Genomic DNA, 57,671 nt, shown 5'->3' with positions numbered 1-57,671 from the left:
GCCCGGCGCATCGCCGACGAGGACCCGTTCGTCCGTGGCCAGGCGCTGCGGGTGGCGGACGGGCTCGGCGTGCCCGACTCCGTGTTCGAGGAGGCGATGGCCGACGCGTCGGCCGCGGTACGCCTGCGCCTGATCCGGGCGGTCGTCGCGAGCCGCCGCACGGCCCTCGCCGACCGGCTGATCGTCTCCCTGCGCCGCACCTGGGGCGACGCCGAGGCGGCCCGGATGCTGCCCGGCTGTTCCCCGGAGACCGTGGCCGCACTGCTGCCCGGACTCTCCCACGCCGTCGCCTGCTGGTCCTCGCTCGGGCGCCGCCACCCCGGCGCCTACCTCGACCAGGCGGCCCACGAACTCGCCGCGCTCCCGGAGGACCGGCGCGAACCCGGATGGTGGTCGACCCCGCACGCGCGGGGCGTCGCGACGGCGGCCGACCGGCTGCCGCACCGCGTCCTCGACCTGCTGGAGACGTACCCGCCCGCCCGGCTCCCCCTCGTCCTCCGCCGCCACCTGGGTGCGCTCGTCGACGCCGACCCGGGACGCTTCGTACGCCTGTTCCTCGGTCCCGGCCGGACGGAGTTCCCCCGGCGCGGCGTCCTCAGCGGCGTCCTGCTGGGCCGCGTGGCCCGGTCCGCGCCCGAAGGGGAACTGGTCGCGCTCGGAAAGACGTTGAGGGACGACTCCGCCGCGCTCGCCCGGCTGACGCGCGCCCTGCCGCCCGCCCGGCGGGCCGCGTTCCACGCCTCCGTCACCGGCCGGGACGGCACCGGGACCACCGGCACACCCGTCGACGCCGCCGTGCTCGGCGCCCTGCCGCGCAACCGGGTCGCCGCGACCGCCCGGAACATGGCCGCGTGGGCCCGCGAGCACGGCGAACCCTGGGACACCGTCCTGCTCGCCGAGTCCTACCTGCCCGCCGAGGAAGTACGCGAACGCCTCCTCACCGCCACCCGGCGGCCGGTCGCCGAAGACCGCGCGACGGCCTGGAGCCTGCTGATCCGCAACGCCGGACGCTCCGGTGAACCCGCCACCGTCCACGCCGTACTCGACGACATGGGGCGGCTGCGCAACGAACAGGAACCCGTGCGGACCGCCGCGCTGCGCGCCCTCCTGGACACCCCGCCCGCCCTCTTCACGGCCGCCTCGGAGCCCCTGCTCGACCGGATCGCCACCGACGCCGTCGAAGCCCGGGACTCGTCCGCCGCCACCCGCTCCCTCCTCTCCTCCCTCGCGGTGGCCGTCCTGCGCGAGCACGCCGTCACCGGCCGCCGCGCGCTCGTCAGCTGGTCCCTGCGCACCCTCGTCCGGCTCTCCGGCACCACCGGCGCCGCCGACCTGGGACGCCTCGACCGCACCCTGCGCAAGGGGCAGGAACACCTGGTCTTCGAAGCGCTGCGGCCCTGGCTGGAGGCGGGGGCCGACAAGTCCGACTACGCGCTGGTGCTGGCACTCGCCCAGGCCGCAGGCCGCCGCGCCGAGGCCATGGACGAACTCCAGGAGCTGCTCCACCAGGCCGTCCGCTACGGCAACACCGCCACCGCCCGCGAGGCGATCACCCTGTGGCTGCGGCCGGTACGGCAGCGCGACGCGCGCGTCGCGCAGGTCCTGGAGCGGGACCCCTCCGCCATCGCACTCCCCGTCGTCCGGCGGATCGTCACCGCCCGCCGCACCGACCTGCTGGACCGGGTACTCGGCGCACCGGTGCCGCCCGGCAGGTTCGCCACCCGCGAGGCCGACCGCACGCTGCCGGTCCACCGCGAGGCCGTCCGCTGGGTGCCCCGGCAGCAGAAGGCCGCCCTGCGCGGACTGGAGAAGGCGGCGGGCGACAGGAAACTGCCGCTGGGGACCCGCGCGGGAGCCGTCGCCCGGCTGGCGGCGGTACCGGGCGCGGGTGCCGGAGCCCTGCGGAAGTGGGCCGGCTCCCCGGACGTCCTGCTGGCCGAGACCGCGCTCGCCGCCCTCGGCCGCACCGACCGCCCCGCCGAGGCGCTGGACGAACTGCTCGGCCACGTCGGCGGGGACAGGGCACGCGTCGCCGTCTTCGCCGCGAGCCGGGCCACACGCCACGTCCGTCCCTCGCGCCTCGCCGGAGTCCTTGCCGCGCGGACCGCGCCCGGCACCGGCAAGGTCACCGGCCGCAAGGAGATGGTGCGGCTCGCCGCCGTGCGGCTGCCGCTGGAACGCGCGGCCGAGGTGGTGGCCGGCGCCTACGGCGAAACCGGCCAGCACCCCGACGTACGGGCCGCGTGCGTGGCCTTCGCCGACGTGCTGCTCGGCAGCGAACGAATCTGGGAGATGCTGGCCGACGCGGCCCGGAGCGACACCCCGGTGCTGCGCGGGGCCGTGCTGCGCACCGTCCCCCGCTGGCTGCCGGAGCGGCACCGGGTCCGGTTCGCCCGGCTGGTCCAGGAGGTGAGCACCACCGGGGACCCCGAACTGGCCGCAGCCGCCCACCGCGTGCTGGCCCACTGGCTGCCCTGGGCCCACGGCGCGAGCGAGGTGCTGCTCGCCGCCGTCACCGACCTCGACACCCGGGGCGGCTGGACCGACGCGGCGGACGCGCTCGTCCACGCGGCGGCGGCGACCCCGGAGGCGGCCGACGCCCTGAACCGGACGCTCACCCTGCTGGCCACCGACGACACCGCGGACGACGCGGGCGCCGACCGCGACCGGCCGGGCCGCCAGCGCCTCGTCCACCTGGTGCGGGCGCTGTCCGGCGGGCACACGCACCCGACCGGGACGAAGCGCGCCGTGCTCGTCGGCGCGGCGGACCGCCTCGCCGCGCACCGCGACACCGTGCCGCAGGCCGCCGCCCTCCTGGTCCGGGCCGTCGACCCGTACGCCACCGAAGCCGACACCCTGCACACCGACCTCGTCCACCTCGCCGCCCTGCACGACGGCCGCCCCGCGCTGGCCGCCAGGACCGCCCGCACCCTCCTCGGCCACTTCGTCGCGGCGCGGCGGCACGGAGGCACGGACCCCGACGTCCTCCTCACGGTGGCGGGCCGGCTCACCGCGACCGGCGGCGACCCCGCGCAGGGGCTGCTCGCCGTCGCGCTCACGGTGGCCGGCGGCCGGAGCGCGGAGTGGACCGCGCCCTGGCGCACCCAGCTGCGGATGCTGCGCCAGCACCCCGCGGCGGACGTCCGGGACGCCGCGTACGAGGAGTGGACCGCGCCGGAGTGAGCCCCGGCGCGTGCGTACGGCGGCGAGCGGGGGTGGCAAGCGGGGGTGGCGGGCCGGGGAGCGGCCGGCGCGTGGGCCTCAGCGCCCTCGCGCCGCCATGCGGGCCTTGCGCGCCGCGAGCTTCTCGTCGAACTTCGACGCCTCGCTGTCCAGGCCGCCCATGTAGAGGCCGAGCTCCTCCTGCGCCTGGAGCCCTTCCGGGCCGAGCCCGTCGATGCTGAGGACCTTCAGGTAGCGCAGCACGGGCTGGATCACGTCGTCGTGGTGGATGCGCATGTTGTAGATCTCGCCGATCGCCATCTGCGCGGCGGCCCGTTCGAACCCGGGCATGCCGTGTCCGGGCATCCGGAAGTTGACGACCACGTCCCGGACGGCCTGCATGGTGAGGTCCGGGGCCAGCTCGAAGGCGGCGCCCAGGAGGTTCCGGTAGAACACCATGTGCAGGTTCTCGTCGGTGGCGATGCGCGCGAGCATCCGGTCGCAGACCGGGTCGCCCGACTGGTGGCCGGTGTTGCGGTGCGAGACGCGGGTGGCCAGCTCCTGGAAGGCGACGTACGCGACGGAGTGCAGCATCGAGTGCCGGTTGTCGGACTCGAACCCCTCCGCCATGTGCGCCATGCGGAACTGCTCCAGCTTGTCCGGGTCGACCGCGCGCGAGGTCAGCAGGTAGTCGCGCATCACGATGCCGTGCCGGCCCTCCTCGGCCGTCCAGCGGTGCACCCAGGTGCCCCAGGCGCCGTCGCGGCCGAAGAGCGAGGCGATCTCGTGGTGGTAGCTGGGGAGGTTGTCCTCGGTCAGCAGGTTGACCACGAGAGCGATCTTGCCGATGTCCGTGACCTTGGACTGGTCGGGGGCCCACGCCTCGCCGTCGTCGAAGACGCCCGGGAAGTTCCGGCCGTCGGAGAACGGGACGTACTCGTGGGGCATCCAGTCCTTGGCGACCTTGAGATGCCGGTTGAGTTCCTTCTCCACCACCTCTTCCAGCGCGTACAGCAGCTGGGCGTCCGTCCACGCCTTCGAACTGCCGAGGTGGGGAGAGGTGATCGTCACGGGTGCTCCTGGGGACGGGAGATTTACCTACGGCCTCGTAGGTTACGTGTCCGTAGGTTAAGCGTAGGTAAGCCCTCCGCCAAGCCTGACCGGTGCCGGGGCCGCTCCCGGGGGTCTTCCGGGCGGGCTCCGGAGCAGGCCGCGCGGGGCCGGGGAGCACCATGACGGGACAGGTCGGGCCGCACCCCGCTCAGTGGCTGTCGCCCAGGAACTCCGCCAGCTCCCGGTCGAGGTCCAGGAACCGGTGCTCGTCGCCCGCGGGCACCAACTCCTGCGCACGCCTGAGGAATCGGCGCAGCTCCGAGGTGCGGACGTGCACCATCGCGACGCCCTCGGCGGCATGGAACTCGAGCGCGGTCCGTTCCTGGCCGAAGGGCCGCACCCGTACGTCCCCGAGACCGGCGGGTGCGTCCACGCCTCGGGCCAGCAGCTCCCGGGAGAACTCCCACGAGACGTCCGTGCCCTCCAGCGTGGCCCTGGCCGGGAACGCGATCCGGACCGCGAACGGTTGGGCGCGGTCGTACCGCAAGGTGGCGGCCAGCGTCGCCGTCCGCGGAACGGACGCGACCATGCGGGCCTGTACGGGCTGCTCGATAAGGCTGGACAAGACCTGCTCCCTCGCACGGCTGGACGAACGGACTCCGGAACTGGAGTAGACGACGGAACACCGCGATCCGTGCACCGACCCGGGGCGTGAGCTCCGTCACCGCCGAAACCCCCGGGCCTGATCATCTGCCCCGGAAGCGCCCGTCCATCCCGTTCATCCCGACCAGCCCGTCCAGCCCGTGCGTCCCGTCCCTTCCGCGTGTCCCGCCGTCCCGCCCGGCCAACAGGACAGGGCCCGCGAACCTCCCATCGGCGGAGAGTCGTGACATCGCGGTACGCCTCGGGCGGAAAGCCTCCGGCGGCCACTCCGGCGCCCCTGGGCCGTGTCCGCCCCCGCGCGCCGGGCGGGCGGCGCGCAGGGGCGGACGCGGTCTAAGCTCGGCCGTCATGACGACGTTCGCCGTACCCGCCGACGCCGCCGAGGCGCGGGCCGTCCAGGACAGCCTGCGCGACCGGGTGGTGACCGAGGACTCCGGACCGGCCCCCGGCTCGGGCCACGTCACCGGGGTGGACGTCGCCTACGACGACGAACGGGACCTCGTCGTCGCGGCGGCCGTGGTGCTGGACGCCGCGACGCTCGACGTGGTCGCCGAGACCACCGCCGTGGGCCGGGTCACCTTCCCGTACGTTCCCGGGCTGCTGGCCTTCCGGGAGATACCCACGGTGCTCGCCGCGCTGGAGTCGCTCACGGCCGACCCGGGCCTCGTCGTCTGCGACGGGTACGGGCTGGCCCACCCCCGGCGCTTCGGACTCGCCAGCCATCTCGGGGTACTGACCGGACTCCCCGTCATCGGCGTCGCCAAGAACCCCTTCACCTTCGCGTACGAACCGCCCGGCCCGAAGCGCGGCGACTCCTCCCCGCTGCTGGACGGTACGGAGGAGGTCGGCCGGGCCCTGCGCACCCGGGACGGCACCAAGCCGGTCTTCGTCTCCGTCGGCCACCGCACCACGCTGGACACCGCCTGCGCCCACACCCTGGCGCTGACCCGGGAGTTCCGCCAGCCCGAGACCACCCGCAGGGCCGACGCGCTCTGCCGGCGCGCACTGCGGGAAGCGGCGGGCTGACGGGGGCGCTCCCCGGCGCCCTCCCGGGTGCTCGGACTCCCGGCGCTCTTCCGGGTGTTCGGATTCCCGGCGTTCTTCCGGGCGCTCGGTGCCGGGCTCGAGCGGGAGCCCCGGGCACGCTTCAGCGCCGGGCCGCCACCCGGAAGCCCAGCCCCGAGGCCCGCAGTCGTTCCAGCAGGGCATCGCCCATGGCCACCGCCGTCGTCACCTGGCCCGAGGTCTCCGGCAGATCGTCCAGGGCGAGGCAGAGGGCGGCCTCGCCCAGCATCCGTGCCGTCTCGTCGTACCCCGGGTCGCCGCCGGAGACCTCGGTGAAGACCCGCCGGCCGCCCCCCTCCCCGATGAACCGCACGGTGAAACTGCTCCGCCCGCGGCGCTCTTCGTCCGGCCCCTCGCCCGACTGGTAACGATCAGTCATCCATGCACGCACAAAAGGCAGTTGGGATGCCGCGACCAGGGTCATCAGCCCCGCCGTGCCACCCAGTGCGACGGGCAGGTGCTTCACCGAGGCGAAGTGGCGATAGCGGAAGTCGGGGCCGTAGCGCTCCAGCGCACGCGCCGAACGGCCCACGATCTGCGGGTCCACGGTCGGCAGCGGCAGGGCCCAGGTCCCGGTCTCCCCGCTGAAGTGCGGGGTCCCCAGCGGGGTCCGGACACGGCGGCCGGTGAGCCGGGGCTCGCGCTCCCTGCGTTCCCGGGCGGCGGCCAGCATCTGCCGTCCCCGGCCCATCGCGTTCACCGCCGAGGCGAACGTACCGCCGGAGAACACCGCGTGGGCGCGGACGAAGGCGTCGACCGTCAGCGGCACGCCCTCGGGCAGCTGCCGGACGGTGAAGTACGCGCCGAGGTCGTGGGGCACCGAGTCGAAGCCGCACGCGTGCACCAGGCGCGCCCCGGTCTCCCGGGCGGGCCCGTCGTGGTCGAGCCAGGTCCGGTCGATGAACTCGGCCTCGCCGGTGAGGTCCAGGTAGTCCGTACCTGCCCGGGCGCAGGCCGCGACGAGTGTGTTCCCGTGACGGAGGAACGGGCCGACCGTGGTGGCCACCACGTTCGCGGACAGGGCGAGTTCACGCAGCGCGGTGGGGTCGTCGGCGTCCGCCACGAGCAGGGCGGGCTCCGGTCCCTTCGCGATGAGCCCCGCGCGCAGCCGCTCCAGCTTCTCGCGGCTGCGCCCGGCCAGCGCCCAGCGCAGCCCCTCGGGGGCGTGGGCCGCGAGATGCGCGGCGGTCAGCGTGCCGACGAAGCCGGTGGCGCCGTACAGGACGACGTCGTAGGGGCGTGTCGATCCGTGGTGCCTCTTCATGTGCGCCTCCGCTGGGGTCGGCTCCGGGTGCGTGGCAGCCGAGGGTAGACCCGTGGCCGGGGGGAGGTGAACCACTCCGGCGGCGGGTCGGCGGATGACGCGTGGCACTCGGGGCGGAACGGTGGGTGACGGTGCACCATGGGAGGTGAGGAAACTAAGCGGTCGCTCGGCCAAAAGCCTTGTGCGGAGCGGCGGTCATTCTTAGCATCGTCGATGTTACATCGGTTGTGTCACACCGCTGGGGGCTTGATGGCTGTGTCGGGGAACGGCCCCCTCTCCGGAGTGCGCGTGGTCGAACTGGCGGGCATCGGCCCCGGCCCGTTCGCCGCGATGCTCCTGGCCGACCTCGGCGCCGACGTGGTCCGGGTGGAGCGGCCCGGCGGGGCGGTGCTCGGCATCGACCCGGCCCGCGACCTGACCAACCGCAACAAGCGCTCCGTCCTGCTCGACCTCAAGACGGAAGCGGGCGCCTCGGCCGTCCTCGCCCTCGCCCGACGCGCCGACATCCTCATCGAGGGGTACCGCCCGGGGGTCGCCGAACGGCTCGGAGTCGGACCCGACGCCTGCCTCGGCCGCAACCCCCGGCTCGTCTACGGGCGGATGACCGGCTGGGGCCAGGAGGGCCCGCTCGCCCAGCGCGCCGGACACGACGTCTCCTACCTCGCGCCGACCGGCACCCTCTCCATGATCGGCCGCCCCGGCGAGCCCCCGGCCGTCCCGGCCAATTTGCTCGGCGACTACGCGGGCGGCTCCCTCTACCTCGTGGTCGGCGTGCTCGCCGCCCTCCAGCACGCCCGTACCCCCGGCGGGAGCGGTCAGGTCGTGGACGCCGCGATCGTCGACGGCGCCGCCCACCTCGCCACCATGATCCACGGCATGCTGGCGGCCGGGGCCTGGCAGGACCGGCGCGGCTCCAACCTTCTCGACGGCGGCTGCCCCTTCTACGGCACGTACGCGACGTCCGACGGCGAGGCCATGGCGGTCGGGCCGCTGGAACAGCGGTTCTACGACGAGTTCACGGCGCTCCTCGGCATCGCCGAAGAACTGCCCGACCGCGCGGACCTCGCCCGCTGGGCGGAGCTGCGCACCGCGGTCGCGGACCGGTTCCGCAGCCGTACCCGCGCCGAGTGGACCGAGGTGTTCGAGGGCACCGACGCCTGCGTCGCCCCGGTCCTCTCCCTGCGCGAGGCCCCCGGCCACCCGCATCTCGCCGCCCGCGCCACCTTCGTGGAGCATGCCGGGATCACCCAGCCCGCCCCCGCCCCACGCTTCTCCGCCACCCCCACCGCCGTACGCACCGCCCCCGCCCTGCCCGGCAGCGGCGCCGCGTCGGTGGCGGCGGAGTGGGGCGTGCCGGAACTGCTCGGCGGCGGCGGCGTCGGCGACGGGGACGGGGGCGCGCCGGCGCCGTTCGGTCGGCCGCCGGAGGAGGCTTCCGGATGAGGGCGGGACCGGTGCACACCATCCGACACCCATTCCAGGAGGCCCGGTGAAACGCCAGCTCTTCGCCGCCGAACACGACGTGTTCCGCGAGACCGTCCGCACCTTCCTCGCCAAGGAGGTGCTTCCGCACTACGAGCAGTGGGAGAAGGACGGCATCGTCTCCCGCGAGGCGTGGCGCGCGGCGGGCCGACAGGGGCTGCTCGGCCTCGCCGTCCCCGAGGAGTTCGGCGGGGGCGGCAACGACGACTTCCGCTACAGCGCCGTACTCGCCGAGGAGTTCACCCGGGCGGGGGTCAGCGGCCTCGCGCTCGGCCTGCACAACGACATAGTCGGGCCCTACCTCACCGGCCTCTCCACCCCCGAGCAGAAGCGGCGCTGGCTCCCGGGCTTCTGCTCCGGCGAGACCATCACCGCCATCGCCATGACCGAACCCGGGGCCGGCTCCGACCTCCAGGGCATCCGGACGACCGCCGAGGACCGGGGCGACCACTGGCTCCTCAACGGGTCCAAGACGTTCATCTCCAACGGCATCCTCGCCGACCTGGTGGTCGTCGTCGCCCGTACGTCACCGGAAGGCGGGGCCAAGGGGCTCTCGCTCCTCGTGGTCGAACGCGGCGCGGCGGGCTTCGAACGCGGACGCAACCTCGACAAGATCGGCCAGAAGTCCCAGGACACCGCCGAACTCTTCTTTCACGACGTCCGGGTCCCCAAGGAGAACCTTCTCGGCGAACTCCACGGCGGATTCCTTCACCTGATGACCAATCTGGCGCAGGAGCGGATGGGGATCGCGGTCGCCGGCATCGCCGCCGCCGAACACCTGCTGGAGATCACCACCCGGTACGTCAAGGAGCGCGAGGCGTTCGGCCGGCCGCTCGCGAGGCTCCAGCACGTCCGGTTCGAGATCGCCGAGATGGCCACCGAGTGCGCCGTCACCCGCACCTTCCTCGACCGGTGCATCGCCGAGCACGCGGAGGGCACGCTCGACGCGGTGCACGCCTCGATGGCCAAGTGGTGGGCGACCGAACTCCAGAAGCGGGTGGCCGACCGCTGCCTCCAACTGCACGGCGGATATGGCTACATGGCCGAGTTCCCGGTCGCCAGGGCCTTCACGGACGGACGCATCCAGACGATCTACGGCGGGACGACCGAGATCATGAAGGAGATCATCGGCCGCTCCCTGCTCTCCTGAGCGCCCCACGCGTCCCCGCCGGCGCCGCACGCCCGTCCGTCGCACACCCGAAATCCCGCCCTCCGAAAGGCTGTTGTCTTGAGTACCGAAGCGTTCGTCTACGACGCGATCCGCACCCCGCGCGGTCGCGGCAAGGCCAATGGGGCCCTGCACGGAACCAAGCCGATCGACCTGGTCGTCGGCCTCATCCACGAGATCCGCGCCCGCTTCCCCGGCCTGGACCCGGCGGCCGTCGACGACATCGTCCTCGGTGTCGTCAGCCCGCTCGGCGACCAGGGGTCCGACATCGCGCGGATCGCGGCCATCGCGGCGGGACTCCCGGACTCCGTCGCCGGCGTCCAGGAGAACCGCTTCTGTGCCTCCGGCCTCGAAGCCGTCAACCTCGCTGCCGCGAAGGTCCGTTCGGGGTGGGAGGACCTGGTCCTCGCCGGTGGCGTCGAGTCCATGTCGCGCGTCCCCATGGGCTCGGACGGCGGCGCCTGGGCGATGGACCCGATGACCAGCTTCGAGACCGGCTTCGCCCCGCAGGGCATCGGCGCCGACCTCATCGCCACCGTCGAGGGCTTCTCCCGCCGCGACGTCGACGAGTACGCCGCCCTCTCCCAGGAGCGCGCCGCCGAGGCGTGGAAGGAGGGCCGCTTCGCCCGTTCGGTGGTCCCCGTCAAGGACCGCAACGGCCTCGTCGTCCTCGACCACGACGAGCACATGCGCCCCGGCACCACCGCCGACTCGCTCGCCGCCCTCAAGCCCTCCTTCGCCACCATCGGCGAGATGGGCGGCTTCGACGCGGTGGCCCTGCAGAAGTACCACTGGGTCGAGAAGATCGACCACGTCCACCACGCGGGCAACTCCTCCGGGATCGTGGACGGCGCCGCGCTCGTCGCGATCGGCTCGAAGGAGGTCGGCGAGCGCTACGGCCTCACCCCGCGCGCCCGGATCGTCTCCGCCGCCGTCTCCGGCTCCGAGCCCACCATCATGCTGACCGGCCCCGCCCCCGCCTCCCGCAAGGCGCTCGCCAAGGCCGGGCTGACCATCGACGACATCGACCTGATCGAGATCAACGAGGCCTTCGCCGGAGTGGTGCTCCGCTTCGTCCGGGACATGGGCATCGGCCTCGACAAGGTCAACGTCAACGGCGGAGCCATCGCGCTCGGCCACCCCCTCGGCGCCACCGGCGCGATGATCCTCGGCACCGTCGTCGACGAACTCGAACGGCGCGACCTGCGGTACGGGCTCGTCACCCTCTGCGTGGGCGGCGGCATGGGCGTCGCCACCGTCGTCGAACGCGTCTGACCGGCCCCGCCCTCCCGCCACGCCCGCTGCCTACGGAGAAGAACCCATGACCGAGAGCACCACCATCCGCTGGGAAGAGGACGGGACCGGCGTCGTCACCCTCGTCCTCGACGACCCGAACCAGTCCGCCAACACGATGAACCAGGCCTTCACCCGGTCCCTCGCGGCGATCGCCGACCGCGCCGAGGCCGAGAAGGAGAACATCCGCGGCATCGTCGTCACCTCCGCGAAGAAGACCTTCTTCGCCGGGGGAGACCTCAAGGAGATGATCCACGCCCGGCCCGAGGACGCGAAGGACGTCTTCGACACCGGGATGGCCATCAAGCGCTCCCTGCGCCGCATCGAGACCCTCGGCATCCCCGTGGTCGCCGCCATCAACGGCGCTGCCCTGGGCGGCGGTTACGAGATCGCCCTCGCCTGCCACCACCGGATCGCGCTGGACGCGCCCGGCTCCCGCATCGGCCTCCCCGAGGTCACCCTCGGGCTGCTCCCGGCGGGCGGCGGCGTCACCCGTACCGTACGCCTCATGGGCATCGCCGACGCATTGCTCAAGGTGCTGCTCCAGGGCACCCAGTACACCCCGGCCCGCGCCCTGGAGAACGGCCTCGTCCACGAAGTGGCCGCCACCCGCGAGGAGATGCTGGACCGGGCCCGCGCCTTCATCGACGCGCACCCCGAGTCCCAGCAGCCCTGGGACGTGAAGGGGTACCGGATTCCGGGCGGCACCCCGTCCAACCCCCGGTTCGCCGCCAACCTCCCGGCCTTCCCCGCCAACCTCAAGAAGCAGTTCGCCGGGGCGCCGATGCCCGCACCCCGCAACATCCTGGCGGCGGCCGTCGAGGGCTCGCAGGTCGACTTCGAGACCGCGCAGACCATCGAGGCCCGCTACTTCACCGAACTGGTCACCGGCCAGGTCGCCAAGAACATGATCCAGGCGTTCTTCTTCGACCTCCAGGCCGTCAACTCCGGCGCCAGCCGCCCCGAGGGCGTCGAGCGCCGCACCGTCCGCAAGGTCGCCGTGCTCGGCGCCGGAATGATGGGCGCCGGCATCGCGTACTCCTGCGCCCGGGCCGGTATCGAGGTCGTCCTCAAGGACGTCACCACCGAGGCCGCCGCGAAGGGCAAGGCCTACAGCGAGAAACTGCTGGCCAAGGCGGTCTCCCGGGGACGCACCACCGAGGCCGCCCGCGACGAGCTGCTCGCCCGCATCACCCCGACCGGCGACCCCGCCGACCTCGCCGGATGCGACGCCGTCATCGAGGCGGTCTTCGAGGACACCTCCCTCAAGCACAAGGTGTTCCAGGAGATCCAGGACATCGTCGCCCCCGACGCGCTGCTCTGCTCCAACACCTCCACCCTGCCCATCACCGTCCTCGCCGAAGGCGTCACCCGCCCCGCCGACTTCATCGGGCTGCACTTCTTCTCCCCGGTCGACAAGATGCCGCTGGTCGAGATCATCAAGGGCGGGGCCACCGGCGACGAGGCCCTGGCCCGCGCCTTCGACCTGGTCCGCCAGATCAGGAAGACCCCGATCGTGGTCAACGACTCGCGCGGCTTCTTCACCTCCCGCGTCATCGGCCACTTCATCAACGAGGGCGTCGCGATGGTCGGCGAGGGCATCGAGCCCTCCTCCGTCGAGCAGGCAGCCGCCCAGGCCGGTTACCCCGCCAAGGTCCTCTCCCTGATGGACGAGCTGACGCTCACGCTGCCCCGCAAGATCCGCAACGAGACCCGGCGCGCCGTCGAGGAGTCCGGCGGCACCTGGACCCCGCACCCCTCGGACGCGGTCGTGGACCGGATGGTCGAGGAGTTCGAACGGCCCGGCCGCAGCGGTGGCGCGGGGTTCTACGAGTACGACGAGTCCGGCCGCCGAGGCGCCCTCTGGCCGGGCCTGCGCGAGCACTTCGGCAAGCCGGGTGCCGCGATCCCGTTCGAGGACATGAAGGAGCGGATGCTCTTCTCCGAAGCCCTGGACAGCGTCCGGTGCCTGGACGAGAACGTCCTCGTCTCCGTCGCCGACGCCAACATCGGCTCCATCATGGGCATCGGCTTCCCGCCGTGGACCGGCGGCGTCCTCCAGTACGTCAACGGGTACGAGGGCGGCCTGCCCGGCTTCGTGGCCCGCGCCCGGGAGCTCGCCGAACGCTACGGAGACCGCTTCCTGCCGCCCGCCCGGCTGGTGGAGATGGCCGAACGGGGCGAGACCTTCCACGACTGAAGCGTGCTGCGGAAGTCCCGCCTGTCCGGCCCTCCGGGCTGACGGGGCCACTTTCGGCACACGTCCTGGTCCGCCGCCCCCGGACGGTGGTCCGCCCCTCGGCGGGCCACCGTCCGGGCGTACGGTGCGCCACGTTCCGGCGTCACGTCAGGGCGCCTGGAACGCGGCGCGCAGCTCGGCCGTCAGCGACCTCTGGAACGCGGTCACCAGCGCCTGCATCACCAGCGGCTGCATGTGCGCCGAGAGCGACTTCATCGCGGCCACGTGCTCCGGGTCCGCCTCGCGCTCACGGTACGGGCTCCACACCTCGTCCCGGAAGAGCCGGGTCAACTCGGCCGCCGCCGACCGGGTGTGCTCCAGCAGGACCGTACGCGCCCGGAGGATCGTCTCGTGCGCGATCGGCACGTCCAGCAGCTCCACCCCCAGCCGGAGCAGCCCCGGATCGACCCGGTGGACCTTCCCGGGCGAGGCCCAGCCCCCCTCGGGCCCGTCCAGCAGCACGCCCATCGCCGCCAGCCGGTCGAGATCCTCCCCGGTGAGCGGCCTGCCCGCCCGCCGCTCCAGCTCCGCCCCGGTCATCTCCTCGACCACGTCCGGCGCCCAGGACGCCACCAGCGCCCGGTGGATCGCCAGATCGTGGGCGCTGAGATCCTCCGGCAACTGCTCCAGATACCGCTCGATCGCGGCCAGCGTCATGCCCTGGCGCTGGAGCTCCTCGATCAGCGCCAGCCGCGACAGATGGCCGTGCCCGTAGTGCCCGACCCGGCGCGGTCCGATCACGGGAGGCGGCAACAGCCCCCGGGTGCTGTAGAAACGCACGGTGCGCACGGTCACCCCGGCGCGGGCCGCCAATTCGTCGACGGTGAGGGTCGGCTCCTCGGGCGCGGTCGCCATGTCTGCTCCTCGGTGCCCGGAGATGGCCGGATCGGTCCCGATCGCCCCGGTCCGGCGATCGCGTGCAACAGTATTGCTGTCTCACCACCGTGGTGAAACCCTCACCGGGCCCACGGAACCGGGGGCCTCGGCCGCCGTGACCGTGCGCGACCGGTTGCGGGACCGATCGGGTCACGTCGCGTTGCGGACGGGTGGTCGGCGTACGGCTCGAACGGGGTACGGACGAAGGTGCGCAGCGACGCGTACGCGCACCGCCGTGAACCGGATGAGGCGGCGCGGTCTGTTCACATGTTCCGGCCGTGGTGATCCACGAGTGCAGTGAGGAGCCGGGTCAACTCCTCGCGTTCCGGCGGGGTCAGTGGCGCGAGCACCGCGTTCTCCGTCTCGGTGAGCAGCTTGTCCAGCTTCAGCAGGTGCCGGTGCCCCTGCTTCGTGACGGAGATGATGTTCTGCCGGCGATCGGCGGGATTGGCCGCGCGTTCCACCAGTCCGCGATCGGCCAGTTCGTTGATCACCGTGACCATGTCGCTGCGGTAGATCCCCGTGCGGCGACTCAGCTCCGCCTGGCTGGCGGGTCCGAACTCGTCCAGCGTGGCGAGCGCCGCGTAATGCCACTTGCGGGCGCCCGCGCGTGTCAGCTCCTCGTTCACCAGGCGATCCGAGTGGATCGCGGCCAGCGACAGAAGACGGGTCCCCAGATTCCGCAGCCGCGTGGCGGTGACCAGGCGGTCGGTCTCACTCGCCGTGTCGGGCGTTCCGTTGTTCATGTGGTGATCCTACGTTGCGTTAGTCCCACTAACGAACTATCGTCATCGACGAGAGAAACGTTAGTGTGGCGAACGATTCGGCGAGGCGGAACGATGTCGTCCGAACGTTCGAACGTCGAATGCAGCTCGTGGAGTTGAGACCATGATCAAGCCGTTCCGCATCGACATCCCCCAGGCCGACCTCGACGACCTGAACGACCGGCTCTCCCGCACCCGTTGGCCCAACGAGGTCACCGACGCCGGGTGGGACTACGGCTTCCCGCTGGCGAGGCTCAGGGAACTGGCCGAATACTGGCGCACCGGCTACGACTGGCGCGAGCACGAGGAGGAGCTCAACGAGCTTCCGCACTTCACCACCGAGATCGACGGCCAGAACATCCACTTCGTCCACGTCCGGTCTTCGACGCCCGACGCGCTCGCGCTGATCCTCACCCATGGCTGGCCCGGTTCGTTCCTCGAGTTCCTCGACGTGATCGAACCGCTGTCACACGACTTCCACCTGGTGATTCCGTCCATCCCGGGGTACGGCTTCTCCGGTCCGACCCACGAACGTGGCTGGGACACGGTCCGGATCGCGCGGGCCTGGGCCGAACTCATGCGCCGGCTCGGGTACGAGCGCTACGGCGCGCAGGGCGGCGACTTCGGCTCGGGCATCTCGACGGCGCTCGGCGCGGTGGCACCCGAACGGGTCGTCGGGGTTCACGTCAACTACCTGCCGACCCGACCGGTGCCGGACGCCGGCATCGAACTGTCCGAGACGGACGAGGCGCGGCTGGACAGGATCCGGCAGCTGATGGCGAACCGTCCGCCGTACCAGGCCCTGCAGGCCACGACCCCGCAGACCATCGGATACGCGCTGACCGACTCGCCGGTCGGGCAGTTGGCCTGGATCGCCGAGCGCTTCGCGCAGTGGACGGACCCCCGCTCGCCGATCAGTGACGAGCGGATGCTCACCGACATCTCGCTGTACTGGCTGACTGCCACCGCGGCTTCCTCGGCGCGGCTGCACCGCGACGCTCCGCGGCGCGTCGACCCGTGCCCGGTACCGGTGGGCGTGGCGGTGTTCGCGCACGACATCACGCAGTCGGTGCGACCGCTGGCCGAGCGGCTGTACGACATCAGGCACTGGTCGGAGTTCGAGCGCGGCGGCCACTTCGCCGCGATGGAGGTGCCGGAGCTGCTCGCCGGGGACGTCCGGGACTTCTTCCTCACCCGCGTCACGCACGACCACCGGGCCGCCACCCCTCCAGGTCTCGTCTGACGAGCCCTGGAGGGGTGGCGGGCGGTTGTCCAGCCCGCCGCGCCCGGCGAGCGGCGTCCCGGCCGGCCAAGCTCCACCTGCTCGCCGCACTGGGCCTGAAGCGTTTCCCGTCGACGGACCGCCAGGATTCCGCACCGGCACCGGCACCGGCACCGGCGAAGCGCGAAGGCTGAACCGTGCGGACGCGGCCGGGGTGCTTGTCAGTGGCCGCCCCTACGGTGGGTGACATGTCGGGGATTACGTACCTCAAGGGCGACGCCACCGCTCCTCAGGCCCAGGGCGTCCAGCTGATCGTGCACGTCTGCAACGACCGGGGTGGCTGGGGCAAGGGCTTCGTCCTGGCCCTCTCGCGCCGCTGGCCGGAGCCCGAGGCCGCCTACCGCCGCTGGTACCGCGAACGCGCGGGGAACGACTTCGGCCTGGGCGCCGTCCAGTTCGTACGGGTGGGCCCCCTCCTGTGGGTGGCCAACCTGGTGGGCCAGCGGGGGATACGCAGAGGAAGCGGCAGTGCGCCCGTGCGGTACGAGGCGATCGACGCGGGCCTGGAGACGGTGGCCGAACGCGCCGTCGAGCTGGGGCGTGCCGTAGGCGCGTCGGTCCACATGCCGAGGATCGGCTGCGGTCTCGCGGGCGGCCACTGGTCCCGGATCGAACCGCTCATAGAGCAGAGGCTGGTGAGCCGCGGCGTTCCGGTGACGGTGTACGACCTCGGGTGAGCGACGGGCGGTTCGCGTCGTGACTCCGTCGCTCAGAGCTCGACTCCGCCGCCCGGAACAGCGACTCCCGGCCCGCGCAGGCCTCCTGTCCGCTGTCCGGCTGAGGCGAGACCGTGCTCGGCACCGGTTAACCTGCTGCGCACCGCGGGCCCCGTCCGAAGAACCGGCCCGAGAAACTGGTCCATGTCATTCCCCGTGCCCAGGCCGCCGGTCTGGTCGCCCGTGTCAAGCGGGGCAAGACGTGGAACGCCCTGTACCTGTGGTTTCCCGGCGGCAGGAGGCCGACCCGGCTGAACGTCTCCTACCACTCGCGGGACGAGCTGGAGAGATTTCTGAGCGACTTCCCCGAGGAAGCCGCGCGCGGGTAGGCGGGCGTCGGGCGCTGGGAGCGGGGCGTGAGATGCGGGGGGTGTGACCGGGGCCGTCCGGCAAGGGCCTGGAAGGCCTCGCCTCGGTGGATACGGAGCGACGGCTCATGTCTCCTTGTAGCACCAGCGGTTAAGGTGGCGGCGAGTGGCACGGACGGCGGCGACACGGGGGAGAACTCATGACGGTACCGGCCGGTGACGAGGCGCTGACGGCGCGTGCGCTCGAAAAGGCCCCGCCCTCCGACGCGTTGACCGAGCAGATCCTCGACGCGGCGCGCGAGCAGTTCATGACCCTCGGGCTGCGCCGCTCCACCGTCGACGACGTGGCCCGGCGGGCCAAGGTCTCCCGGGTCACGGTCTACCGGCGCATCGGCAACAAGGAGGCCCTGGTCTCCGCCTGCCTGCTGCGCGAGTACCGCCGCTTCGTGGGGGAGGTGGACGAGGCGGTGGCCGCACTGCCGTCGGTGGAGGAACGGCTGGTCGCCGGGTTCGTGGCGGTGCTCCGGCACGTCCGCGAACACCCGCTCATCGGGGGTCTGCTGAAGCTGGAGCCGGAGGTCATGCTGCCCTTCCTCACGGTGGACAGCGGTCCCGCGTTCCTCGCCATGCGCGACTTCCTGACCGACCGCCTCCGCCACGCCCAGCAGCTGGAGGGCCGGCCCGAGACGGACTCGGCGCCCGTCGCCGAGGTGATGGTGCGCATCACCGTCTCCTTCCTCCTCAACCCGCTGAGCTGCTTCGAGCTCGACGACGACGCGCAGGTGGCGGCCTTCGCCCGTCGCTGCCTCGTCCCCCTCCTCGCGGCCGGGTGAACCGCCGGGCCGTGTCCGGCCGTGCACGTCGGACACCGCCCGCCCGGCATGCTCCGGACGAGAGGCGCTAAGGAGCCGGACGCGGAGGAACCCCGGACGAGTCCGCCGCATCCGCCACCTCGTCGGGCAGCGGCTCGATCGGGCGGTTCTGCGCCCAGTGCGGCCCCAGGTCGTCGAGCCGGTAGCCGAAGGGGTAGCTGCGCGGACGGGGTCTGGACGGCAGCCATCCGGGCCGGGCGGGCAACAGCCGTACGACGTGGGCGCGGACGCGCAGTGCCCGCACCGCCAGGATCTGGACCGGGCGGGGCTGCGGGGTGAACCCCAGGGCCCGCAGCAGCGGTTCGTCCAGCAGGGCCAGGACGAACCGGGCCACCAGCGGGCGCAGCGGGGACGGGTACCAGCCGGCCATGGTGCGCAGCGTGGCGGTGGCGACCCGGCGGTTCGCCGGGACGGGCGCGAACATCTCCGCCTCGTACGCTTCGAGCAGTTCCTCGAACTCCGCGTAGGTGGCGGGGACCGACGTGAGGCCCATCACCCGGCCCATGTTCCGCCCGACTTCGGCGAGGGCCTGTACCTCCTCCGGGCACAGCGGGCGCCAGCCGAACCGGTCGATCCAGCGCTTGGGGCCGACGACCGTGGTGGCCAGGACGTAGAGGTAGTCCTCGTTGGGTATGCGGTAGCGGCTGTGAATGCGGTTGAGGTGGCGGGCGGCGGCCCGTGCGCGCTCCGATTCGAAGCCGTCGGCCGTCAACTCGTAGGTGAGCAGCACCGTGTCGTCGTAGCGCTTCTGCCCGCTGCGTTCGAACTCCTGGGTGCGGTCGAGCAGTACGGAGATGCCCGGGATGCCGAAGTCGCGCAGGAACGCGACGCTCACGCCCTGCCGGTAGTCCCAGGGGAACTCGTACTGGGACACCAGCCGGAGGATCTCGGCGCAGTCGCGCACCGGGTCCATCCGGCGGATCGCCCTCAGGCGGCTGTAACGGCCCATGATGTGCACCCTCCTGCGGAAATGTGCGGTTCACCGTGCCGACCCCGCGCCCGTGGTTTGTGTAACCGGCCCGGTCAACTCACGTGCTGAGCAAGGGGGTTGAGGCCGGAGAGGGCTTCGGAGTCAATGTTACAAATACTATTGACTTGTTTCATCGGGGCGTCAACGGGCCGAGACGAATCCGCTGCCGGGCCCGCCGGTGCCGCGCCGGTGGTCCACTCGCATACTGGGAGGCGTACACGCGCGGCCACCTGCGAACGGGCCAGGTGTCCGCTTGGCCGCCGACCGCCGGGAGCATCCGTATGAGCGCCGAGGGAACCGGGCGGACGGACCCCGTGCCGCCCCCGCCGGGCGGTGTGCTGTGGAGCCTCGCCGGTGACGTCCGAGGGCTGCTGATGCTGCCCGCCGCACTCACCCTCCAAGTCGCCCACCCCGCCGTGGGCGCGGGCGTCGACGAGCACTCGGTCTTCCGCACCGACCCCTGGGGGCGCGGCGAACGGTCCCTGCGCTCCCTCCAGCTCTGGGTGTACGGCGGCGAGAAGGGCGTGGCCGAAGGGCGGCGGCTGCGCGCCCTGCACCGCACCATCCAGGGCACCGACTCCCGGGGGCGCGGCTACCACGCCCTCACCCCGGCGAACTACGCCTGGGTGCACGCCACCGGCTTCCCCGTCTACCAGCACGCCTCGCGCTACCTCGTACGCCCGCTCACCGACGCCCAGGAGCGCGCGCTGTACCGGGAGTGGCTCCAGGTCGGCCGCGTCCTCGGCATCCACGACCGGGACATGCCCCGGACGATCGAGGAGTTCTGGCCCTACTACCGCAAGGTGCTCGCCGAGGAGCTGGAGCGCAACGCGGTCGTCGAGGAGCTGGTCGCCACCGACCGGCCCGTACCGCCGCCCGACCGGGGGCCCCTGCCGCTGCGCCTGGTCGCGCGCGTCCTGTGGCCGGTGATCCTGCCGCCGCTCGCCCGGTTCCGCGCCTTCCTCACGGTCGGTCTGATGCCGCCCGACGCCCGCGCCGCGATCGGCCTGGAGTGGACCCCCGCGCAGGAGAGGCGCCTACGGCGCTTCGGCGCCGTCGTACGCCGCGTGGTGCCGGCCCTTCCCGAGCGGATGCGGTATCTGCCCCTGGCTCGCGAGGCGCGCCGAGCCGCCCGCACGGGGTGAGCGCGCGCGTGAACGGGCGGGTGAACGGGCACGGGCGGACCGCCACCGCTCGTGGATCCCCGACCGGTCGCGCCCCGTGTGGTACTGCCTACAAGGAGTGATGTCCGGACTCCCGAAAGGTACCCAGGTGCCCCACGTGCCGCAGGACGACCCGAAGCCGGACGGCCTGCCCGTCACGGCGGACCTCCCCGAAGACCCGCGCCACGGGCAAAAACCCGTCACCGACCGGGTGGTCTTCGGCGTCACCGCCGTCCTCACGCTCGCCTTCGTGCTCTGGGGCTCGGTCGCGACCGACTCGCTGGAAAGCGTCTCCACCGATCTGCTCGAAGGGCTCATCCACAACGGCGGCTGGGCCTTCATGCTCGCCGCGTCCGGCTTCGTGGTCTTCGCGCTGTGGCTGGCGATCAGCCGCTACGGACGGATCCAGCTCGGCCAGGAGGGGGAGGAACCGGAGTTCCGGACCGTCTCCTGGGTCGCGATGATGTTCAGCGCCGGCATGGGCATCGGCCTGATGTTCTACGGGGTGAGCGAGCCGCTGGCCCATTTCACGGACCCGCCCCCCGGAACCCGCCCCGTCGACGAGGCGGAGGCGATGCAGACCGCGATGGCCACCACCCTCTTCCACTGGACGCTCCACCCCTGGGCGATCTACGCGGTGGTCGGGCTCGCCATCGCGTACAGCACCTACCGCAGGCGCCGCCGGCAGACGATCAGCGCCGTCTTCGAACCGCTCATCGGGGAACACCACTCCCGGGGCGGCTTCGGCAGGATCATCGACATCCTCGCTATCTTCGCGACCCTGTTCGGCTCGGCCGCCTCCCTCGGGCTCGGCGCGCTCCAGATCGGCAGCGGATTCCACGAGCTGAACTGGCGGGAGAAGACCGGCACGGGCCTGCTCGTCGCCATCATCGCCGTGCTGACCGTGGCCTTCGTCGCCTCGGCCGTCTCCGGGGTGGAGAAGGGCATCCAGTGGCTCTCCAACATCAACATGGTGCTCGCCCTGATCCTCGCCGTCTTCGTGTTCGTCGCCGGCCCCACGATCATCGTGCTCGACCTGCTGCCCACCTCCATCGCCGAGTACTTCCGCGAACTGCCCCAGCTCGCCGGACGCACCGAGGCGACCGGCGAGGGCGAGGTCGCCGACTGGCTGGGCTCCTGGACGGTCTTCTACTGGGCGTGGTGGATCTCCTGGACGCCCTTCGTCGGCATGTTCATCGCCCGCATCAGCCGGGGCCGCACCATCCGCCAGTTCATCGGCGGGGTCATCCTCGTCCCCAGCACCGTCAGCCTGGTCTGGTTCGCGATCTTCGGCGGCTCCGCGATCCGGCTCAAGGAAGCGGGCAAGCTCGCGGGCGCCGACACCCCGGAGGCGCAGCTCTTCGGGGTCCTCCAGCAGTTCCCGGTCGCCACCCTGATGAGCGTCCTGGTGATGATCCTCGTCGGGATCTTCTTCGTCTCCGGCGCGGACGCCGCCTCCATCGTCATGGGCACCCTCTCGCAGAAGGGCGTCCTGGAGCCGGGCCGGTGGGTGGTCGTCTTCTGGGGCGTCGTCACCGGTGCGGTCGCCGCCGTCATGCTGCTCATCGGCGACGGCGAGGGCGACGCGCTGGCCGGCCTCCAGAACCTCACCATCCTGGTCGCCGCGCCCTTCACGATCGTGATGGTCGGCATGTGCGTCTCCCTCATGCGGGACCTGCGTCAGGACCCGCTCATCGTCCGCCAGGAGTTCGGCATCGAGGCGGTCGAGAGCGCGGTCGTCCAGGGCCACGCGAAATACGACGGCGACTTCGAGATCCGGATCGGCCCCGGGAGCCAGGTCACCGAGGACCACCGGCACCAGCACGAGGACCCCGGGCCCGCGGGGCCGCCCCCGGCGGAGTGAAACCGGGGCCGTACGGGGCTTCCGGGGGCCGCCGCCACGAGGCCGTGGCACGCGGGAGGTGGGTGCGGCGGCGGTACCGGGCGCGCCGGGCGGCCCCCGTGGGTGTCCGGTACCGCCCCCGCGTCCGGCTTCCCGTGCGTGTCAGGTACCGCGCCCCCGCGTCCGGCTCACCCCACCAGGCGCGCAGCCTCCCGCGCGCAGCCCCAGGCGACCGTGACGCCCGCGCCCCCGTGCCCGTAGTTGTGGACCACCCGGCCGCCGCCCGGCAGCTCCTCCGCCTCGATCCGCACCCCCGCGTCCCGCGCCGGGCGCAGCCCCACCCGGTGCCCGAGGACCTTGGCCCCCTCGATCTCGGGCCGGATCCGCGCGCACCGCGCCATGATGCCGGCGGCGATGCGCGGGTCCGGCTCGGTGGACCGGTCGTCGTCCTGCGCGGTGCCGCCCAGTACCAGCCCGAACGGCTGCGGGAACACGTACGTCGTCCAGCCCGTCGCGGGATCGGGGGCCGCGTACCACTCCGTGATCCCCGGGTTCTCCACCAGGACGAGCTGGCCCCGCACCGGACGCATCCCGCCGTCCGAGGCCAGCGCCTCGGCGCCGAGGCCCGCGCAGTCGACCACCACGGCCGCTTCGGCGGCGGCCTCCCCGAACCCGCTCACGGTGCGCCGCTCGACGGTGCCGCCGGCCGCCCGCAGCCGCCGCTCCAGCCAGGCCAGGTGGTCGGGCATGCTGATCAGGGGCAGCGTCACCCGCAGCCCCTCCGCCACCTCCACCGCGTCCCGCAACCCGGCCGCCCACGGGTCCAGCGCGGCCAGGCGCTCGCCCAGGTGGATCCCGGGCACCATCCTCACCCCGGTCTCCTCCGGGTCCTGCGCCAGCTCCTCGTGGACGGCGAGCGTCTCCAGGGCCCAGTCACCCACCGACCGCGCCGGCTCGATCCGGTACGGCCACCACAGGGCGCCCGCCACCGCCGAGGTGGTGTCCGCCGCCGTGTCCCGCGACCAGACCCGCACCCGGTGGCCCCGCTCCGCGAGCACCACCGCCGTGGTCAGCCCGCTGACCCCGCCGCCCACCACGATCACGTCCGGCATGCCGTCACCCCTGTCGCTCCGCTCCCGTACCCGCACGCTGTCACCCGGAAGCTAACCGAGGGCCCGGCCTTCAGGACAGGGCCCGGTGGATCATGGCCGGGACACGGCCGCGATCCGGACGGCCCCGATCCGCGAGGGCCCCGTTCGGTTACGGCCCCGATCCGCGAGGGCCCCGTTCGGTTACGGCCCCGATCCGCGAGGGCCCCGTTCGGTTACGGCCCCGATCCGCGAGGCCGTGGTCAGTGGCCGCCCGCCGGGGGCTCGCAGTCGGTGCCGTCGGGGTAGCCGCCGAAGGCGTCCGCCGTGACGGAGTCGCGGTTCACCACGCCCTCCACGCACCAGGGCGAGTCGTCGAGGACGATGAGGAAGCCGACTCCGGTCGGGCCGTTCTGGTACGTGGTCCCGGAGCGGTAGCCGAGGCCGTCGAGCACCTCCCGCACGTGCTGGGGAGCGAAGTCGCCACGCTTGCGCAGCGGTTCGAGTGCCCTCTCGACCCGTCCGGTGACCACGAGGCCGTCGCAGCGGTTCTGGCCGTGGAGCGTGAGGGGAACCCGGAACCCGTGGTTCTCGGCGTAGTGGTCGGTCGGAGCGGCGGTCGCGGCGGGGGAGGCGGCGGAGTCCGCCGAAGCCGTCGGAGCGGGGTCCTCGCCGGGGCAGAGGAAGTCCGTCGGGGCGCTCGGCGTCCCAGGCGCGCTCCGGCCCGCTCCCGCCTCGTCCCCGGCCCGCTCCGTACCGCATCCCGTCGCCAGGACGACCGTGGCCACCAGCGGCAGCGCCCAGTACCCGTGCCCTCTCGATGTCGTCATCCGCCGATCCTCTCCCACGTCCCGCGCGCGTGAGTCCCGGTACCCGGGAGACGCAACGACCCGGTCACGATTCGGGGGCGGGCCCGGAAGCTTTGGCGGTCCGGGCCGATTGACGGGCGGGACGCCCGGAACGCTTAGGATCGACACCCTGATGACTGCCACTCTCGTCGCCAAGGACCTCGCCGCCGGACACGGCGACCGCACGCTCTTCGCCGGGCTCGACCTCGTCGTCGCCCCCGGGGACGTGATCGGTCTCGTCGGAGTCAACGGGGCCGGAAAATCCTCCCTGCTCCGGCTGCTCGCGGGGCTCGACCGGCCCGAGGAGGGGGAGCTGCGGCTCTCGCCCCCTTCCGCCACCGTCGGCCACCTCCCGCAGGAGCCCGACCGGCGCCCCGGGGAGACCGTGCGCCAGTTCCTCGCCCGCCGCACCGGCGTCGCCGACGCCCAGGCCGCCATGGACGCCGCGACCCAGGCCCTGGTGGACGGTGCGCCCGGCGCCGACGACGCGTACTCCGAGTCGCTGGAGCGCTGGCTCGACCTCGGCGGCGCCGACCTGGACGAGCGGGCCGAGGAAGTGGCCGCCGACCTCGGGCTCACCGTCGGCCTCGACCTGCCGATGACCGCGCTCTCCGGCGGGCAGGCCGCCCGCGCCGGGCTCGCCTCCCTGCTGCTCTCGCGGTACGACGTCTTCCTGCTGGACGAACCCACCAACGACCTCGACCTCGGCGGTCTGGAGCGCCTGGAACGCTTCGTCTCCGGCCTGCGCGCCGGGACCGTCGTCATCAGCCACGACCGCGAATTCCTCACCCGTACGGTCACCAAGGTCCTCGAACTCGACCTCGCCCAGCAGCAGATCAACCTCTACGGCGGCGGCTATGCCTCCTACCTGGAGGAGCGGGAGCGGGCCCGGACGCACGCCCGTGAGGAGTTCGAGGAGTACGCCGACAAGAAGTCGGCCCTCGAGGGCCGCGCCCAGATGCAGCGGGGCTGGATGGACAAGGGCGTGAAGAACGCCCGGCGCAAGGCCACCGACTCGGACAAGCTGGGCCGCAAGTTCCGCAGCGAGGCCAGCGAGAAGCAGGCGGCCAAGGCCCGGCAGACCCAGCGCATGATCGAACGCCTGGACGTCGTGGAGGAGCCGCGCAAGGAGTGGGAGCTGCGGATGGAGATCGCCACCGCGCCGCGCTCCGGCTCGGTCGTCGCCACCCTGCGCGAAGCCCGCGTGGCCCGGGGCGACTTCACCTTCGGGCCCGTCTCGCTCCAGATCGACTGGGCCGACCGGGTCGCCATCACGGGGGCCAACGGGGCCGGCAAGTCCACTCTGCTGGCAGCACTGTTGGGGCGGCTGGCGGTCGACTCCGGCTCCGCCGTGCTCGGTTCGGGTGTGGTGGTGGGCGAGGTCGACCAGGCGCGTAAGCTCTTCCTCGGCGACGAGACCCTGCTGGCGGCCTTCTGCGCCGCCGTCCCCGACACCGAACCCGCCGAAGTGCGCACCCTGCTCGCCAAGTTCGGGCTGCGCGCGGACCACGTGATGCGCCCGGCGACCACGCTGTCGCCCGGCGAGCGGACCCGCGCGGCGCTCGCCCTGCTCCAGGGCAAGGGCGTCAACCTGCTGGTCCTGGACGAGCCCACCAACCACCTCGACCTGCCCGCCATCGAGCAGCTGGAGTCCGCGCTCGACTCGTACAACGGCACGCTCCTCCTGGTCACGCACGACCGGCGGATGCTGGAGGCGGTCCGTACGACCCGGCGCATCGAGGTCGCGGACGGGCGGATCACCGAGCTCTGAGGGGGCGCACGAAGGCGGGCCGGAAGACCTCCGGGCCCGGACCGCCCCGCGCAACGCCGACGGGCCGACCCCGAGGGGCCGGCCCGTCCGCCGTGTCCGGGTGGCCGTCAGCGCTTCCGGCCGCCGCCCTGGCCCGGGTCGGCGAGGCCGGCGCGCCGCAGCGCGTCCGCCATGGCGCTGTTGGCGGGCGCGGGTGCGCCCGAGGGTCGGGCGCCGCCGCCCGTACCGCTGCCGCGCCGGTCACCGCCCTGCCGACGTCCGCCGCCGTCCGACTGGCGCTGGCGCGGAGGCCGGCCGCCCTGGCCCGGTGCCGCGTCGCGCTCCCGCCGGCCGCCGCCCTGGCCGGACGTCGCCTCGTCGTCCAGGCGCAGCGTCAGCGAGATCCGCTTGCGCGGGACGTCGACGTCCATGACCTTGACCTTCACGATGTCCCCGGGCTTCACGACGTCGCGCGGGTCCTTCACGAAGTTCCTGGACATCGCCGACACGTGGACCAGGCCGTCCTGGTGGACGCCGACGTCGACGAACGCCCCGAACGCGGCGACGTTGGTGACCACGCCCTCCAGGACCATCCCGGACTCCAGGTCGCCGATCTTCTCGACGCCCTCCTTGAACGTGGCGGTCCGGAACGCCGGACGCGGGTCACGGCCCGGCTTCTCCAGCTCCTTGAGGATGTCGGTCACCGTCGGCAGACCGAAGGTGTCGTCCACGAACGCGTCGGCCCGCAGCGACCGCAGCACCTCCGTGTTGCCGATGAGGGACGCGACCTCGGTGCCCGCCGTCTTCACCATCCGGCGCACCACCGGGTACGCCTCCGGGTGCACGCTCGACCCGTCCAGCGGGTCGTCCCCGCCCCGGATGCGGAGGAAGCCCGCGCACTGCTCGTACGCCTTCGGGCCGAGCCGGGCCACGTCCTTGAGGGCCCTGCGGGAACGGAAGGGGCCGTTGGCGTCCCGGTGCGCGACGATGTTCTCGGCCAGCCCCGAACTGATCCCCGACACCCGTGAAAGCAGCGGCGCGGAGGCGGTGTTGACGTCCACGCCGACCCCGTTCACGCAGTCCTCGACCACGGCGTCCAGGGAGCGGGAGAGCTTCACCTCGGACAGGTCGTGCTGGTACTGGCCGACGCCGATCGACTTCGGGTCGATCTTCACCAGCTCGGCCAGCGGGTCCTGGAGGCGGCGGGCGATCGACACCGCGCCGCGCAACGACACGTCCATGTCGGGGAGTTCCTGCGAGGCGAAGGCCGACGCCGAGTACACCGAGGCGCCCGCCTCCGAGACCATCACCTTGGTGAGCTTCAGCTCCGGGTTCTTGTCGCAGAGTTCGGCGGCAAGCTTGTCCGTCTCACGGGACGCGGTGCCGTTGCCGATGGCGATCAGGTCCACGGAGTGCGTGCGGCAGAGCCGCTCCAGCTTCGTCAGCGACTCCTCCCACCGGTTCGCCGGGACGTGCGGGTGGATGACGTCGGTCGCCACCACCTTGCCCGTCGCGTCGACCACCGCGACCTTCACGCCCGTACGGAAACCGGGGTCGAGCCCCAGCGTCGCCCGGGTGCCCGCGGGGGCCGCCAGCAGCAGATCGCGGAGGTTGGAGGCGAAGACGCGTACCGCCTCGTCCTCCGCCGCGGTACGCAGCCGGAGCCGCAGGTCGATGCCGAGGTGCACCAGGATGCGGGTCCGCCAGGCCCAGCGGACCGTGTCCCCGAGCCACTTGTCGCCCGGCCGCCCCCGGTCCGCGATGCCGAAGCGGCGCGCGACCATGTTCTCGTACGCGGACGGTCCCGGTTCCTCCGAAGGCTCCTCCGGCTCCAGCACCAGATCGAGCACGTCCTCCTTCTCGCCCCGGAGCATGGCGAGAATCCGGTGCGAGGGCAGCGCGGTGAAGGGCTCGGTGAAGTCGAAGTAGTCGGCGAACTTCGATCCGTCCTCCTCCTTGCCCGCCCGCACCTTCGCCGCGAGCCGGCCGCGCGTCCACATCCGCTCGCGCAGCTCACCGGTGAGGTCGGCGTCCTCGGAGAAGCGCTCGGTGAGGATCGACCGGGCGCCCTCCAGCGCCGCCGCGCCGTCCGCGACCCCCTTCTCCGGGTCCACGAACGCCGCCGCCGCGGCGAGCGGGTCGACGGACGGGTCGCCGAGCAGCCCGTCGGCCAGCGGCTCCAGACCGGCCTCGCGGGCGATCTGCGCCTTGGTCCGCCGCTTCGGCTTGAACGGCAGGTAAATGTCCTCCAGGCGCGACTTGGTGTCCGCCGCCCGGATGCGGGCCTCCAGCGCCTCGTCGAGCTTGCCCTGCTCGCGGACGGATTCGAGGATCGCGAAACGGCGGTCCTCCAGCTCCCGCAGATAGCGCAGCCGCTCCTCCAGCGTGCGCAGCTGGGCGTCGTCGAGCATCTCCGTCGCTTCCTTGCGGTAGCGCGCGATGAACGGGACGGTCGACCCGCCGTCGAGCAAGGCGACGGCTGCCGCCACCTGTCGCTCACGTACGCCGAGTTCCTCGGCGATCCTGCCTTCGATGGACGTCGTCACGGTGTTCCCGGCTCGCCTTCTCGTACTGGCTGTGTTGCTGGCTCTGCTGACGGCCCCGCCCTGCCGCGCGGAGGGACTCCGCCGGGGCGGGGCGTCATTCGGGGTGGTCCCCTTCGCCTGCATTGTGCCGGGTGGCCGGGGGCCGTGTCGCGCGACCTCCGCGAACCACGGGTCGGGAACCCGCGCCGGTTCCGTCCGGTGCTCAGCCCTTGCCGATCAAATCCCCGGGGAAGGCGCCCGCGGAGGCGGCGGTGAACAGGAAGCCGCGGGCCAGATCGGTCAGCCGCGCCACCCCGTCCGCGCCGAGGTGCTCGTACGGTGCCGCGTCCAGCCGGTCCGTCGTCTCCTCCAGCTCCGCCCGCAGCGCGGTGCCCGCCTCCGTCAGGGAGCCCTCGCCGTCCAGCAGTCCGCGTGCCCGCAGCCGGGCGGAGGCCGCGTCCCAGTCCGCGCGGCGCCAGCCCCGGGTGCCGAGGACCCAGCGCGGGGACATGCCCTTACCGGTCGCCGTGTGGCTGACCAGCGCCTCGACCGGGTCGAGCCCCGCGGCGAGCAGCGCGGCGAGGTGGCCGTCGCCCCGGTGCTCGCGCAGCAGCGTCGCGGCGTGCCAGAAGGCGAGGTGCGGCTCGGAGGGGACCGGCAGGTCGGCGTGGGCGGCGTACAGCGGCCGGGCGTGGCGGGTGCACGCCTCGGCGGCCCGCAGCGCCAGCTCGGCGGCCTCCGCCATGTCGGACGAGCCGGTGATCTCCTTGCCGAGCAGGCGGCGGAGGGTGGTGTCGGCGGCGCGGAGCCTGGCGGCGAGTACCGCGTCGGGGGAGGCCACCGACCAGACGGCCGGCAGATGCCGGGCCACCAGCTCGTGGTTGAAGTTGTAGAAGGTCGAGGTCACCGTGCCGGCCCCGGCCGCCCCGAGCGCGGCACCCCGGGCGGCGAAGTACGCGGCCCGGGCGTCGTCGATCCCGAGCGCGCCGAGTTCGGTGGCGAGGTCGGGGGAGAAGAAGAGCGTCGAGTGCAGCGGGTTGACGGCGTTGTGGCAGCGGCGGCCGGCGCGGGGCGGCAGAGTACTCATGCGCCGCACATTACCGACTGGTCAGTATGGAGGGAACCCCCGTACGTGCCTCCCGGCGCGATACGCACCGGCCGGGCTCAGGTGGTCCAGGTGAAGCGCGGCGGCCGTCGCTCCAGGAAGGCGCTCACGCCCTCCGCCGTGTCCTCGCCCGTCCGCGCCTGCGCGGCCCAGTACGCGTCCCGGTCGGTGCGGCCGGTGGCGAACTCCTTCGCCGCCGCCTGGGTCAGCTGGGACCGGGACGCGAGAACGCCGCAGAACTCCGCGATCCGGCCGGCCAGCCTCCCGCGCGGCAGCACCTCGTCGACCAGCCCCGTGCGCAGGGCCCGCTCGGTGCCGATCAGCTCCCCGGAGAAGAGGAGGTACTTCGCGGTCGCCGGACCCACCAGCCCGACGAGCCGCCGGGTCGAGGAGGACGAGTAGACGATCCCCAGCTTGGCCGGGGTGATGCCGAACCGCGCGCCCTCCTCGGCGAACCGGAGGTCGCAGGCCGCCGCCAGTTGGCACCCGCCCCCCACGCAGTAGCCGCGTACGGCCGCGATCGTCGGCCGGGGGAAGGCGGCCAGCGCCTCCTCGGCCGCCACCGTGAGCTCCGAGGTCAGCTTCCCGGGCTCCTTGAGGGAGGAGATGTCCGCCCCCGCGCAGAAGGTGTCGCCCGCGCCGGTGAGGACCAGCACCCGCACCGAGGCGTCGGCCGCCAGCCGCTCCAGCAGGACGGGCAGCTCCCGCCACATCGGGGCCGTCATGGCGTTCCGTTTCGCGGGGTTGCTGATGACGACGCTCGCCACCCCGTCGGCGACGGTGTGCTCCAGCTGAGGCTCGGTGCGGTCCATGCGCCGGATGCTATCCGCACCGTTCGCTCCTATGATCCGACCAGGGCCTCCCGTCCGGCAGGCCCCGGGCGCCGGAGCACGTACGCGCCTCGGGTATGCGGACGCCCCTCCGCCTTGCGACGCACCGCATCCGACGCCGCGCACTGATCCACCACGCATTGCGGGACAACCCTCAGGGAGCTGTCGATGGCCGATTCCCGGGTCCAGCGCAGAAAGCTCAACCGCGGTTTCGCCGTGCTGGTCGTGCTCGGCATCCTGCTGGCCGTCGCCGGCGTCGTCGGCCTCGTCCACACCGCCGTGGCCACGCTCACCTCGATGCTGCTCTTCGGCTGGCTCCTGCTGATCGGCGGCGTGGTCGGCCTGGCGCACGCCGTCCAGTCCCGGGGCAGCAACTTCTTCTGGCTCGCCGTCGTCGTCGCGGCACTCAACATCGCTGCCGGTGTGGTCGTGATCCACGACCCGTACGGCAGCGCCGAGGCGCTCACCATGTTCGCCGCCCTGCTCTTCCTCACCGGAGGGGTGTTCCGGCTGGTCGGCTCGGTCGTGGTGCGCGGGCCGCAGTTCGGCTGGACGCTGCTCCAGGGCGCCTTCGGCCTGCTGCTGGGCCTGCTGGTGCTCTTCGACTGGCCGCACAGCAGCCGGTACGTCCTCGGCCTCTTCTTCTCGCTCTCGCTGCTCTTCGACGGGCTGGGCCTGATCGCGATCGGCGTGGGTGGCCGGCAGGTGGTCGGGCTGGTCACCGAGCAGCTGGCGGCGGACGGGGGCACCGGCACGGGGAGGCCGAATAGTGCCCCAGAAGGTGGCCAGAAGTAGTCCACATGGGACGTGGCCATACGCAGCCGGTCAAGAGAAGTCGATAGGTGCCCACTTCTTGTCAGTGGCCGGTCCGGAGCTCCGGGGTTCTCGACACTCGTCAGTCAGCAGAGAGTGTTCCCATACGCGCGAAGCGAGAGCGGGTACCGGATTATGGAGAGCCGCGGGAGTGTTCCGGCCCGTCCCGTGTCGTACGAGGGGGTGTGGCGCTTCACCGCCCCCGCTGTCGACGTATCGGTTCCGCAGGCCCGGCACGCGGTACGCGACCTGATCGGCAGACAGGGCGTGCCGGTGGAGGACGACATCCTCCAGGGGCTGCTGCTGATCGTCTCCGAGCTGGCGACCAACGCGGTCAGACACGCGGCCCTCCTCTCGCCCGAGCTGGCGGTGGAGGTGGCCATCGGCGCCGACTGGATCAGGGTCTCGGTCGAGGACAACCACCCCTACCGCCCCACCGCGCTGGAGACCGACCACGCCCAGACGGGCGGCCGGGGGCTGCTGCTCGTGAAGGAGATCACCGCCGAGGCGGGCGGCACCTGCGACGTGGAGCACACCGCGGGCGGCGGAAAGATCATCTGGGCGGTGCTCCCCCTGAGAGCGCCCCTCTGACCCGCGCCCCCACCGACCCGTACCATCCGGCCCGTACCGCCCGGCCCGCCCGTACCATCCGGCCCGCTCGTACCACCCGGCCCGGGGCCCAGGGCCGTACCCGCAGACCTGCCGGCACGGCCCGCCCGGGCCGTCACCAGCCGGTGGAGGGGCCCGTCAGCTCACGGATCGCCGGGCGCGCCGCGTCCAGCACCGTCATGAACCACGCGGAGAACGGTCCCTCGGCGTGCCGCTCGGCCAGTTCGGCGGCGGTCACGAACACCGTCTCGCCGACCTCCTCCGGGTCGGGCCGGGGGGCGTCCTGGGCGAGGCCCACGTACAGGTGGTTGAACTCCTGCTCCACCAGGCCCGACGCCGGGTCGGGGTGGTTGTAGCGCACGGTCCCGGCCGCCGCCATCAGCGACGGCGAGATGCCCAGCTCCTCGTGCGTGCGCCGGGCGGCGGCGGCGAAGGGGGCCTCGCCCGGGTAGGGGTGACCGCAGCAGGTGTTGGACCACACGCCGGGGGAGTGGTACTTGCCGAGCGCGCGGCGCTGGAGCAGCAGCCGTCCCTTCTCGTCGAAGAGGAAGACCGAGAAGGCGCGATGCAGCCGGCCGGGCGCCTGGTGGGCGGCGAGCTTCTCCGCGGTGCCGATGGTGGTGCCGCTCTCGTCGACCAGTTCGAGCATGATCGCTTCTGCGGAGCCGTTCGACGAGCTGTGCGTCGCGGTGGCTGGTGTGGTCGGCATACCCATCCTTCGCTTTGGTTCCCGGCCTCGTGCGTCCGGACCCCTGGAGTCCGGTCAAGTCTGCCCCACAAATGCCGCTTGTCCGTACTTCGGGGCCGGGCATGTCCGCCGCCGCGCGGGCCGGGTCGGACGCGCGGGGCCTTCTGCCGTCAACGGCAGAGTCTCGCCTCGTGCGCGGCGTGGCCGCTCGGTTCCAGCTGGAAGGTGCAGTGCTCCACGTCGAAGTGACTGCCGACGCAGCCCTGAAGGTCGTGGAGGAGTTTCTCGTGGCCGATGGAGTCCAGCATCTCCTGGTGGACGACGACGTGGGCCGAGAGGACCGGCATCCCCGAGGTGATCGTCCAGGCGTGCAGGTCGTGGACGTCCAGCACCCCGGGCAGGTCCGTGATGTGGGCCCGTACCTCGGCCATGTCCACCCCCTTGGGCGCGGACTCCAGCAGGACGTTGACCGTCTCGCGCAACAGCTTCACCGTACGGGGGACGATCATCAGACCGATCACCAGGGAGGCGATCGGGTCGGCCGCCTGCCAGCCGGTGGCCAGGATGATGCCCGCCGAGACGAGGACGGTGACCGAGCCGAGAGTGTCCGCGAGCACTTCCAGATAGGCGCCCCGGACGTTGAGGCTGTCCTTCTGCCCGCCCACCAGCAGGGTGAGCGAAACCAGATTGGCGACCAGGCCCACGGAGGCGAAGGCGATGGCCAGGCCGCCGCGGGTGTCCGCCGGGGTGATGAAGCGGTCGACCGCCTCGTACACGAGGAACGCGCCGACGCCCAGCAGCAGGAGGCAGTTGGCCAGCGCCGCCAGGATCTCGGCGCGGGCGAACCCGAAGGTGCGGTTCGGGCCCGCCGGACGGTTGGCGAAGTGGATGGCGAGCAGCGCCATGCCCAGCCCCAGTCCGTCGGTCGCCATGTGGGCGGCGTCCGCGATCAGGGCGAGCGAGTCGGCGAGCACGCCACCGACGATCTCCATGACCATCACGCCGAGGGTGATCCCCAGGGCGATGCGGAGCCGCCCGAGGTACGCGGCCGACGCTGTCGCGGGTGTGCCGTGCGTGTGACCGTGGTCGTGGCCGGCCCCCATGCGCATGCCTCCAGACGGTGGAGCGGCTCGGGTCGGCGGCGCCCGAGACCGCCCAGTGAACTACGGGCGGGGGGTATCGGGCAACACGGTGTTGAACACCGTTGTCGTCTGCTCTGACCTGCACAAATGTGCGAGAGGAGGGGGGGTCCCGTGCGGAAGGCGCTATCGCCGCCCGGCCTGCGGATGGCGCGCCAGCCAGCCTTCCCAGGCCGATTCCACCATCTCGCGCGCCCCCCTGCGGGCCGACCAGCCGAGCTCCTCGGCGATCCGCGCCGCCGAGGCCACCGACTTCGCCGCGTCACCCGCACGGGGGGGCCCGACGACCGGCTCCGTGTCGTTCCCGGTGACCTCGGCCACCAGGGAGGCGAGCTCGCGCACCGAGACGCCCTCGCCGCGCCCGATGTTCACCGTCAGGTCGCCGGGGACGTCCTGAGCCGCCAGATGGCGCGCGACCGCGAGGTGCGCGTCGGCGAGGTCGGCGACGTGGATGTAGTCCCGGACGCAGGTGCCGTCCGGCGTCGGGTACGCGGCGCCGAAAATGCGGGGCGCCTCGCCGCGCGTCAGCCGGTCGAAGAACATCGGGATCACGTTGAACGCCCCCGTGTCCGCGAGAGCGGGCTCGGCGGCGCCGGCCACGTTGAAGTAGCGCAGGCAGGCCGTGGACATCTTGTGGGCGCGGCCGGTGGCGCGCACCAGCCACTCACCGGCGAGCTTGGTCTCGCCGTACGGGCTGATCGGCGCGCAAGGAGTCTCCTCGGTGATCACCTCGGCCTCGGGCACCCCGTAGACGGCGGCCGAGGAGGAGAAGACGAAGGAGCGCACACCCGCCGCCGCGGAGGCCTCCAGCAGGACGCCGAGCCCGGCGACGTTCTCCCGGTAGTAGAGCAGCGGCTGCTCCACCGACTCGTCCACCCGCTTCTTCCCCGCGAGGTGCACCACACCGGTGATCGCGTGGTCGGCCAGCAGCCGGTCCACCAGCGCACGGTCCGCGGACGACCCGCGGACCAGCTCGATGTCCGCCGGGAGCCGCCCGGCCACCCCGGTGGACAGGTCGTCGAGCACGACGGCCCTCTCGCCGGAGGCGACCATGGCCGTCGCCACATGTGCCCCGATGTACCCCGCACCACCTGTGATCAGCCACGTCATGCGGATCAGCCTACGGGGTGGCCCGCCGTCCCCGGTCGGTCCCGGCTCGTGGTCGCCGCGTCCGCCGGGCGTGCCCCGCTCGCGCGTCCAGCGGACGTTCCGCACCGCGGTTTGTCGCACAGGGGCTCGATCAAGGAAGATGATCACTAAGGGGCGAACAGGGTGCAGGACCGGCCCGAACGGAGCACAAACGGGCAGTGAACTCAACCTTCTGTTCATCCGATAGCCTCTGCCGATGTGCCGCAGGCCCGCGGGCTCGTAGATCCGCAGCCCCGTTCACGGGTCGTCCCGCGTGCCCGCCCATGCCCGGATCCAAGGAGTGAGTTCGTCTGTCGACCGCCATTCTCACCGGTGTGCCGGTACCCGGGTCGTCGATCGAGGACGACCTGCGCGCCCTCGGCTTCGACGTCCGCACGGCCGCCGACGCCGGTGAAGCCGCCGCACTCCTCGGAGCCGTCCCCCCGAGCCACCGCGTCGCCCTCGTGGACCCCCGCTTCGTCGGCCACGTCCACGCCCTGCGCCTCGGACTCACCGACCCCCGCTTCGCCGCCGCCGGTCTCCCGGGCGCACTGACGGTGCAGCCCGACGCGCGGGCCGCACTGCTGCGCGCGATGGACCGGACCGCCGCGGCGGTCGGCGCCGGACGGCCGGTGGCGGGGGCCGGGGACGGCGCACCGGACCAGCCGGAGGACCGCACGGTCCCGGGCCGCATCGCGCTCGTCCTGGAGGCCGAGGGGACGCCCGTACAGCGCCCCGAACTCGGTTCGCTCACCGCCACCGTCCCCACCACCCCCGAGGAGCTGGCCGCCGCCCGGTCGGCCGTCGCGGCCGTGGACGACGAGGCGGTACGGCTGCGGAGCGCGGTGAAGGCGCACGACGGCTTCTTCACCACCCACTTCATCAGCCCGTACTCCCGCTACATCGCCCGCTGGTGCGCGCGGCGCGGACTCACCCCGAACCAGGTCACCACCGCCTCGCTGATCACCGCCCTTGTCGCGGCCGGCTGCGCGGCGACCGGGACCAGGGCCGGGTTCGTGGCCGCCGGGCTGCTGCTCCTCTTCTCCTTTGTCCTGGACTGCACCGACGGGCAGCTGGCCCGCTACTCCCTCCAGTACTCGACGATGGGCGCCTGGCTCGACGCCACCTTCGACCGCGCCAAGGAGTACGCCTACTACGCCGGCCTCGCGATCGGCGCCTCGCACATGGGCGGCGGTGACGACGTGTGGGCCCTCGCGCTCGGCGCCATGGTGCTCCAGGCCTGCCGCCACGTCGTCGACTTCTCCTTCAACGAGGCCAACCACGACGCGGTCTCCAACACCAGCCCCACCGCTGCCCTCTCCGACCGCCTCGACAGCGTCGGCTGGACGGTCTGGCTGCGCCGGATGATCGTGCTCCCCATCGGCGAACGCTGGGCCATGATCGCGGTGCTCACCGCGGTCACCACGCCCCGGATCGTCTTCTACGCCCTGCTCGTCGGCTGCTCGCTCGCCGCCTGCTACACCACGGCCGGCCGGCTGCTCCGCTCGCTGACCCGCAAGGCGCGGCGTACGGACCGTGCCGCGCGCGCCCTGGCCGACCTCGCCGACTCCGGCCCGCTCGCCCGGGCCGTGGCCGTCGTCCGCCGCCCGGGCGGGGGCTTCACCGCCCCGTTGCTGGCCCTGGTGGGCAGTGGTCTGATGATCGCGACGGCCCTGGCCGCCCCCTACGGCAGCTGGTGGCCGGTGGCCGCCGCCGGGGTGTACACGCTCTTCGCCGGACTCGCCGTCTCGCGCCCCCTCAAGGGTGCGCTCGACTGGCTCGTCCCCCCCTTCTTCCGGGCCGCCGAGTACTGCACGGTCCTGGCGCTGGCCGCCCGCAGCGGCGTGCCGCACGCCGTTCCGGCGGCATTCGGCCTGGTCGCGGCGGTCGCCTACCATCACTACGACACGGTGTACCGGATCCGGGGCGGCACGGGAGCCCCGCCGCAGTGGCTGGTCCGCACCGTCCTCGGGCACGAGGGCCGCACCCTCGTGGTGGCCCTGTTCGCCGCCGTACTCACCACCCGTACCAGCTTCACCACGGCCCTGACCGCCCTCGCGGTGGCCGTGGCTCTGGTGGTGGCCGTGGAGTCCATCCGCTTCTGGGTGTCCTCCTCGGCCCCCGCCGTACACGACGAAGGAGAACTCGCATGATCGGCCTCGTACTGGCAGCCGGTGCAGGACGCCGACTGCGCCCCTACACGGACACCCTCCCCAAGGCGCTCGTGCCGGTGGACGGCGAGAAGACCGTGCTCGACCTGACCCTGGCCAACTTCGCCGCGGTCGGTCTGACCGAGGTCGCGATCGTCGTCGGCTACCGCAAGGAGGCCGTGTACGCCCGCAAGGCCGAGCTGGAGGCCACGTACGGCCTCTCGATCACGCTGGTCGACAACGACAAGGCCGAGGAGTGGAACAACGCCTACTCCCTGTGGTGCGCCCGTGACGTCCTCATGCGCGGCGTGATCCTCGCCAACGGCGACACCGTGCACCCCGTCTCCGTCGAGGAGACCCTGCTCGCGGCGCGCGGCGAAGGCCGCCGGATCATCCTCGCCCTCGACACGGTGAAGAACCTCGCCGACGAGGAGATGAAGGTCATCACCGACGAGAAGGGCGTCCGGCGGATCACCAAGCTGATGGACCCGGCGACGGCCACCGGCGAGTACATCGGCGTGACCCTGATCGAGCCCGAGGCCGCCGAGGAGCTCGCCGACGCCCTGAAGGCGACGTTCGAGCGCGACCCCGACCTCTACTACGAGGACGGCTACCAGGAGCTCGTGAACCGCGGCTTCACCGTCGACGTCGCCCCCATCGGCGAGGTGACCTGGGTGGAGATCGACAACCACGCGGACCTCGCGAAGGGCCGTGAGATCGCGTGCCAGTACTGACCCGGCTCATCCCCTCCCCGCTGGTCGTCGACATCCGCCGCGGCGCGATGGACGACCTGGCGGAGGTCCTGCACGACCAGCGGATCTCCACCTCGGGCAAGCTGGCCATCGCGATCAGCGAAGGTTCCGGCCGTGCCCTGAAGGACCGGCTCGCGCCGCTCCTGCCCGGGGCGGACTGGTACCCCGTGAGCGACGGCACGATCGACTCCGCGGTGCGCCTCGCCAACGGGATCAAGGGCAACCGGTACGACGCCGTGGTCGGCCTCGGCGGTGGCAAGATCATCGACGTGGCGAAGTACGCCGCCGCGCGCGTCGGGCTGCCCCTGGTCGCCGTGGCCACCAACCTCTCGCACGACGGCCTCTGCTCACCGGTCGCCACCCTGGACAACGACAACGGCCGCGGCTCCTACGGCGTGCCCACGCCGATCGCCGTCGTGATCGACCTCGACGTGGTCCGCGGGGCACCCGCCCGGTACATCCGCTCCGGCATCGGGGACGCCGTCTCCAACATCTCCTGCGTGGCCGACTGGGAGCTCGCCCAGGCGGTCCACGGCGAAGAGGTCGACGGGCTCGCCGCCGCCATGGCGCGGCAGGCGGGCGAGGCGGTCCTGCGCCACCCCGGCGACATCGCCGACGACGACTTCCTCAAGGTGCTGGCCGAGGGCCTGGTCCTGACCGGCATCTCGATGGCGGTCGCGGGCGATTCGCGCCCGGCCTCCGGAGCGTGCCACGAGATCAACCACGCCTTCGACCTGCTCCACCCGGCGCGCGCCGCCAGCCACGGCGAGCAAGTGGGCCTCGGCGCCTGCTTCGCCATGCACCTGCGCGGCGCGCGCGCCCAGTCGCAGCAGATGGCCACCGTCTTCCGCCGCCACGGCCTGCCCGTACTGCCGGAGGAGATCGGCTTCACCGTCGACGAGTTCGTCGAGGTGGTCGGCTTCGCCCCGCAGACGCGCCCGGGACGCTTCACGGTCCTGGAGCACCTCAACCTGTCCACCGATCAGATCAGGGACGCGTACGCCGACTATGCAAAAGCCATCCGTAGCTGAACTCCGTCCGGTCGTGCACCCTCCGGGCGTGAAGGACCGCCGCAGTGGTGAGCACTGGGGTGGACGGCTCTACATGCGCGAGATCTCCCTGCGCATCGACCGGCACCTGGTGAACACCCGGATCACCCCCAACCAGCTGACCTACGTCATGACCGTCGCGGGCGTGCTCGCCGCCCCGGCCCTGCTCGTCCCCGGCATACCGGGAGCGGTGCTGGGCGTCGTCATGGTCCAGCTCTACCTGCTGCTCGACTGCGTCGACGGTGAGGTCGCGCGCTGGAAGAAGCAGTTCTCGCTGGGCGGGGTCTACCTCGACCGCGTCGGCGCCTACCTCTGCGACGCCGCCGTGCTCGTCGGGCTGGGCCTGCGCGCCGCCGACCTGTTCGGCACGGGGCGGATCGACTGGCTCTGGGCGTTCCTCGGCACCCTCGCCGCCCTCGGGGCCATCCTGATCAAGGCGGAGACCGACCTGGTCGGTGTCGCACGCCACCAGGGCGGGCTGCCGCCCGTCAAGGAAGCCGCGTCCGAGCCGCGCTCGTCCGGCATGGCCTTCGCCCGCCGGGCCGCCGGAGCGCTCAAGTTCCACCGCCTGATCCTGGGCGTCGAGGCGTCCCTGGTCGTCCTGGCCGCCGCCGTCGCCGACATGATCAGGGACGATCTCTTCTTCACCCGCCTCGCGGTCGCGGTCCTGGCGGGCATCGCCCTGCTCCAGACTGTCCTGCACCTGGTGTCGATCCTGGCGTCCAGCCGTCTGAAGTGAGTACTCCATGAAACTCGGCGCGGTCATCATCACCATGGGCAACCGTCCCGTGGAGCTGCGCGCCCTCCTCGATTCGGTCGCCGCCCAGGACGGCGACCGGATCGAGGTCGTGGTCGTCGGCAACGGAGCCCCCGTGCCGGACGTCCCCGAGGGGGTCCGGACCGTGGAGCTGCCCGACAACCTCGGCATCCCCGGTGGCCGCAACGTCGGCATCGAGGCCTTCGGCCCCGGCGGCACGGACGTGGACGTCCTGCTCTTCCTCGACGACGACGGCCGGCTCCCGAGGACCGACACCGCCGAACTGTGCCGCCGGGCCTTCGAGGCGGACCCGGAGCTGGGCATCGTCAGCTTCCGCATCGCCGACCCCGAGACCGGGGTCACTCAGCGACGCCACGTCCCCCGGCTCCGCGCCTCGGACCCGATGCACTCCTCCCGGGTGACGACCTTCCTCGGCGGCGCCAACGCGGTACGCACCGCGGTGCTCGCCGAGGTCGGCGGGCTGCCCGACGCGTTCTTCTACGCGCACGAGGAGACCGACCTCGCCTGGCGGGCGCTCGACGCGGGGTGGCTGATCGACTACCGCGCGGACATGGTCCTCAGCCATCCCGCCACCGCCCCGTCCCGGCACGCCGTGTACCACCGGATGGTCGCCCGCAACCGGGTCTGGCTCGCCCGCCGCAACCTCCCCGCCCCGCTGGTCCCGGTCTACCTGGGCACCTGGGTGCTGCTCACGCTGGTACGCCGCCCCTCCGTGCCCGCCCTCAAGGCGTGGTTCGGAGGCTTCCGTGAGGGATGGACCACACCCTGCGGCCCCCGGCGCCCCATGCGGTGGCGTACGGTCTGGCGGCTGACGAGGCTGGGCCGTCCTCCCGTGATCTGAGCCCGTGGGGCTCTGAGACCATGGGATCCGTATGCATTCCTTTCCGGGTCCTGTCCGCCTGCGCCGCGCTCCTTCACCGGCCGCGTGGATCGAAGACGAGAGTTTCCATCTGTGAGTGACACAACGCATGACGGGCGGGTCGCCATGAGCACCCCGCCGTCGGCCGACGAGGGGCTGAGCCCGGCACAGCTGGCCGAGAAGTACGGCCTCACCGTGAGCGGCGCCCGGCCCGGGCTGTTCGCCTACGTCCGCCAGCTCTGGGGCCGCCGCCACTTCATCCTGGCGTTCTCCCGGGCGAAGCTGACCGCTCAGTACAGTCAGGCCAAGCTCGGCCAGCTGTGGCAGGTGGCCACCCCGCTGCTGAACGCACTGGTCTATTACCTGATCTTCGGCCTGATCCTCGGCACCCGGAAGGGCATGAGCCAGGACGTCTTCATCCCGTTCCTGGTGACCGGCGTCTTCGTCTTCACGTTCACCCAGAGCTCGGTGATGGCGGGCGTCCGGGCGATCTCCGGGAACCTCGGCCTGGTGCGGGCCCTGCACTTCCCCCGGGCCTCGCTGCCGGTCTCGTTCTCCCTCCAGCAGCTCCAGCAGCTGCTGTACTCGATGATCGTGCTGATCGTGGTGGCCGTGGCGTTCGGCAGCTACCCCACCCTGTCGTGGCTGCTGGTGATCCCCGCCCTGCTCCTGCAGTTCTGCTTCAACACCGGCCTGGCGCTGGTCATGGCCCGCCTCGGGAGCAAGACCCCCGACCTGGCGCAGCTGATGCCCTTCGTGATGCGGACCTGGATGTACGCGTCCGGCGTCATGTTCTCCATCACGGTGATGCTCCAGGACAAGCCGCAGTGGATCGCCAACGTGCTCCAGTACAACCCCGCGGCCATCTACATGGACCTGGTCCGCTTCGCCCTCATCGACGGCTACGGCGCGGAGAACCTCCCCGCCCACGTCTGGGCCGTCGCCACCGCCTGGGCGCTCGTGGTGGGTGCCCTGGGCTTCGTGTACTTCTGGAAGGCAGAGGAGCGGTACGGCCGTGGCTGACGACAACACCCAGGGACGGGTCCCCACCGTCATCGCGGACGGCGTCCACATCGTGTACCGCGTCAACGGCGGCGGTGGCGGCAAGGGCAGCGCGACCGCCGCCCTCAGCCGCATGATGCGCCGCGGCAAGGGCGAGCCCCGCGGCATCCGCAAGGTCCACGCCGTGCGCGGGGTCACCTTCACCGCCTACCGGGGCGAGGCCATCGGCCTCATCGGCACCAACGGCTCCGGCAAGTCGACGCTGCTGCGCGCCATCGCCGGCCTGCTGCCGACCGAGAAGGGCCGGGTCTACACGGACGGCCAGCCCTCGCTCCTCGGCGTGAACGCCGCCCTGATGAACGACCTCACCGGCGAGCGCAACGTCGTGCTCGGCGGACTCGCCATGGGGATGAGCCGCGAGGAGATCCGCTCCCGTTACGACGGCATCGTGGAGTTCTCCGGGATCAACGAGAAGGGCGACTTCATCACCCTGCCGATGCGGACCTACTCCTCCGGCATGGCGGCCCGTCTGCGCTTCTCCATCGCGGCGGCCAAGAACCACGACGTCCTCATGATCGACGAGGCGCTGGCGACCGGTGACCGGAAGTTCCGGGTCCGCTCCGAGGAGCGCATCCGCGAGCTGCGCAAGGAGGCCGGCACGGTCTTCCTGGTCAGCCACAACAACGGGACGATCCGCGACACCTGCGACCGGGTCCTGTGGCTGGAAAAGGGCGAGCTGCTCATGGACGGGCCGACGGAGGAGGTCCTCCAGGCCTACGAGCGGGAAACCGGCAAGTAGGACGGCCGCCGGAACGGGCCGGACACCGCGGGGTGGTGCCGGGCGAAACGCTTCGCCCGATGGCTGCCTGGGGTGTCCGGCCCGTCCGCCTGTGGTGGTAGCCGGAGATCGCTTCTCCACCTGGCGGACGATGCCAAGTGTCCCGGCGCCGTGGAAGGTTGGGACCCCGGGAGCCGGGCGCGACGGCGCGCAACACCCGGTCGATGCCGTGTGATCCGTACAACGTAAGCTGTACCGGTGCTGATTCGCGGCAAGTGTGCCGATACGCCCACAGCACGCGACCGGAGTGCCCCGGGGCACTCGGGAGGTCGGGCGGCGTGTCCGAAAAGGGATGTTTTGGGTCAGCAGTGTAGAACGGGAGATGTGACGGCAATGACGGACAATCTCCAGCTCCGACGTGGTTTCGCCGTCCCCGCGCCGGGCGGTACGACGTGACCCGTACCCGTCAGGCGCCCCCGGTCGCCACCCTCGACAAGGCCGCGGACGAGAACTTCCCCGTGGCTCCCTTCTTTCTGCCCCGCGCCTGGCGCGACGACCTGATGGCGGTCTACGGATACGCCCGCCTCGTCGACGACATCGGCGACGGCGACCTCGCCCCCGGCGGTGCCGACGCCCGCCACCTGGGCGTGGAGCCCGGACGGAGCGACGACCGGCTGGCCATGCTCGACGCCTTCGAGACCGACCTGCGCCGCGTCTTCTCCACCGACGGCGACGACCCGCACCACCCCCTGCTGCGCGCCCTGCGCCCCACGGTGCGCCGCCGGGCACTCACCCCCGAGCCGTTCCTCGGACTGATCGAGGCCAACCGGCAGGACCAGAAGGTCCGCCGCTACGCGACCTGGGACGAACTCCTCGCGTACTGCGAACTCTCCGCCAACCCGGTCGGCAGGCTCGTCCTCGCCCTCACCGGGACGTCCAGCCCCGAACGGGTACGCCGCTCGGACGCCGTCTGCACCGCGCTGCAGATCGCCGAACACCTCCAGGACGTCACCGAGGACCTCGGCCGCGACCGGGTCTACCTGCCCGCCGACGACATGGCACGCTTCCACGTGACCGAGGCGGACCTCGCCGCCCCGACCGCCGGGGCGTCGGTGCGGGCCCTGATCGCCTGGGAAGCGGCACGCGCCCGGGAACTGCTGGACGAGGGCGTCCCCCTGGTGGGCAGCGTCCAGGGCAGGCTCCGGCTGCTGCTCGCCGGATTCGTCGCCGGAGGGCGGGCCGCCCTCGACGCGGTCGCGGCGGCCGGCTTCGACGTACTGCCCGGACCGCCCAAGCCCACGAAGCCCAGCCTGCTGCGCGAAGTGGGAGTTGTCTTGCGAAGTGCGCGAAGAGAGGGATGACTCCGAAAGTGGAGGGACAGACGACGTCCATGTCGGCACCGGTAGCGGCGGCATACAGCTACTGCGAGGCCGTCACGGGTCAGCAGGCACGTAACTTCGCCTACGGCATCAGGCTGCTTCCGTCCGAGAAGCGACAGGCGATGTCCGCGCTGTACGCCTTCTCCCGCCGGGTCGACGACATCGGCGACGGCGAACTCGACCCCGGGACGAAGAAGACGCGGCTGGAAAGCACCCGCGAACTGCTCGGCAGGGTCCGCGACGGCAAGGTCGAGGAGGACGACACCGACCCGGTCGCCGTCGCGCTCGCCGACGCCGCCCGGCGGTTCCCGCTGCCCCTCGGCGGCCTCGACGAGCTGATCGACGGCGTGCTGATGGACGTGCGCGGAGCGACGTACGAGACCTGGGACGACCTGAAGACCTACTGCCGCTGCGTCGCCGGAGCCATCGGCCGCCTCAGCCTCGGCGTCTTCGGTACGGAGCCCGGCGCGCCCGGGGCCGACCGCGCCGCCGAGTACGCCGACACCCTCGGGCTCGCCCTCCAGCTCACCAACATCCTGCGCGACGTGCGCGAGGACGCGGCCAACGGCCGCACCTACCTCCCCGCCGACGACCTCGCCAAGTTCGGCTGCTCCGAGGGGTTCCACCGGGCCACGCCGCCCGCCGGCTCGGACTTCGCGGGCCTCGTCCACTTCGAGGTCCGCCGGGCCCGCGCGCTCTTCGCCGAGGGATACCGGCTGCTGCCGATGCTGGACCGCCGCAGCGGCGCCTGCGTCGCCGCGATGGCCGGGATCTACCGCCGCCTGCTGGACCGCATCGAGCGCGACCCCGGCGCCGTCCTGCGCGGCCGGGTCTCCCTGCCCGGCCACGAGAAGGCGTACGTGGCGGTCCGCGGCCTCTCCGGACTCGACGCGCGTCACGTCTCGCGCCTGACCAGGACCGGCCGCCCGTGACCCACTCCGGCGAACCCGTGTACCGGGCAACCTTCCACTGGCCGACGGCGTCCTTCCCTGGGACGATTCTGTGGTCCACGACCCGACGGGAGGGCGAGGCATGACCGGCACCGCACCGCTCCCCACGCGCGCCGTGGTCGTCGGCGGCGGCCTCGCGGGCATCACCTCCGCCCTCCGCCTCGCCGACGCCGGGGCCGACGTGACCCTGCTCGAAGGCCGCCCCCGCCTCGGCGGACTCGCCTTCTCCTTCCGTCGCGGCGACCTGACGGTCGACAACGGACAACACGTCTACCTGCGCTGCTGCACCGCGTACCGCTGGTTCCTGGACCGCGTCGGCGCGACCCGCCTCGCCCCGCTCCAGGACCGCCTCGACGTACCCGTCCTCGACGTGGGCCGGCCCGCCGGGCCCCGCCTCGGACGGCTCCGGCGCACCAACCTGCCCGTACCGCTGCACCTCGCCGGCGGGCTCGCCGCCTACCCGCACCTCTCGCTCGCCGAGAAGGCGGGCGTCGGCCGGGCCGCGCTCGCCCTCGGCCGCCTCGACCCGGCCGACCCGGCGCTCGACACGGTCAGCTTCGCCGACTGGCTGCGCCGGTACGGCCAGTCCCCGAGGACCGTCGAAGCCCTCTGGGACCTCGTCGGGGTCGCCACCCTCAACGCGACCGCGGAGAACGCCTCCATGGCGCTCGCCGCGATGGTCTTCAAGACCGGCCTGCTCTCCGAGCCCGGCGCCGCCGACATCGGATGGGCGGCCGTGCCGCTCGGCGAACTCCACGACACCCTGGCCCGCAAGGCCCTCGACGCCGCCGGAGTACGCACCGAACTGCGCGCCAAGGCCACCTCGCTCACCCGGGCCGAGGACGGCACCTGGACGGTCGGGACGGAGAACGAGCGGATCGAGGCCGACGCCGTGGTCCTCGCCCTCCCGCAGCGCGAGACCCACGCACTGCTGCCCGCAGGCGCCGTCGACGGCCAGGACCGGCTGCTCGCCATCGAGGACGCCCCCATCCTCAACGTCCACGTCGTCTACGACCGCAAGGTGCTGCGCCGGCCGTTCTTCGCCGCGCTCGGCTCCCCGGTCCAGTGGGTCTTCGACCGCACCGAACCTTCCGGGCTCCGCGGCCCGGGTCAGTACCTCGCACTGTCGCAGTCGGCCGCCGGGGACGAGATCGACCTGCCCGTCGCCGAACTGCGCGCCCGCTACCTGCCCGAACTGGAGCGCCTCTTCCCGGCGGCGAGGGGCGCGGGCATCCGCGACTTCTTCGTCACCCGCGAGCGCACCGCGACCTTCGCGCCGGCCCCGGGCACCGGGCGGCTGCGCCCCGGGGCCCGTACCCGGCTGCCGGGACTCGCCCTGGCCGGCGCGTGGACGGCGACCGGGTGGCCCGCCACCATGGAGGGCGCCGTTCGCAGCGGAACCACCGCCGCCACAACAGCGCTCCAAGGGCTCAGGAGCCCGCACGAACATCCGCTGCAGGAGGCGGCATGAGCAGTACCACCGGAACAAGAGGAGAGTCAGTGACCCCGGCGAATCCGGCTTTCGACACCGTGGCGGACACCACGGACGTCACCGCGCTTCTGGAGCGCGGACGGGCCCTGTCAGCGCCGGTGCTGCGGGCTGCCGTGGACCGGCTCGCGCCGCCCATGGACACCGTCGCGGCCTACCACTTCGGCTGGATCGACGCCGACGGACGGCCCGCCGACGGAGACGGCGGCAAGGCGGTCCGCCCGGCGCTCGCGCTGCTGTCGGCCGAGGCCGCCGGCGCCCCCGCCGAAGCCGGTGTCCCCGGCGCCGTGGCGGTCGAACTCGTGCACAACTTCTCGCTGCTGCACGACGACCTGATGGACGGCGACGAGCAGCGCCGCCACCGCGACACGGTCTGGAAGGTGCACGGCCCCGCCCAGGCGATCCTCGTCGGCGACGCGCTGTTCGCACTGGCCAACGAACTCCTCCTGGAGCTCGGCACCGTCGAGGCGGGGCGCGCGGCACGCCGCCTGACCACCGCCACCCGCAAGCTCATCGACGGCCAGGCGCAGGACATCTCCTACGAGCACCGCGAGCGGGTCACCGTCGAGGAGTGCCTGGAGATGGAGGGCAACAAGACCGGCGCCCTCCTCGCCTGCGCGGTCTCCATCGGCGCGGTGCTCGGCGGAGCCGACGACCGGACGGCCGACACCCTGGAGGCCTACGGCTACCACCTGGGCCTCGCCTTCCAGGCCGTCGACGACCTGCTCGGCATCTGGGGCGACCCGGAGTCGACCGGCAAGCAGACCTGGAGCGACCTGCGCCAGCGCAAGAAGTCGCTGCCCGTGGTCGCCGCCCTCGCCGCAGGAGGCCCGGCCTCCGAGCGGCTCGGCGCGCTGCTCTCCGCCGACGCGAAGAGCAGCGACTTCGACAGCTTCTCCGAAGAGGAGTTCGCCGCACGCGCGGCACTCATCGAGGAGGCGGGCGGCCGTGAGTGGACCGCCCAGGAGGCCCGCCGTCAGCACGCCGTCGCCATCGAGGCGCTGCACGGTGTCGACATGCCGAGTGAAGTACGGGCGCAGCTCACCGCGCTCGCCGATTTCGTCGTCGTCCGAAAGAGATGATCACCATTCGTATATGACTCGCAGTCGCCGGCCGGTGTCCCTCGGGGCACCGGCCGACGGAGACCCCAGCACAGCAGAGGACCGAACTGCACGAAGGGGAAGCCATGACAGCGACGACCGACGGAAGCACCGGGGCTGCGCACCCTCGCACGGTCCCGGGCGATCCGACCGACACAACCATCACGGCGGACGACGTCCTGGGCGCCGCCCGGAGGGCCGCGGAACGCTCCGTCGAGCACCTCCTCGGCAGACAGGACGAGCAGGGCTGGTGGAAGGGCGACCTGGCCACCAACGTCACCATGGACGCGGAAGACCTGCTGCTCCGCCAGTTCCTCGGTATCCAGGACCCCGACACGCTCAAGGCCGCCGCCCTCTTCGTCCGCGGCGAGCAACTGGGCGACGGCACCTGGGCCACCTTCTACGGAGGCCCCAGCGACCTCTCCGCCACCATCGAGGCGTACGTGGCGCTGCGGCTGGCCGGAGACCGGCCGGACGAGCCGCACATGGCCCGGGCCGCCGCCTGGGTGCGGGACGAGGGCGGGATCGCCGCCTCCCGTGTGTTCACCCGGATCTGGCTCGCCCTCTTCGGCTGGTGGAAGTGGGAGGACCTTCCGGAACTCCCGCCCGAGCTGATGTTCTTTCCTTCCTGGGTACCTCTCAATATCTATGACTTCGGCTGCTGGGCCCGCCAGACCATTGTTCCGCTGACCATCGTCTCGGCGAAGCGGCCCGTACGGCCCGCTCCCTTCTCCCTCGACGAACTGCACACCGACCCGTCCCGGCCCAACCCGCCCGTGCGCAAGGCCTCACCGGCGAGCTGGGACGGCGTCTTCCAGCGGCTGGACAAGGCGCTGCACCTCTACCACCGGATCGCCCCGCGCCGGCTCCGCCGGACCGCGATGAACGCCGCCGCCCGGTGGATCATCGAACGCCAGGAGAACGACGGCTGCTGGGGAGGGATCCAGCCCCCCGCCGTCTACTCCGTGATCGCCCTCCACCTGCTCGGCTACGACCTCGACCACCCGGTGATGCGCGCCGGGCTCGCGTCGCTGGACCGGTTCGCCGTACGGCGCCCGGACGGCGCGCGCATGATCGAGGCGTGCCAGTCCCCGGTGTGGGACACCTGCCTGGCCACCATCGCGCTGGCCGACGCCGGGGTCTCCCCGGACCACCCGGCTCTGGTCAAGGCGGCCGACTGGATGCTGGGCGAGGAGATCGTCAGGCCGGGGGACTGGTCCGTACGCAGGCCCCAACTCCCCCCGGGCGGCTGGGCGTTCGAGTTCCACAACGACAACTACCCGGACATCGACGACACCGCCGAGGTCGTGCTCGCGCTGCGCCGGGTCCGCCACCCCGAGCCCGCCAGGGTCGAGGCCGCCATCGAGCGCGGGGTGCGCTGGACGGTCGGCATGCAGTCGCGCGGCGGAGCCTGGGGCGCCTTCGACGCGGACAACACCAGCCCCTTCCCCAACCGGCTGCCGTTCTGCGACTTCGGCGAGGTGATCGACCCGCCGTCCGCCGACGTCACCGGCCACGTCGTGGAGATGATGGCCTACGAGGGGCGCGCCGATGATCCGCGGGTGCGCCGCGGAATCGACTGGCTCCTCGCCGAACAGGACGCGAGCGGAGCCTGGTTCGGCCGCTGGGGCGTCAACTACGTCTACGGCACGGGGTCGGTGGTGCCGGCTCTGGTGGCCGCCGGGCTGCCCACCACCCACTCCGCCGTCCGCCGGGCCGTCCGCTGGCTGGAGTCCGTCCAGAACGACGACGGCGGATGGGGCGAGGACCTGCGTTCCTACCAGGACAGCAAGTGGATCGGCCGGGGCGAGTCGACGGCCTCGCAGACCGCCTGGGCCCTGCTCGCCCTGCTGGCCTCCGGAGAGCACGAGAACCCCGCCGTCACCCGGGGGGTCACCTTCCTGACCCGGACCCAGCGGGAGGACGGCTCCTGGGACGAGCCGTACTTCACCGGGACCGGCTTCCCCTGGGACTTCTCCATCAACTACCACCTCTACCGCCAGGTCTTCCCGCTCACCGCGCTGGGGCGTTACGTGCACGGTGACCCCCTCGCCGCCCGGGGCGCGAACCCGGCGGGGATCTGATGGGCGGGCCCCGGCCCCCCGGTGGACCAACGGCCGGACTGCTCGTCGCCTGCGCGCTCGGCATCGAGCAGTTCGCCCTGCGGAGCGGGCCGCGCGGCGGCGGCCCGGTCACCGTCCTGCGGACGGGGATGGGCCCGAAGGCGGCCGAGACCGCCCTCGGGCGCGCCCTGGTCCGGGAGGAGATGCGCGGCGCGGCCGTCGTCGCCTCCGGGTTCTGCGCCGGGCTCGCGCCCGGGATGCACCCGGGCGATCTGGTCGTCGCCGAGGAGACCAGGTCCGCCCTCGGGGCCACCGCCTGCGACGGCGTCCCCGTGCTGGTGGACGCGGTGTCCCGGCTGTTTCCCGGCCGGACCGTGCACACCGGCCCCCTGACCGGCTCCGACCACGTCGTGAGGGGCGCCGAGCGGGCGGCCCTCGCGGCGACCGGGGCCATCGCCGTGGACATGGAGTCCGCGGCGACCCTCTGTACCGCTCTGCGTCATGGACCACGCCCGGTTGCGGCCGTACGGGTGGTCGTGGACGCTCCAGAGCATGAGCTCGTCCGAGTTGCCACGGTGCGCGGTGGAATATCGGCTTTCCGCGTTCTTCGTGCCGTCCTGCCGGCTTTTCATGAATGGCACCGATCTTTGTTGCTCCCCCGGAGGTGAGCCAGATGGCCATGCCGCTCCGCCAAACCATCAAGGTTGCGACGTACCTTGCCGAACAGAAGATCCGCAAGCGTGAGAAGTTCCCGCTGATCGTCGAGCTGGAGCCCCTGTTCGCCTGCAACCTCGCCTGCGAAGGGTGCGGGAAGATCCAGCACCCCGCCGGAGTGCTCAAGCAGCGCATGCCGGTCGCCCAGGCGGTCGGGGCCGTGCTCGAATCCGGTGCCCCGATGGTCTCCATCGCCGGTGGAGAACCGTTGATGCATCCTCAGATCGACGAGATCGTGCGGCAGTTGGTGGCCAGGAAGAAGTACGTGTTCCTCTGCACCAACGCGATGCTGCTGCGGAAGAAGATCGAGAAGTTCACCCCCTCCCGGTACTTCGCCTTCGCGGTCCACATCGACGGGCTGCGCGAGCGCCACGACGAATCCGTCGCCAAGGAGGGCGTGTTCGACGAGGCGGTGGAGGCGATCAAGGAAGCCAAGAGACGGGGTTTCCGGGTCACCACCAACTCCACCTTCTTCAACACCGACACCCCCCAGACCATCATCGAGGTGCTCAACTACCTCAATGACGACCTGAAGGTCGACGAGATGATGATCTCCCCGGCGTACGCCTACGAGAAGGCGCCGGACCAGGAGCACTTCCTCGGCGTGGAACAGACCCGTGAGCTCTTCAAGAAGACGTTCGCGGGCGGCAACCGGGCGCGCTGGCGCCTCAACCACTCGCCGCTCTTCCTCGACTTCCTGGAGGGCAAGGCGGACTTCCCCTGCACCGCCTGGGCCATCCCGAACTACTCCCTCTTCGGCTGGCAGCGCCCCTGCTACCTGATGAGCGACGGATACGTCCCCACGTACCGGCAGCTCATCGAGGAGACCGACTGGGACAAGTACGGCCGCGGCAAGGATCCGCGCTGCGCCAACTGCATGGCGCACTGCGGCTACGAACCCACCGCCGTGCTCGCCACCATGGGCTCGCTCAAGGAGTCGCTCCGCGCGGCCCGGGAGACGGTCGCCGGCAGCCGGTAGTCCCCAAGCGTGTTGCGGAAGCAGCGCCGTCCGCCCGGAGGGCGGGGCTTTCGACACACGCCCAGGAGGGCGGTCGCGGCAGGGGCACCCCGGCCGTGACCGCCCTCCTTCCGCCAGGAACCGACGAGGGGGCACATACGTGACCTTGCTGGAATCCATCGGGGGACCACGGGACCTCGCACCGCTCAGCGGACCGCAACTGACCGAACTCGCCGCGGACATCCGGACGTTCCTCGTGCAGGCGGTGTCACGCAGCGGCGGGCACCTCGGCCCGAACCTCGGCGTCGTGGAACTCACCATCGCCCTGCACCGGGTCTTCGACTCGCCGCGCGACCGCGTCCTGTGGGACACCGGCCACCAGAGCTACGTGCACAAGCTCCTCACCGGCCGCCAGGACTTCTCGAAACTGCGGAGCAAGGGCGGCCTCTCGGGCTACCCCTCCCGCGCCGAGTCCGAGCACGACGTCATCGAGAACTCGCACGCCTCCGCCGCGCTCGGCTGGGCCGACGGACTCGCCAAGGCCAACGAACTGCTCGGCAGGGACGACCACGTCGTCGCCGTCGTCGGCGACGGCGCCCTCACCGGCGGCATGGCCTGGGAGGCGCTGAACAACATCGCCGCCGCCAAGGACCGCCCCCTGATCCTCGTGGTGAACGACAACACCCGCTCGTACGCCCCGACCATCGGCGGCCTCGCCGACCACCTCGCCACCCTCCGTACGACCGACGGGTACGAACGCTTCCTCGCCCGGTGCAAGGAGCTGCTGGAACGCACCCCGGTCGTCGGACAGCCGCTGTACGGTTCACTGCACGGCGCGAAAAAAGGGTTCAAGGACACCTTCGCCCCGCAGGGGCTCTTCGAGGACCTCGGCCTCAAGTACGTCGGGCCGGTCGACGGCCACGACATCGCCGCCGTCGAGTCCGCCCTCGTACGGGCCAAGAACTTCCGGGGACCGGTCCTCGTCCACTGCATCACCGAGAAGGGCCGCGGCTACACCCCCGCCCTGAGGGACGAGGCCGACCGCTTCCACGCCGTGGGGGCGATGGACCCGCTGACCTGCCTCCCCCTCACCGCCCCCGCCGAGCCCTCGTGGACCTCCGTCTTCGGCGAGGAGATCGCGCGGATCGGCGCCGAGCGCCCCGACGTGGTCGCCCTCACCGCGGCCATGCTCCACCCCGTCGGGCTCACCGCGTTCGCCGCCGCCTTCCCGGACCGGGTCGTGGACGTGGGCATCGCCGAGCAGCACGCCGCGGTCTGTGCCGCGGGCATGGCCGCGGGCGGCCTCCACCCCGTCGTCGCCGTCTACGCCACCTTCCTCAACCGCGCCTTCGACCAGGTGCTGATGGACGTGGCCCTGCACCGCAGCGGCGTGACGTTCGTGCTCGACCGGGCCGGGGTCACCGGCACGGACGGCCCCTCCCACAACGGCATGTGGGACCTGTCGGTCCTCCAGGTCGTGCCCGGACTGCGGATCGCCGCCCCGCGCGACGCCGACCAGCTCAGAGCGCAGCTCCGCGAGGCCGTCGACGTCGCCGACGCGCCCACCGTCGTCAGGTTCCCCAAGGAGTCCGTGGGCGAGGCGGTCCCCGCCGTCGGACGCGTCGGGGGCATGGACGTCCTGCACCGGGGCGAGCGCCCCGACGTGCTGCTGGTGGCGGTCGGGGTGATGGCCCCGGTCTGCCTGCGCGCCGCCGACCTGCTGACGGGCTCGGGCATCGGCTGCACCGTCGTCGACCCGCGCTGGGTCCGGCCCGTCGACGAGCAGCTCGCCCCCCTCGCGGCCGGCCACCGGCTGGTCGCGGTCGTCGAGGACAACTGCCGCACCGGAGGCGTCGGCTGGGCGGTCGGGCAGGCGCTGCGGGACGCGGGAGCGGACGTGCCCCTGCGGACCTTCGGGATCCCCGAGGAGTTCCTCGCCCACGCCAAGCGCGGCGAGGTGCTCGCCGACATCGGACTGACCCCGGTGGAGATCGCGGGCCGGATCGGTGCGGCACTGGCGGGACGGCCCGAGGACCCGGAGCGCCGCACCGGCGAGGGGACGGCGGGACCGGAGGCGGTACCGCGACACGTACCCACGGCCGGGAACGGCACGGAACGAGGGCGAGAGCGAGGCCGCGTGGTGCGCGGAGAGATGAAGGAGACGAGCGGGGAATGAAGGACGACAGGGCAGGCAGCGCCGGCACCACGGGGGTCACCGGCAGCGCCGACGGCGCCGGCAAGGGATTCGATCTCGCGACGCTGCTCGCGGAACGCGGCGCCGAACGCTACGAACTGCACACGCGCCACCTCAACCACCAGCTGCCGCGCATGCTGCACACCATCGGCTTCGACAAGGTCTACGAACGGGCCGAGGGCGCCTACTTCTGGGACGCCGACGGCAACGACTACCTCGACATGCTCGCGGGATTCGGCGTGATGGGCCTCGGCCGCCACCACCCGGTCGTCCGCAAGGCCCTGCACGACGTGCTCGACGCCTCCCTCGCCGACCTCACCCGCTTCGACTGCCAGCCACTGCCCGGCCTGCTCGCAGAGAAGCTCCTCACCCACAGCCCCCACCTCGACCGCGTCTTCTTCGGCAACAGCGGCACCGAGGCCGTCGAGACGGCGCTGAAGTTCGCCCGCTACGCCACGGGCAAGCCCCGCGTCCTCTACTGCACCCACGCCTTCCACGGCCTCACCACCGGCTCGCTCTCGGTCAACGGCGAGGACGGCTTCCGCGACGGCTTCGCCCCGCTGCTCCCGGACACCGCCATCGCCCTCGGCGACCTCGACGCCCTGCGCCGCGAGCTCAAACGGGGCGACGTGGCGGCGCTCGTCGTCGAACCCATCCAGGGCAAGGGCGTGCACGCGGCGCCGCCCGGTTTCCTGCGCGAGGCCCAGGAGCTCCTGCACCGGCACAAGGCGCTGCTCATCGCGGACGAGGTGCAGACCGGCCTCGGCCGGACCGGCGACTTCTACGCCTACCAGCACGAGGAGGGTGTCGAACCGGATCTGGTCTGCGTCGCCAAGGCGCTCTCCGGCGGCTACGTGCCGGTCGGAGCCACCCTCGGCAAGGACTGGATCTTCAAGAAGGTCTACTCCTCCATGGACCGGGTGCTCGTCCACTCCGCCAGCTTCGGTGCGAACGCCCAGGCCATGGCGGCGGGGCTCGCGGTCCTCTCGGTCATGGAGAACGAGGAGACGGTCGCCGACGCCCGGCGCACCGGCGACCTGCTGCGGACACGGCTCGCCGCGCTGGTCGACCGGTACGAGCTGCTGCACGAGGTGCGCGGACGCGGGCTGATGGTCGGCATCGAGTTCGGACGGCCGTCCTCGATCAAGCTGCGCGGCCGGTGGACGATGCTCCAGGCCGCCCGCAAGGGGCTCTTCGCCCAGATGGTTGTCGTACCGTTGTTGCAGAAGCACCGGATTCTCACCCAGGTCTCCGGCGACCATCTCGAAGTGATCAAGCTGATCCCCCCGCTGATCATCGGCGAGCCGGAGGTCGACCGGTTCGTCGCGGCCTTCGAGTCGGTGATGGACGAGGCGCACGGCGGGGGCGGCCTGATGTGGGACTTCGGGCGCACGCTGGTGAAGCAGGCGGTGGCCAACCGCTGACCACTCCCGACAGGTTTTGCCTCTGAGGCAAGAAATTTGCCTCAGAGGAAAGTCGGTGGCGCAATGGAGGCATGAATCCTCCTGACGGAGGGGTGGCCGACGACCTCCCCGGTGTCGCTCCCCGCCTGCGCGACCTGCGCCGGAGCCGGGGCCTCACCCTGGAGGCCGCCGCGCAGCGCGCGGGACTCTCCCCGGCCCATCTCTCCCGGCTCGAAACGGGAAACCGGCAGCCCTCGCTGCCCGTACTCCTCGGTCTCGCCAGGATCTACGGCACGACCGTCTCCGAGCTCCTCGGCGAGATCCCCCCGGAACGCGACGCGATCGTGCGCGGCGGCCGGTTCGACGGGCCCGAGGCCGACGGCTGGATGTACCGCCGGGCCGGCGGACCGGGCCGCGCCATGCAGGCCCTGCGGGTGCGCGTCCCGTACGGCGCCCAGGGCGACCTGGTGCGGGTCCACCCGGGGGAGGAGTGGCTCTACGTCCTCGAAGGGCGGCTGCGGGTCAGCCTCGGCGAATCCGCGCACGAGCTCGGGCCCGGCGACAGCGCCCACTTCGACTCGCTCACCCCGCACCGGATCGCCGCCGCCGGACCGGAGGGCGCCGAGCTGATCTTCGTACACACCCTGTTGCAGAGCCCCGCCGCCGAGCTGTGCCTCGGCGACGGGACCCGTCGGCGCTGACCGCGCCCGGTACCCCGGTGCCGCGCCCATTCCTCGTACGCCCGGCCCCGGGCGTACGACAGAGAGGACCGTCATGTCCGATTCGGAGCACTACGACCCGCTGACCCCCCGGCACACCAAGGTCCGGGACACCCAGGAGCGGAAGATGCCGCGCGGGATGGTCATCCGGCTCATCGCCTACCTGGTCGCCGGGCACGTCGTCGCGGCCTTCCTCTACATCCTGTTCGCCGTCGCCGGGGGCAACCAGTAGCGAAGTCGCACGGGCGCAACCCTCAGGCCTCGTCCAGCAGCCGCTCGCGCAGCCGCTCCCGGGTCTCCCCGGAGAGCCGCAGCCCCTGCGCGAAGTAGCGCTCCGTGGTGCCCCAGTGCTCCTCGATGGTGGCGAATGCGGCGTCCAGGTAGTCGATGTGCGCCCCGAAGAGCGGGTTGAGCAGGCTCATCACCTCGGAGGACACCACGGGGTCCGCGCTGTCGCCGCGCCGCAGGCGGTACCGGCGGTGGGCGTCGTTGGACTTGAGGTAGTCCGCCGCGATCGCCTCGCGCTCCACGCCGACCGCGAGCAGGGTCACCGCCATCGTCAGACCCGCCCGGTCCTTGCCCGCCGCGCAGTGCATCAGCGCGGGCACGCTGTCCTCCGCGAGGGAGTGCAGGACCCGGCTGTGTTCGGCCGTGCGGTCGGTGATGATCGAGCGGTACGAGGCGAGCATCCGCTCCGTACCCTTTCCGTCGGCGAGCAGCGAGCGCAGCTGCGCGATGTCGCCCTCGCGCACCAGACGCCAGAAACCGGCCCCGTCTGCGGGGTCCGAGAGCGGGATGCGGACGTTGCGGACGCCCGGCAGCTCCACGTCGAAGCCGTCCAGCTTCTGATCGGCCGAGTTACGGAAGTCGAAGACCGTGTGCAGGCCGAGCCGGCCGAGGAAGACGGCGTCCTCGGCGGTCGCGGCGGCGAGGTGGCCGCTGCGGAAGAGCCTCCCGTGCCGTACCCGCCGTCCGTCGACGGTGGGCAGTCCGCCCACGTCCCTGAAGTTGCGGACCCCGCTCAGCTCGGGTTCGGCCGGCGAGAACTGCGGCACCTGCGTCACAGCGGCTCCTCGGTACTTCTGCGCGCCGGCGCTGCTCGCCGGCGTCGGCTCGTCGCGACCCTATGACATCGCTCCGCGGGGCCGCAGTGGCGGTGGCGGACCCTCGGCGACTGAGGAGCCGGCATCAGTGATGTGCGCGACATGTCCGTATTGTATGGATTTCGCGCAACATCACCCGTTTATGGGGGAGATGGTGGGTGATCTGGTGAGCGGGATCATATCCGTGACCGTGCGTGGCCGGGGTGCCGGGGGACTCTCCGTCCGCCATGCGGAATGCCAAGATCCGTAATCCACGGAGGGTGACCGCAAAAGCATGCCGAAATCGGCGTGCGGATTCCGTTCCGCTTGCGATGGCTTGTTCCGTCCGGCCCGGCTCGATTACGTTCACCATCACTCCGGACGGACCGCCTAATCCTGCCGCCGCCCGGAATTCGCACTCACTCATGCGTGGCAGGAGCGGGGGACCCAGGTAAGCCGCCGACCGGAGTTGTTCCGGCCGGCTCGGGGTGAAGTCGCGTTCAGCGCGACCGGGCATCTCCAGCCCGAACCCGACAGCTCACCTCGTAGGCGCCGGAGAGGAATTCCCCCATGCCCATCACGGGTAAGCACCGTCGTAAGAAGTCCGGCCCGATCGCTCGCGGCATCCTCGCCGTCGGAGCCGGCGGCGCCGTCGTCGCCCTGCCGCTCCTCGGAGCCACGGGTGCCCACGCCGCCGAGCAGTCGGCCCCCGCCGTCGCCCAGTCCGCGCAGCAGTCCGCCAAGACCTACAAGGTCGTCTCCGGCGACTACCTGGCGAAGATCGCCGCCCAGCACAAGATCAAGGGCGGCTGGGAGAAGCTCTACCAGGACAACCGCGAGGTCATCGGCGGCAACCCGAGCCTGATCCTCCCGGGCATGAAGCTGACGCTCGGCGCCCAGGCGTCCGGCTCGGCCTCCACCGCGTCCGCCCCGGCCGCCAAGGCCGAGACGAAGACCGAGGCCAAGACCGCGACGAAGGCCGCCCCGGCGGCCAAGACCGAGTCCGCCGCGACCACCACCAAGGCCGCCGACAGCGACAGCACCGGCTGGACCACCCCGGTCGCCAACGCGACCGTCACCACCCAGTACCACGCCTCCGGTTCCATGTGGTCCAGCGGTTACCACACCGGCTCCGACTTCAGCGCCGCCACCGGCACCGTCGTCCGCGCCGTCGGCCCCGGCACCGTCGTCTCCGCCGGCTACGACGGCGCCTACGGCAACGAGGTCATCATCAAGCACGCCGACGGCATGTACTCCCAGTACGCGCACCAGTCGCAGCTGATGGTGTCGGTCGGCCAGACCGTCACCGGCGGCCAGCAGATCGGCCTCTCGGGTGCCACCGGCAACGTCACCGGCCCGCACCTCCACTTCGAGATCCGCACCACCCCGAGCTACGGCTCCGACGTGGACCCGATCGCCTACCTGCGTCTCCACGGCGTCTCCATCTGAGACAACTCCCGATGACGGTCGTCACGATCCGTCAGGGCTTAGAGGGGCGGCACGCGCAAGCGTGCCGCCCCCCAACTTATTAACGCGTTAACAAAAA

The 57,671-nt window shown here is 72.2% G+C and carries 48 protein-coding genes and 1 riboswitch (1 of these 49 running past the window's edge); of the genes, 33 read left to right on the top strand and 15 right to left on the bottom strand.

The window, feature by feature from the left end:
* Positions 1-3,183, top strand: the 3' portion of a protein-coding gene (locus tag ACFWEE_RS15710) for a hypothetical protein (RefSeq protein ID WP_386889463.1). Its footprint begins 219 nt before the window's first position; 3,183 of the gene's 3,402 nt are visible here — the last part of the coding sequence; the start codon falls outside the window, past its left edge; it ends in the stop codon at positions 3,181-3,183.
* A gap of 78 nt (positions 3,184-3,261) precedes the next feature.
* Here ACFWEE_RS15710 and ACFWEE_RS15705 read toward each other — a convergent pair whose 3' ends face one another.
* A complete protein-coding gene (locus ACFWEE_RS15705; RefSeq protein WP_386889461.1) occupies positions 3,262-4,233 on the bottom strand; it encodes an acyl-ACP desaturase in 972 nt (323 codons plus the stop codon).
* 190 nt (positions 4,234-4,423) lie between these two features.
* Positions 4,424-4,840, bottom strand: a complete 417-nt coding sequence (locus ACFWEE_RS15700) for an SsgA family sporulation/cell division regulator (RefSeq protein WP_386889459.1) — start codon at positions 4,838-4,840, stop codon at positions 4,424-4,426.
* 386 nt (positions 4,841-5,226) lie between these two features.
* Here ACFWEE_RS15700 and ACFWEE_RS15695 point away from each other — a divergent pair, with 386 nt between their 5' ends.
* Positions 5,227-5,904: an endonuclease V gene (locus ACFWEE_RS15695; RefSeq protein ID WP_386889457.1), complete on the top strand. Its 678-nt coding sequence runs from the start codon at positions 5,227-5,229 to the stop codon at positions 5,902-5,904.
* Positions 5,905-6,025: 121 nt separating this feature from the next.
* Here ACFWEE_RS15695 and ACFWEE_RS15690 read toward each other — a convergent pair whose 3' ends face one another.
* Positions 6,026-7,207 (bottom strand): saccharopine dehydrogenase family protein, encoded by a 1,182-nt coding sequence (locus ACFWEE_RS15690; RefSeq protein ID WP_386889456.1) that lies wholly within the window; start codon positions 7,205-7,207, stop codon positions 6,026-6,028.
* 249 nt (positions 7,208-7,456) lie between these two features.
* Here ACFWEE_RS15690 and ACFWEE_RS15685 point away from each other — a divergent pair, with 249 nt between their 5' ends.
* From ACFWEE_RS15685 to ACFWEE_RS15670, 4 genes are all read left to right on the top strand, one after another.
* Positions 7,457-8,650: a CaiB/BaiF CoA transferase family protein gene (locus ACFWEE_RS15685; RefSeq protein ID WP_386889454.1), complete on the top strand. Its 1,194-nt coding sequence runs from the start codon at positions 7,457-7,459 to the stop codon at positions 8,648-8,650.
* A 46-nt stretch (positions 8,651-8,696) separates the two neighbouring features.
* Positions 8,697-9,839 carry an acyl-CoA dehydrogenase family protein gene (locus ACFWEE_RS15680; protein ID WP_386889452.1) on the top strand — a complete coding sequence of 381 codons (1,143 nt, stop codon included), beginning with the start codon at positions 8,697-8,699 and terminating at the stop codon, positions 9,837-9,839.
* A 78-nt stretch (positions 9,840-9,917) separates the two neighbouring features.
* Positions 9,918-11,132 (top strand): acetyl-CoA C-acetyltransferase, encoded by a 1,215-nt coding sequence (locus ACFWEE_RS15675; protein ID WP_386889451.1) that lies wholly within the window; start codon positions 9,918-9,920, stop codon positions 11,130-11,132.
* A gap of 46 nt (positions 11,133-11,178) precedes the next feature.
* A complete protein-coding gene (locus ACFWEE_RS15670; RefSeq protein WP_386889450.1) occupies positions 11,179-13,350 on the top strand; it encodes a 3-hydroxyacyl-CoA dehydrogenase NAD-binding domain-containing protein in 2,172 nt (723 codons plus the stop codon).
* Between the two features lie 147 nt (positions 13,351-13,497).
* Here the strand turns inward: ACFWEE_RS15670 and ACFWEE_RS15665 are convergent, their stop codons facing one another.
* Both ACFWEE_RS15665 and ACFWEE_RS15660 read right to left on the bottom strand, forming a co-directional pair.
* Positions 13,498-14,244 (bottom strand): MerR family transcriptional regulator, encoded by a 747-nt coding sequence (locus ACFWEE_RS15665; protein ID WP_386889448.1) that lies wholly within the window; start codon positions 14,242-14,244, stop codon positions 13,498-13,500.
* A gap of 284 nt (positions 14,245-14,528) precedes the next feature.
* Positions 14,529-15,011 carry a MarR family winged helix-turn-helix transcriptional regulator gene (locus ACFWEE_RS15660; RefSeq protein WP_386889446.1) on the bottom strand — a complete coding sequence of 161 codons (483 nt, stop codon included), beginning with the start codon at positions 15,009-15,011 and terminating at the stop codon, positions 14,529-14,531.
* Between the two features lie 142 nt (positions 15,012-15,153).
* On the opposite strand from ACFWEE_RS15660, the gene ACFWEE_RS15655 reads away from it, so the two are divergent.
* From ACFWEE_RS15655 to ACFWEE_RS15645, 3 genes are all read left to right on the top strand, one after another.
* Positions 15,154-16,272 (top strand): epoxide hydrolase family protein, encoded by a 1,119-nt coding sequence (locus ACFWEE_RS15655; RefSeq protein ID WP_386889444.1) that lies wholly within the window; start codon positions 15,154-15,156, stop codon positions 16,270-16,272.
* A gap of 227 nt (positions 16,273-16,499) precedes the next feature.
* Entirely contained in the window at positions 16,500-16,988 is a 489-nt protein-coding gene (locus tag ACFWEE_RS15650; protein WP_386889443.1) for a macro domain-containing protein, read from the top strand.
* 547 nt (positions 16,989-17,535) lie between these two features.
* On the top strand, positions 17,536-18,168 hold the full coding sequence (locus ACFWEE_RS15645; protein WP_386889441.1) for a TetR/AcrR family transcriptional regulator: 633 nt from the start codon (positions 17,536-17,538) through the stop codon (positions 18,166-18,168).
* A 67-nt stretch (positions 18,169-18,235) separates the two neighbouring features.
* Here the strand turns inward: ACFWEE_RS15645 and ACFWEE_RS15640 are convergent, their stop codons facing one another.
* Complete coding sequence (locus tag ACFWEE_RS15640; protein WP_386889439.1) at positions 18,236-19,156, bottom strand: oxygenase MpaB family protein; 921 nt, start codon at positions 19,154-19,156, stop codon at positions 18,236-18,238.
* A 302-nt stretch (positions 19,157-19,458) separates the two neighbouring features.
* On the opposite strand from ACFWEE_RS15640, the gene ACFWEE_RS15635 reads away from it, so the two are divergent.
* Positions 19,459-20,322, top strand: a complete 864-nt coding sequence (locus ACFWEE_RS15635; protein WP_386889438.1) for an oxygenase MpaB family protein — start codon at positions 19,459-19,461, stop codon at positions 20,320-20,322.
* 136 nt (positions 20,323-20,458) lie between these two features.
* A complete protein-coding gene (locus ACFWEE_RS15630; protein WP_386889550.1) occupies positions 20,459-22,204 on the top strand; it encodes a BCCT family transporter in 1,746 nt (581 codons plus the stop codon).
* A 167-nt stretch (positions 22,205-22,371) separates the two neighbouring features.
* Here ACFWEE_RS15630 and ACFWEE_RS15625 read toward each other — a convergent pair whose 3' ends face one another.
* Both ACFWEE_RS15625 and ACFWEE_RS15620 read right to left on the bottom strand, forming a co-directional pair.
* Positions 22,372-23,295, bottom strand: a complete 924-nt coding sequence (locus ACFWEE_RS15625; RefSeq protein WP_386889436.1) for an FAD-dependent oxidoreductase — start codon at positions 23,293-23,295, stop codon at positions 22,372-22,374.
* 239 nt (positions 23,296-23,534) lie between these two features.
* A complete protein-coding gene (locus tag ACFWEE_RS15620) occupies positions 23,535-24,101 on the bottom strand; it encodes a hypothetical protein (RefSeq protein WP_386889434.1) in 567 nt (188 codons plus the stop codon).
* 151 nt (positions 24,102-24,252) lie between these two features.
* Between ACFWEE_RS15620 and ACFWEE_RS15615 the strand changes: the two genes are divergently transcribed.
* Complete coding sequence (locus tag ACFWEE_RS15615; protein WP_386889432.1) at positions 24,253-25,890, top strand: ABC-F family ATP-binding cassette domain-containing protein; 1,638 nt, start codon at positions 24,253-24,255, stop codon at positions 25,888-25,890.
* A 107-nt stretch (positions 25,891-25,997) separates the two neighbouring features.
* On the opposite strand, the gene ACFWEE_RS15610 is transcribed toward ACFWEE_RS15615, so the two are convergent.
* The 3 genes from ACFWEE_RS15610 to ACFWEE_RS15600 form a co-directional block, all read right to left on the bottom strand.
* Positions 25,998-28,415, bottom strand: a complete 2,418-nt coding sequence (locus ACFWEE_RS15610; protein WP_386889431.1) for a Tex family protein — start codon at positions 28,413-28,415, stop codon at positions 25,998-26,000.
* 202 nt (positions 28,416-28,617) lie between these two features.
* A complete protein-coding gene (locus ACFWEE_RS15605; RefSeq protein ID WP_386889429.1) occupies positions 28,618-29,481 on the bottom strand; it encodes a hypothetical protein in 864 nt (287 codons plus the stop codon).
* A 77-nt stretch (positions 29,482-29,558) separates the two neighbouring features.
* Positions 29,559-30,311, bottom strand: a complete 753-nt coding sequence (locus ACFWEE_RS15600; protein WP_386889427.1) for an enoyl-CoA hydratase/isomerase family protein — start codon at positions 30,309-30,311, stop codon at positions 29,559-29,561.
* A gap of 186 nt (positions 30,312-30,497) precedes the next feature.
* Between ACFWEE_RS15600 and ACFWEE_RS15595 the strand changes: the two genes are divergently transcribed.
* Entirely contained in the window at positions 30,498-31,124 is a 627-nt protein-coding gene (locus ACFWEE_RS15595) for an HdeD family acid-resistance protein (protein WP_386889426.1), read from the top strand.
* Positions 31,125-31,277: 153 nt separating this feature from the next.
* Positions 31,278-31,733, top strand: a complete 456-nt coding sequence (locus ACFWEE_RS15590) for an ATP-binding protein (protein WP_386889424.1) — start codon at positions 31,278-31,280, stop codon at positions 31,731-31,733.
* A 133-nt stretch (positions 31,734-31,866) separates the two neighbouring features.
* Here ACFWEE_RS15590 and idi read toward each other — a convergent pair whose 3' ends face one another.
* From idi to galE, 3 genes are all read right to left on the bottom strand, one after another.
* On the bottom strand, positions 31,867-32,460 hold the full coding sequence (gene idi / locus ACFWEE_RS15585) for an isopentenyl-diphosphate Delta-isomerase (protein WP_386889423.1): 594 nt from the start codon (positions 32,458-32,460) through the stop codon (positions 31,867-31,869).
* A gap of 149 nt (positions 32,461-32,609) precedes the next feature.
* On the bottom strand, positions 32,610-33,542 hold the full coding sequence (locus ACFWEE_RS15580; RefSeq protein WP_386889549.1) for a cation diffusion facilitator family transporter: 933 nt from the start codon (positions 33,540-33,542) through the stop codon (positions 32,610-32,612).
* Positions 33,543-33,704: 162 nt separating this feature from the next.
* On the bottom strand, positions 33,705-34,688 hold the full coding sequence (gene galE / locus ACFWEE_RS15575; protein ID WP_386889421.1) for a UDP-glucose 4-epimerase GalE: 984 nt from the start codon (positions 34,686-34,688) through the stop codon (positions 33,705-33,707).
* A 353-nt stretch (positions 34,689-35,041) separates the two neighbouring features.
* Between galE and ACFWEE_RS15570 the strand changes: the two genes are divergently transcribed.
* The 18 genes from ACFWEE_RS15570 (at position 35,042) to ACFWEE_RS15485 (ending at position 55,275) form a co-directional block, all read left to right on the top strand.
* The gene (locus ACFWEE_RS15570; RefSeq protein WP_386889419.1) at positions 35,042-36,859 is read left to right on the top strand and encodes a DUF5941 domain-containing protein; all 1,818 of its coding nucleotides are present in this window, start codon (positions 35,042-35,044) and stop codon (positions 36,857-36,859) included.
* The gene (locus tag ACFWEE_RS15565; RefSeq protein WP_386889418.1) at positions 36,856-37,590 is read left to right on the top strand and encodes a sugar phosphate nucleotidyltransferase; all 735 of its coding nucleotides are present in this window, start codon (positions 36,856-36,858) and stop codon (positions 37,588-37,590) included. Before ACFWEE_RS15570 ends, ACFWEE_RS15565 begins: the two co-directional genes overlap by 4 nt.
* A complete protein-coding gene (locus tag ACFWEE_RS15560) occupies positions 37,578-38,639 on the top strand; it encodes an iron-containing alcohol dehydrogenase family protein (RefSeq protein WP_386889416.1) in 1,062 nt (353 codons plus the stop codon). The genes ACFWEE_RS15565 and ACFWEE_RS15560 overlap by 13 nt, the downstream gene beginning before the upstream one ends.
* Positions 38,617-39,396 carry a CDP-alcohol phosphatidyltransferase family protein gene (locus tag ACFWEE_RS15555; protein ID WP_386889414.1) on the top strand — a complete coding sequence of 260 codons (780 nt, stop codon included), beginning with the start codon at positions 38,617-38,619 and terminating at the stop codon, positions 39,394-39,396. Before ACFWEE_RS15560 ends, ACFWEE_RS15555 begins: the two co-directional genes overlap by 23 nt.
* 7 nt (positions 39,397-39,403) lie before the next feature.
* The gene (locus tag ACFWEE_RS15550) at positions 39,404-40,276 is read left to right on the top strand and encodes a glycosyltransferase family 2 protein (RefSeq protein WP_386889412.1); all 873 of its coding nucleotides are present in this window, start codon (positions 39,404-39,406) and stop codon (positions 40,274-40,276) included.
* 111 nt (positions 40,277-40,387) lie between these two features.
* Positions 40,388-41,317, top strand: coding sequence for an ABC transporter permease (locus ACFWEE_RS15545; protein WP_386889410.1), 930 nt, complete (start codon positions 40,388-40,390; stop codon positions 41,315-41,317).
* Positions 41,310-42,095 (top strand): ABC transporter ATP-binding protein, encoded by a 786-nt coding sequence (locus ACFWEE_RS15540; RefSeq protein ID WP_386889409.1) that lies wholly within the window; start codon positions 41,310-41,312, stop codon positions 42,093-42,095. The genes ACFWEE_RS15545 and ACFWEE_RS15540 overlap by 8 nt, the downstream gene beginning before the upstream one ends.
* A gap of 431 nt (positions 42,096-42,526) precedes the next feature.
* The gene (gene hpnC / locus ACFWEE_RS15535; protein ID WP_386889407.1) at positions 42,527-43,435 is read left to right on the top strand and encodes a squalene synthase HpnC; all 909 of its coding nucleotides are present in this window, start codon (positions 42,527-42,529) and stop codon (positions 43,433-43,435) included.
* Positions 43,432-44,385 carry a presqualene diphosphate synthase HpnD gene (hpnD, locus tag ACFWEE_RS15530; RefSeq protein WP_386889405.1) on the top strand — a complete coding sequence of 318 codons (954 nt, stop codon included), beginning with the start codon at positions 43,432-43,434 and terminating at the stop codon, positions 44,383-44,385. Before hpnC ends, hpnD begins: the two co-directional genes overlap by 4 nt.
* Positions 44,386-44,485: 100 nt before the next feature.
* Complete coding sequence (gene hpnE, locus ACFWEE_RS15525) at positions 44,486-45,874, top strand: hydroxysqualene dehydroxylase HpnE (protein ID WP_386889403.1); 1,389 nt, start codon at positions 44,486-44,488, stop codon at positions 45,872-45,874.
* Positions 45,871-46,974 carry a polyprenyl synthetase family protein gene (locus tag ACFWEE_RS15520; protein WP_386889402.1) on the top strand — a complete coding sequence of 368 codons (1,104 nt, stop codon included), beginning with the start codon at positions 45,871-45,873 and terminating at the stop codon, positions 46,972-46,974. Before hpnE ends, ACFWEE_RS15520 begins: the two co-directional genes overlap by 4 nt.
* A gap of 104 nt (positions 46,975-47,078) precedes the next feature.
* Complete coding sequence (gene shc, locus ACFWEE_RS15515; protein WP_386889400.1) at positions 47,079-49,076, top strand: squalene--hopene cyclase; 1,998 nt, start codon at positions 47,079-47,081, stop codon at positions 49,074-49,076.
* Entirely contained in the window at positions 49,076-49,723 is a 648-nt protein-coding gene (locus ACFWEE_RS15510; protein ID WP_386889398.1) for a 1-hydroxy-2-methyl-2-butenyl 4-diphosphate reductase, read from the top strand. Before shc ends, ACFWEE_RS15510 begins: the two co-directional genes overlap by 1 nt.
* A gap of 5 nt (positions 49,724-49,728) precedes the next feature.
* Entirely contained in the window at positions 49,729-50,748 is a 1,020-nt protein-coding gene (hpnH, locus tag ACFWEE_RS15505; RefSeq protein WP_327179190.1) for an adenosyl-hopene transferase HpnH, read from the top strand.
* A 139-nt stretch (positions 50,749-50,887) separates the two neighbouring features.
* Positions 50,888-52,903 carry a 1-deoxy-D-xylulose-5-phosphate synthase gene (dxs, locus tag ACFWEE_RS15500; protein ID WP_386889397.1) on the top strand — a complete coding sequence of 672 codons (2,016 nt, stop codon included), beginning with the start codon at positions 50,888-50,890 and terminating at the stop codon, positions 52,901-52,903.
* Positions 52,900-54,345 carry an aspartate aminotransferase family protein gene (locus tag ACFWEE_RS15495; protein ID WP_386889395.1) on the top strand — a complete coding sequence of 482 codons (1,446 nt, stop codon included), beginning with the start codon at positions 52,900-52,902 and terminating at the stop codon, positions 54,343-54,345. Before dxs ends, ACFWEE_RS15495 begins: the two co-directional genes overlap by 4 nt.
* A 71-nt stretch (positions 54,346-54,416) precedes the next feature.
* A complete protein-coding gene (locus ACFWEE_RS15490) occupies positions 54,417-55,025 on the top strand; it encodes an XRE family transcriptional regulator (RefSeq protein ID WP_327179193.1) in 609 nt (202 codons plus the stop codon).
* 73 nt (positions 55,026-55,098) lie between these two features.
* Entirely contained in the window at positions 55,099-55,275 is a 177-nt protein-coding gene (locus tag ACFWEE_RS15485) for a DUF6126 family protein (protein ID WP_386889393.1), read from the top strand.
* Positions 55,276-55,297: 22 nt separating this feature from the next.
* On the opposite strand, the gene ACFWEE_RS15480 is transcribed toward ACFWEE_RS15485, so the two are convergent.
* Positions 55,298-56,107: a tyrosine-protein phosphatase gene (locus tag ACFWEE_RS15480; protein ID WP_386889391.1), complete on the bottom strand. Its 810-nt coding sequence runs from the start codon at positions 56,105-56,107 to the stop codon at positions 55,298-55,300.
* Between the two features lie 428 nt (positions 56,108-56,535).
* Positions 56,536-56,690, top strand: a riboswitch (cyclic di-AMP (ydaO/yuaA leader).
* A 5-nt stretch (positions 56,691-56,695) separates the two neighbouring features.
* On the opposite strand from ACFWEE_RS15480, the gene ACFWEE_RS15475 reads away from it, so the two are divergent.
* Positions 56,696-57,574, top strand: coding sequence for a peptidoglycan DD-metalloendopeptidase family protein (locus ACFWEE_RS15475; protein ID WP_386889389.1), 879 nt, complete (start codon positions 56,696-56,698; stop codon positions 57,572-57,574).
* The last annotated feature ends 97 nt before the right edge of the window (positions 57,575-57,671 follow it).

It is taken from the genome of Streptomyces sp. NPDC060184 (assembly GCF_042728795.1).
Classification (GTDB): domain Bacteria; phylum Actinomycetota; class Actinomycetes; order Streptomycetales; family Streptomycetaceae; genus Streptomyces.
The sequence above is the reverse complement of the archived record's forward strand: the minus strand, read 5'-3'. Positions and strand labels throughout refer to the sequence as shown.

Excerpts from the sequence above, each read along its gene's own strand:
- hpnD (WP_386889405.1), top strand. The coding sequence starts at position 43,432 with ATGACTCCGAAAGTGGAGGGACAGACGACGTCCATGTCGGCACCGGTA.
- hpnH (WP_327179190.1), top strand. The coding sequence starts at position 49,729 with ATGGCCATGCCGCTCCGCCAAACCATCAAGGTTGCGACGTACCTTGCC.
- ACFWEE_RS15650 (WP_386889443.1), top strand. The coding sequence starts at position 16,500 with ATGTCGGGGATTACGTACCTCAAGGGCGACGCCACCGCTCCTCAGGCC.
- ACFWEE_RS15655 (WP_386889444.1), top strand. The coding sequence starts at position 15,154 with ATGATCAAGCCGTTCCGCATCGACATCCCCCAGGCCGACCTCGACGAC.
- ACFWEE_RS15495 (WP_386889395.1), top strand. The coding sequence starts at position 52,900 with ATGAAGGACGACAGGGCAGGCAGCGCCGGCACCACGGGGGTCACCGGC.
- ACFWEE_RS15485 (WP_386889393.1), top strand. The coding sequence starts at position 55,099 with ATGTCCGATTCGGAGCACTACGACCCGCTGACCCCCCGGCACACCAAG.
- ACFWEE_RS15595 (WP_386889426.1), top strand. The coding sequence starts at position 30,498 with ATGGCCGATTCCCGGGTCCAGCGCAGAAAGCTCAACCGCGGTTTCGCC.
- ACFWEE_RS15690 (WP_386889456.1), bottom strand. The coding sequence starts at position 7,207 with ATGAAGAGGCACCACGGATCGACACGCCCCTACGACGTCGTCCTGTAC.
- ACFWEE_RS15520 (WP_386889402.1), top strand. The coding sequence starts at position 45,871 with ATGAGCAGTACCACCGGAACAAGAGGAGAGTCAGTGACCCCGGCGAAT.
- ACFWEE_RS15555 (WP_386889414.1), top strand. The coding sequence starts at position 38,617 with ATGCAAAAGCCATCCGTAGCTGAACTCCGTCCGGTCGTGCACCCTCCG.
- shc (WP_386889400.1), top strand. The coding sequence starts at position 47,079 with ATGACAGCGACGACCGACGGAAGCACCGGGGCTGCGCACCCTCGCACG.
- ACFWEE_RS15510 (WP_386889398.1), top strand. The coding sequence starts at position 49,076 with ATGGGCGGGCCCCGGCCCCCCGGTGGACCAACGGCCGGACTGCTCGTC.
- ACFWEE_RS15670 (WP_386889450.1), top strand. The coding sequence starts at position 11,179 with ATGACCGAGAGCACCACCATCCGCTGGGAAGAGGACGGGACCGGCGTC.
- ACFWEE_RS15620 (WP_386889434.1), bottom strand. The coding sequence starts at position 24,101 with ATGACGACATCGAGAGGGCACGGGTACTGGGCGCTGCCGCTGGTGGCC.
- galE (WP_386889421.1), bottom strand. The coding sequence starts at position 34,688 with ATGACGTGGCTGATCACAGGTGGTGCGGGGTACATCGGGGCACATGTG.
- ACFWEE_RS15635 (WP_386889438.1), top strand. The coding sequence starts at position 19,459 with ATGAGCGCCGAGGGAACCGGGCGGACGGACCCCGTGCCGCCCCCGCCG.
- hpnE (WP_386889403.1), top strand. The coding sequence starts at position 44,486 with ATGACCGGCACCGCACCGCTCCCCACGCGCGCCGTGGTCGTCGGCGGC.
- ACFWEE_RS15640 (WP_386889439.1), bottom strand. The coding sequence starts at position 19,156 with ATGGGCCGTTACAGCCGCCTGAGGGCGATCCGCCGGATGGACCCGGTG.
- ACFWEE_RS15695 (WP_386889457.1), top strand. The coding sequence starts at position 5,227 with ATGACGACGTTCGCCGTACCCGCCGACGCCGCCGAGGCGCGGGCCGTC.
- ACFWEE_RS15615 (WP_386889432.1), top strand. The coding sequence starts at position 24,253 with ATGACTGCCACTCTCGTCGCCAAGGACCTCGCCGCCGGACACGGCGAC.
- idi (WP_386889423.1), bottom strand. The coding sequence starts at position 32,460 with ATGCCGACCACACCAGCCACCGCGACGCACAGCTCGTCGAACGGCTCC.
- ACFWEE_RS15565 (WP_386889418.1), top strand. The coding sequence starts at position 36,856 with ATGATCGGCCTCGTACTGGCAGCCGGTGCAGGACGCCGACTGCGCCCC.
- ACFWEE_RS15475 (WP_386889389.1), top strand. The coding sequence starts at position 56,696 with ATGCCCATCACGGGTAAGCACCGTCGTAAGAAGTCCGGCCCGATCGCT.
- ACFWEE_RS15580 (WP_386889549.1), bottom strand. The coding sequence starts at position 33,542 with ATGGGGGCCGGCCACGACCACGGTCACACGCACGGCACACCCGCGACA.
- ACFWEE_RS15490 (WP_327179193.1), top strand. The coding sequence starts at position 54,417 with ATGAATCCTCCTGACGGAGGGGTGGCCGACGACCTCCCCGGTGTCGCT.
- ACFWEE_RS15550 (WP_386889412.1), top strand. The coding sequence starts at position 39,404 with ATGAAACTCGGCGCGGTCATCATCACCATGGGCAACCGTCCCGTGGAG.
- ACFWEE_RS15590 (WP_386889424.1), top strand. The coding sequence starts at position 31,278 with ATGGAGAGCCGCGGGAGTGTTCCGGCCCGTCCCGTGTCGTACGAGGGG.
- ACFWEE_RS15625 (WP_386889436.1), bottom strand. The coding sequence starts at position 23,295 with ATGCCGGACGTGATCGTGGTGGGCGGCGGGGTCAGCGGGCTGACCACG.
- ACFWEE_RS15665 (WP_386889448.1), bottom strand. The coding sequence starts at position 14,244 with ATGGCGACCGCGCCCGAGGAGCCGACCCTCACCGTCGACGAATTGGCG.
- ACFWEE_RS15685 (WP_386889454.1), top strand. The coding sequence starts at position 7,457 with ATGGCTGTGTCGGGGAACGGCCCCCTCTCCGGAGTGCGCGTGGTCGAA.
- ACFWEE_RS15605 (WP_386889429.1), bottom strand. The coding sequence starts at position 29,481 with ATGAGTACTCTGCCGCCCCGCGCCGGCCGCCGCTGCCACAACGCCGTC.
- ACFWEE_RS15660 (WP_386889446.1), bottom strand. The coding sequence starts at position 15,011 with ATGAACAACGGAACGCCCGACACGGCGAGTGAGACCGACCGCCTGGTC.
- ACFWEE_RS15645 (WP_386889441.1), top strand. The coding sequence starts at position 17,536 with ATGACGGTACCGGCCGGTGACGAGGCGCTGACGGCGCGTGCGCTCGAA.
- ACFWEE_RS15600 (WP_386889427.1), bottom strand. The coding sequence starts at position 30,311 with ATGGACCGCACCGAGCCTCAGCTGGAGCACACCGTCGCCGACGGGGTG.